This window comes from Massilia sp. ST3 (assembly GCF_018119405.1).
Lineage (GTDB): Bacteria > Pseudomonadota > Gammaproteobacteria > Burkholderiales > Burkholderiaceae_D > Telluria.
Genome location: NZ_JAGPWC010000027.1, coordinates 1 through 55,468, shown reverse-complemented (window position 1 = coordinate 55,468; position 55,468 = coordinate 1). Strand labels below are relative to the sequence as shown.

General features: G+C 66.7%; 55 protein-coding genes (1 of these 55 cut by a window edge). 25 read left to right on the top strand and 30 right to left on the bottom strand.

Features of this window, described 5'->3' with window-relative positions; all coding sequences use genetic code 11:
• The 3 genes from KBW98_RS11635 to KBW98_RS11625 form a co-directional block, all read left to right on the top strand.
• Window positions 1–516, top strand: the 3' portion of a protein-coding gene (locus tag KBW98_RS11635; RefSeq protein WP_373888930.1) for a ScpA family protein. Its footprint begins 315 nt before the window's first position; 516 of the gene's 831 nt are visible here — the last part of the coding sequence; the start codon falls outside the window, past its left edge; its stop codon occupies window positions 514–516.
• 27 nt (window positions 517–543) lie between these two features.
• Complete coding sequence (panC, locus tag KBW98_RS11630; protein ID WP_211520299.1) at window positions 544–1,383, top strand: pantoate--beta-alanine ligase; 840 nt, start codon at window positions 544–546, stop codon at window positions 1,381–1,383.
• Window positions 1,384–1,498: 115 nt separating this feature from the next.
• Window positions 1,499–2,269 carry a flagellar brake protein gene (locus KBW98_RS11625; RefSeq protein ID WP_373888929.1) on the top strand — a complete coding sequence of 257 codons (771 nt, stop codon included), beginning with the start codon at window positions 1,499–1,501 and terminating at the stop codon, window positions 2,267–2,269.
• Window positions 2,270–2,464: 195 nt separating this feature from the next.
• Here the strand turns inward: KBW98_RS11625 and KBW98_RS11620 are convergent, their stop codons facing one another.
• From KBW98_RS11620 to flhD, 15 genes are all read right to left on the bottom strand, one after another.
• Window positions 2,465–3,673 (bottom strand): EAL and HDOD domain-containing protein, encoded by a 1,209-nt coding sequence (locus KBW98_RS11620; protein ID WP_211520298.1) that lies wholly within the window; start codon window positions 3,671–3,673, stop codon window positions 2,465–2,467.
• A 66-nt stretch (window positions 3,674–3,739) separates the two neighbouring features.
• Window positions 3,740–4,372 carry a protein phosphatase CheZ gene (gene cheZ, locus KBW98_RS11615; protein ID WP_211520297.1) on the bottom strand — a complete coding sequence of 211 codons (633 nt, stop codon included), beginning with the start codon at window positions 4,370–4,372 and terminating at the stop codon, window positions 3,740–3,742.
• Between the two features lies 1 nt (window position 4,373).
• Window positions 4,374–4,772, bottom strand: a complete 399-nt coding sequence (gene cheY, locus KBW98_RS11610; protein WP_005666673.1) for a chemotaxis response regulator CheY — start codon at window positions 4,770–4,772, stop codon at window positions 4,374–4,376.
• Between the two features lie 118 nt (window positions 4,773–4,890).
• The gene (locus KBW98_RS11605; protein WP_211520296.1) at window positions 4,891–5,955 is read right to left on the bottom strand and encodes a chemotaxis response regulator protein-glutamate methylesterase; all 1,065 of its coding nucleotides are present in this window, start codon (window positions 5,953–5,955) and stop codon (window positions 4,891–4,893) included.
• Between the two features lie 17 nt (window positions 5,956–5,972).
• Window positions 5,973–6,566, bottom strand: coding sequence for a chemoreceptor glutamine deamidase CheD (gene cheD / locus KBW98_RS11600; RefSeq protein ID WP_211520295.1), 594 nt, complete (start codon window positions 6,564–6,566; stop codon window positions 5,973–5,975).
• A 19-nt stretch (window positions 6,567–6,585) separates the two neighbouring features.
• Window positions 6,586–7,440 (bottom strand): CheR family methyltransferase, encoded by an 855-nt coding sequence (locus KBW98_RS11595; RefSeq protein ID WP_211520294.1) that lies wholly within the window; start codon window positions 7,438–7,440, stop codon window positions 6,586–6,588.
• 90 nt (window positions 7,441–7,530) lie between these two features.
• Complete coding sequence (locus tag KBW98_RS11590) at window positions 7,531–8,034, bottom strand: chemotaxis protein CheW (RefSeq protein WP_211520293.1); 504 nt, start codon at window positions 8,032–8,034, stop codon at window positions 7,531–7,533.
• A gap of 18 nt (window positions 8,035–8,052) precedes the next feature.
• Complete coding sequence (cheA, locus tag KBW98_RS11585) at window positions 8,053–10,215, bottom strand: chemotaxis protein CheA (RefSeq protein ID WP_211520292.1); 2,163 nt, start codon at window positions 10,213–10,215, stop codon at window positions 8,053–8,055.
• 38 nt (window positions 10,216–10,253) lie between these two features.
• Complete coding sequence (locus tag KBW98_RS11580; RefSeq protein ID WP_078030901.1) at window positions 10,254–10,619, bottom strand: response regulator; 366 nt, start codon at window positions 10,617–10,619, stop codon at window positions 10,254–10,256.
• A gap of 74 nt (window positions 10,620–10,693) precedes the next feature.
• Window positions 10,694–11,242, bottom strand: a complete 549-nt coding sequence (locus tag KBW98_RS11575; protein WP_211520291.1) for a chemotaxis protein — start codon at window positions 11,240–11,242, stop codon at window positions 10,694–10,696.
• A gap of 24 nt (window positions 11,243–11,266) precedes the next feature.
• Window positions 11,267–12,199: a flagellar motor protein MotB gene (gene motB / locus KBW98_RS11570; RefSeq protein WP_211520290.1), complete on the bottom strand. Its 933-nt coding sequence runs from the start codon at window positions 12,197–12,199 to the stop codon at window positions 11,267–11,269.
• Window positions 12,200–12,246: 47 nt separating this feature from the next.
• Window positions 12,247–13,101 carry a flagellar motor stator protein MotA gene (gene motA / locus KBW98_RS11565; protein WP_211520289.1) on the bottom strand — a complete coding sequence of 285 codons (855 nt, stop codon included), beginning with the start codon at window positions 13,099–13,101 and terminating at the stop codon, window positions 12,247–12,249.
• Window positions 13,102–13,246: 145 nt separating this feature from the next.
• A complete protein-coding gene (locus KBW98_RS11560; RefSeq protein WP_211520288.1) occupies window positions 13,247–14,014 on the bottom strand; it encodes a trans-aconitate 2-methyltransferase in 768 nt (255 codons plus the stop codon).
• 148 nt (window positions 14,015–14,162) lie between these two features.
• Complete coding sequence (gene flhC / locus KBW98_RS11555) at window positions 14,163–14,711, bottom strand: flagellar transcriptional regulator FlhC (protein ID WP_211520287.1); 549 nt, start codon at window positions 14,709–14,711, stop codon at window positions 14,163–14,165.
• Between the two features lie 51 nt (window positions 14,712–14,762).
• Window positions 14,763–15,080 (bottom strand): flagellar transcriptional regulator FlhD, encoded by a 318-nt coding sequence (gene flhD / locus KBW98_RS11550; RefSeq protein ID WP_211520286.1) that lies wholly within the window; start codon window positions 15,078–15,080, stop codon window positions 14,763–14,765.
• Between the two features lie 558 nt (window positions 15,081–15,638).
• Here flhD and kynB point away from each other — a divergent pair.
• From kynB to KBW98_RS11515, 7 genes are all read left to right on the top strand, one after another.
• A complete protein-coding gene (gene kynB / locus KBW98_RS11545; protein ID WP_211520285.1) occupies window positions 15,639–16,298 on the top strand; it encodes an arylformamidase in 660 nt (219 codons plus the stop codon).
• Window positions 16,295–17,554 carry a kynureninase gene (gene kynU / locus KBW98_RS11540; protein ID WP_211520284.1) on the top strand — a complete coding sequence of 420 codons (1,260 nt, stop codon included), beginning with the start codon at window positions 16,295–16,297 and terminating at the stop codon, window positions 17,552–17,554. Before kynB ends, kynU begins: the two co-directional genes overlap by 4 nt.
• 10 nt (window positions 17,555–17,564) lie before the next feature.
• Window positions 17,565–18,410, top strand: a complete 846-nt coding sequence (gene kynA / locus KBW98_RS11535; RefSeq protein ID WP_211520283.1) for a tryptophan 2,3-dioxygenase — start codon at window positions 17,565–17,567, stop codon at window positions 18,408–18,410.
• A 117-nt stretch (window positions 18,411–18,527) separates the two neighbouring features.
• Window positions 18,528–19,667 (top strand): acyltransferase, encoded by a 1,140-nt coding sequence (locus KBW98_RS11530; RefSeq protein WP_211520282.1) that lies wholly within the window; start codon window positions 18,528–18,530, stop codon window positions 19,665–19,667.
• 17 nt (window positions 19,668–19,684) lie between these two features.
• A complete protein-coding gene (locus KBW98_RS11525; protein WP_211520281.1) occupies window positions 19,685–20,230 on the top strand; it encodes an alpha/beta hydrolase in 546 nt (181 codons plus the stop codon).
• A gap of 3 nt (window positions 20,231–20,233) precedes the next feature.
• Window positions 20,234–20,764, top strand: a complete 531-nt coding sequence (locus KBW98_RS11520; protein WP_211520280.1) for a GNAT family N-acetyltransferase — start codon at window positions 20,234–20,236, stop codon at window positions 20,762–20,764.
• Window positions 20,761–21,156, top strand: a complete 396-nt coding sequence (locus tag KBW98_RS11515; protein ID WP_211520279.1) for a GFA family protein — start codon at window positions 20,761–20,763, stop codon at window positions 21,154–21,156. The genes KBW98_RS11520 and KBW98_RS11515 overlap by 4 nt, the downstream gene beginning before the upstream one ends.
• A 196-nt stretch (window positions 21,157–21,352) precedes the next feature.
• Here KBW98_RS11515 and htpG read toward each other — a convergent pair whose 3' ends face one another.
• Window positions 21,353–23,272: a molecular chaperone HtpG gene (gene htpG, locus KBW98_RS11510; RefSeq protein ID WP_211520278.1), complete on the bottom strand. Its 1,920-nt coding sequence runs from the start codon at window positions 23,270–23,272 to the stop codon at window positions 21,353–21,355.
• A gap of 175 nt (window positions 23,273–23,447) precedes the next feature.
• On the bottom strand, window positions 23,448–24,863 hold the full coding sequence (locus KBW98_RS11505; RefSeq protein ID WP_211520277.1) for a PLP-dependent aminotransferase family protein: 1,416 nt from the start codon (window positions 24,861–24,863) through the stop codon (window positions 23,448–23,450).
• 114 nt (window positions 24,864–24,977) lie between these two features.
• On the opposite strand from KBW98_RS11505, the gene KBW98_RS11500 reads away from it, so the two are divergent.
• The 5 genes from KBW98_RS11500 (at window position 24,978) to KBW98_RS11480 (ending at window position 30,470) form a co-directional block, all read left to right on the top strand.
• The gene (locus KBW98_RS11500; protein ID WP_211520276.1) at window positions 24,978–25,892 is read left to right on the top strand and encodes a DMT family transporter; all 915 of its coding nucleotides are present in this window, start codon (window positions 24,978–24,980) and stop codon (window positions 25,890–25,892) included.
• A 26-nt stretch (window positions 25,893–25,918) separates the two neighbouring features.
• Complete coding sequence (locus tag KBW98_RS11495; RefSeq protein WP_211520275.1) at window positions 25,919–26,944, top strand: threonine dehydratase; 1,026 nt, start codon at window positions 25,919–25,921, stop codon at window positions 26,942–26,944.
• Window positions 26,945–27,099: 155 nt separating this feature from the next.
• Window positions 27,100–27,561, top strand: a complete 462-nt coding sequence (locus KBW98_RS11490) for a RidA family protein (RefSeq protein ID WP_211520274.1) — start codon at window positions 27,100–27,102, stop codon at window positions 27,559–27,561.
• Between the two features lie 141 nt (window positions 27,562–27,702).
• On the top strand, window positions 27,703–28,896 hold the full coding sequence (locus KBW98_RS11485; RefSeq protein WP_211520273.1) for a PLP-dependent aminotransferase family protein: 1,194 nt from the start codon (window positions 27,703–27,705) through the stop codon (window positions 28,894–28,896).
• Window positions 28,897–29,111: 215 nt separating this feature from the next.
• On the top strand, window positions 29,112–30,470 hold the full coding sequence (locus tag KBW98_RS11480; RefSeq protein WP_211520272.1) for a diguanylate cyclase: 1,359 nt from the start codon (window positions 29,112–29,114) through the stop codon (window positions 30,468–30,470).
• Between the two features lie 175 nt (window positions 30,471–30,645).
• Here KBW98_RS11480 and KBW98_RS11475 read toward each other — a convergent pair whose 3' ends face one another.
• From KBW98_RS11475 to KBW98_RS11445, 7 genes are all read right to left on the bottom strand, one after another.
• The gene (locus KBW98_RS11475; RefSeq protein WP_211520271.1) at window positions 30,646–30,846 is read right to left on the bottom strand and encodes a hypothetical protein; all 201 of its coding nucleotides are present in this window, start codon (window positions 30,844–30,846) and stop codon (window positions 30,646–30,648) included.
• 4 nt (window positions 30,847–30,850) lie between these two features.
• Window positions 30,851–31,765, bottom strand: coding sequence for an alpha/beta hydrolase (locus tag KBW98_RS11470; RefSeq protein WP_211520270.1), 915 nt, complete (start codon window positions 31,763–31,765; stop codon window positions 30,851–30,853).
• Window positions 31,762–32,883, bottom strand: a complete 1,122-nt coding sequence (locus tag KBW98_RS11465) for an acyltransferase (RefSeq protein WP_211520269.1) — start codon at window positions 32,881–32,883, stop codon at window positions 31,762–31,764. Before KBW98_RS11465 ends, KBW98_RS11470 begins: the two co-directional genes overlap by 4 nt.
• Window positions 32,880–34,040, bottom strand: a complete 1,161-nt coding sequence (gene ampC, locus KBW98_RS11460) for a class C beta-lactamase (RefSeq protein ID WP_211520309.1) — start codon at window positions 34,038–34,040, stop codon at window positions 32,880–32,882. The genes KBW98_RS11465 and ampC overlap by 4 nt, the downstream gene beginning before the upstream one ends.
• 98 nt (window positions 34,041–34,138) lie before the next feature.
• On the bottom strand, window positions 34,139–34,903 hold the full coding sequence (locus KBW98_RS11455) for a LytTR family DNA-binding domain-containing protein (protein WP_211520268.1): 765 nt from the start codon (window positions 34,901–34,903) through the stop codon (window positions 34,139–34,141).
• 4 nt (window positions 34,904–34,907) lie between these two features.
• On the bottom strand, window positions 34,908–36,029 hold the full coding sequence (locus KBW98_RS11450; RefSeq protein ID WP_211520267.1) for a sensor histidine kinase: 1,122 nt from the start codon (window positions 36,027–36,029) through the stop codon (window positions 34,908–34,910).
• Window positions 36,030–36,143: 114 nt separating this feature from the next.
• On the bottom strand, window positions 36,144–37,742 hold the full coding sequence (locus KBW98_RS11445; RefSeq protein WP_211520266.1) for a methyl-accepting chemotaxis protein: 1,599 nt from the start codon (window positions 37,740–37,742) through the stop codon (window positions 36,144–36,146).
• 358 nt (window positions 37,743–38,100) lie between these two features.
• On the opposite strand from KBW98_RS11445, the gene KBW98_RS11440 reads away from it, so the two are divergent.
• Both KBW98_RS11440 and KBW98_RS11435 read left to right on the top strand, forming a co-directional pair.
• Complete coding sequence (locus tag KBW98_RS11440; RefSeq protein WP_211520265.1) at window positions 38,101–38,817, top strand: flagellar brake protein; 717 nt, start codon at window positions 38,101–38,103, stop codon at window positions 38,815–38,817.
• 137 nt (window positions 38,818–38,954) lie between these two features.
• On the top strand, window positions 38,955–40,238 hold the full coding sequence (locus KBW98_RS11435) for an HD-GYP domain-containing protein (protein WP_211520264.1): 1,284 nt from the start codon (window positions 38,955–38,957) through the stop codon (window positions 40,236–40,238).
• An 8-nt stretch (window positions 40,239–40,246) separates the two neighbouring features.
• Here KBW98_RS11435 and KBW98_RS11430 read toward each other — a convergent pair whose 3' ends face one another.
• The 3 genes from KBW98_RS11430 to KBW98_RS11420 are packed head-to-tail and all read right to left on the bottom strand — an operon-like array spanning window position 40,247 to window position 44,984.
• Entirely contained in the window at window positions 40,247–41,809 is a 1,563-nt protein-coding gene (locus KBW98_RS11430) for an FGGY-family carbohydrate kinase (protein WP_211520263.1), read from the bottom strand.
• A 17-nt stretch (window positions 41,810–41,826) separates the two neighbouring features.
• A complete protein-coding gene (locus KBW98_RS11425) occupies window positions 41,827–43,392 on the bottom strand; it encodes a glycerol-3-phosphate dehydrogenase/oxidase (protein WP_211520262.1) in 1,566 nt (521 codons plus the stop codon).
• A complete protein-coding gene (locus KBW98_RS11420) occupies window positions 43,389–44,984 on the bottom strand; it encodes an FAD-binding oxidoreductase (RefSeq protein ID WP_211520261.1) in 1,596 nt (531 codons plus the stop codon). Before KBW98_RS11420 ends, KBW98_RS11425 begins: the two co-directional genes overlap by 4 nt.
• 88 nt (window positions 44,985–45,072) lie before the next feature.
• Here KBW98_RS11420 and KBW98_RS11415 point away from each other — a divergent pair, with 88 nt between their 5' ends.
• Complete coding sequence (locus KBW98_RS11415) at window positions 45,073–46,128, top strand: AraC family transcriptional regulator (RefSeq protein ID WP_211520260.1); 1,056 nt, start codon at window positions 45,073–45,075, stop codon at window positions 46,126–46,128.
• Here the strand turns inward: KBW98_RS11415 and KBW98_RS11410 are convergent, their stop codons facing one another.
• Window positions 46,129–46,611: a GNAT family N-acetyltransferase gene (locus KBW98_RS11410; protein WP_211520259.1), complete on the bottom strand. Its 483-nt coding sequence runs from the start codon at window positions 46,609–46,611 to the stop codon at window positions 46,129–46,131.
• A 286-nt stretch (window positions 46,612–46,897) separates the two neighbouring features.
• Window positions 46,898–47,659 carry a YoaK family protein gene (locus tag KBW98_RS11405; RefSeq protein ID WP_211520258.1) on the bottom strand — a complete coding sequence of 254 codons (762 nt, stop codon included), beginning with the start codon at window positions 47,657–47,659 and terminating at the stop codon, window positions 46,898–46,900.
• Window positions 47,660–47,783: 124 nt separating this feature from the next.
• Here KBW98_RS11405 and dapC point away from each other — a divergent pair, with 124 nt between their 5' ends.
• The 4 genes from dapC (at window position 47,784) to KBW98_RS11385 (ending at window position 51,765) form a co-directional block, all read left to right on the top strand.
• A complete protein-coding gene (gene dapC / locus KBW98_RS11400; RefSeq protein WP_211520257.1) occupies window positions 47,784–48,998 on the top strand; it encodes a succinyldiaminopimelate transaminase in 1,215 nt (404 codons plus the stop codon).
• A gap of 34 nt (window positions 48,999–49,032) precedes the next feature.
• On the top strand, window positions 49,033–49,860 hold the full coding sequence (dapD, locus tag KBW98_RS11395; protein WP_211520256.1) for a 2,3,4,5-tetrahydropyridine-2,6-dicarboxylate N-succinyltransferase: 828 nt from the start codon (window positions 49,033–49,035) through the stop codon (window positions 49,858–49,860).
• A gap of 129 nt (window positions 49,861–49,989) precedes the next feature.
• Window positions 49,990–51,132, top strand: coding sequence for a PilT/PilU family type 4a pilus ATPase (locus KBW98_RS11390; protein ID WP_211520255.1), 1,143 nt, complete (start codon window positions 49,990–49,992; stop codon window positions 51,130–51,132).
• A 231-nt stretch (window positions 51,133–51,363) separates the two neighbouring features.
• Window positions 51,364–51,765 carry a hypothetical protein gene (locus tag KBW98_RS11385; RefSeq protein ID WP_211520254.1) on the top strand — a complete coding sequence of 134 codons (402 nt, stop codon included), beginning with the start codon at window positions 51,364–51,366 and terminating at the stop codon, window positions 51,763–51,765.
• Between the two features lie 52 nt (window positions 51,766–51,817).
• Here the strand turns inward: KBW98_RS11385 and KBW98_RS11380 are convergent, their stop codons facing one another.
• Window positions 51,818–52,420: a hypothetical protein gene (locus KBW98_RS11380; protein ID WP_211520253.1), complete on the bottom strand. Its 603-nt coding sequence runs from the start codon at window positions 52,418–52,420 to the stop codon at window positions 51,818–51,820.
• 473 nt (window positions 52,421–52,893) lie between these two features.
• Between KBW98_RS11380 and KBW98_RS11375 the strand changes: the two genes are divergently transcribed.
• The 3 genes from KBW98_RS11375 to prmB are packed head-to-tail and all read left to right on the top strand — an operon-like array spanning window position 52,894 to window position 55,331.
• Complete coding sequence (locus KBW98_RS11375) at window positions 52,894–53,277, top strand: ArsC family reductase (RefSeq protein WP_229429131.1); 384 nt, start codon at window positions 52,894–52,896, stop codon at window positions 53,275–53,277.
• Window positions 53,277–54,413 (top strand): succinyl-diaminopimelate desuccinylase, encoded by a 1,137-nt coding sequence (gene dapE, locus KBW98_RS11370; RefSeq protein ID WP_211520252.1) that lies wholly within the window; start codon window positions 53,277–53,279, stop codon window positions 54,411–54,413. Before KBW98_RS11375 ends, dapE begins: the two co-directional genes overlap by 1 nt.
• Window positions 54,414–54,437: 24 nt before the next feature.
• Window positions 54,438–55,331, top strand: a complete 894-nt coding sequence (gene prmB / locus KBW98_RS11365; RefSeq protein ID WP_211520251.1) for a 50S ribosomal protein L3 N(5)-glutamine methyltransferase — start codon at window positions 54,438–54,440, stop codon at window positions 55,329–55,331.
• Window positions 55,332–55,468 lie beyond the last annotated feature (137 nt).

Here is a 55,468-nt window from a genome sequence, read left to right as displayed (position 1 = left end):
ATCGAGATCAAGTCGCGCATGCTGCTGCCGCGGCGCCAGGACGACCTGGTCGAGGACGTGGGCGACCCGCGCGCAGAACTGGTGCGCCGGCTGCTGGACTACGAGCAGATCAAGAGCGCCGCCGTCCAGCTGGGCCAGCTGCCCCAGGAAGGCCGCGACTTCGTGCGCCCCGCCCTGTTCGTGGAACAGGGCCTGGCGCCCGTCTGGCCGGATGTCGACCCCTGGGACCTGCAGCGGGCCTGGTTCGACGTCCTGCGCCGCGCCAAGCTGACCCAGCACCACCGGATCAGCCGCCAGGAGCTGTCGGTGCGCGAGCACATGTCGGCCATCCTGCGGACCCTGCAGTCGCAGCGCTTCGTCGAGTTCGGCGAGCTGTTCGCGGGCCAGCACGGGGTGCCGATCGTGGTAGTACACTTTGTGGCCATGCTCGAACTCGCGAAAGAAACCCTCATCGAAATCACCCAGGCCGAGCCCTTTGCGCCCATCTATGTGCGCCTGGCCTATTCGCCGGCCTGAGGCCGGCTTTCACCTCCCTGTCAGCCCATGAAAATCATTTCCTCCATTGACGAATTGCGCGACCAGTTGCGCGGCCAGCTGCGCACCGCCTTCGTGCCGACGATGGGCAACCTGCACGAGGGCCACCTGTCCCTGATGCGCCTGGCGCGCCGCCACGGCGACCCGGTGGTGGCCTCGATCTTCGTCAACCGCCTCCAGTTCGGCCCGAACGAGGACTTCGACAAGTACCCGCGCACCTTCCAGGACGACGTCGCCAAGCTGGAAAAGGAAGGCGTCTACGTGCTGTTCGCGCCGACCGAGAAGGACATGTACCCGGAACCCCAGGAATACCGCGTGCGCCCGCCCGACGGCCTGGGCAACACCCTGGAAGGCGAATTCCGTCCCGGCTTCTTCGAAGGCGTGTGCACGGTCGTGACCAAGCTGTTCTCCTGCGTGCAGCCGCGCGTGGCCGTGTTCGGCAAGAAGGACTACCAACAGCTGATGATCGTGCGTAACATGGCGCGCCAGTTCGCCCTGCCGACCGAGATCATCGGCGCCGAGACCTACCGCGCCGAGGACGGCCTGGCCCTGTCCTCGCGCAACGGCTACCTGTCGGCCAGCGAGCGCGCCGAAGCGCCGGTCCTGTACCGCAACCTGAACGCCGTGGCCGAGGCCGTGCGCGGCGGCGAGCTCGACCTGGCGGCCGTGGAAGCGCGCGCCATGGCCGAACTGGCCGGACGCGGCTGGCAGCCGGACTACGTCTCGATCCGCAAGCGCAGCGACCTGCAGGCGCCTGGCGCCGCCGACATGGAACGTGGCGAGGCGCTGGTGGTGCTGGCCGCCGCCAAGCTGGGCAACACGCGCCTGATCGACAATCTCGAGATCTGATCCTGTTGTTTTGTTGAGCGATATCAAAACAACACTGAAGCTTGCGAAATTGCAACACGAACAGAACGGGCGTATATTAGTAGTTTCACTTACTGCTCACGCCCCAGGATTCGCCGTGAACGATACTGTCATCGCCATTGCCCGCAAGGGCCCGCCCAAGCCCGCCGACGCCGTCACCCGCATCGGCGGCAACCTCGAGCCGCACGAGATGCGCGACCCCTTCGATATCGGGGAAGCGCTGACCACCCTGGCGGAGCGCGGCGACGCGGTCACCGTGTTCCCGGCCGGTTACGTGGAACCGCTGCTGGCCCGGATCGAGTCGGTGGACCCGGAGCTGCCGCATTTCGTGCTGGACTTCACCGGCAGCGAAATGCCGCCATCGGGCAAGCTGGTCTTCGTGGCGTCGATCGGCGGCAACGCCAAGCTGCAGTTCGAACTGGAGGGCGACTGGCGGGCCCTGGACGGCCGGCCGATGATGGTGCACGCCGAGTTCCCGGAAAGCTGCCTGGTGCTCAACCGCCGCGCCGCCCGCCGCATCGAGACCCCGGTCGGGGTGAACTACACCGCGAGTTTCGCGCTGCAGGGACGCCAGTATGAATTGCCGCTGTACGACTTCTCGCAAAGCGGCGTCGGACTGCGCGCGACGCCGGACCAGTGCTTCGGGCTGACGGTCGGGAAGAAGATCACGGGCGCCCGGCTGGAACTGGGCCCGGCGCTGACCCTGATCGCCGACCTGGAAGTGCGGCTGCTGCGGCCGTTCAAGACCTTCCTGCTGGGCGAGCAGGTGCAGGTGGGCTGCAGTTTCGCGAGTATCTCGATGCAGATGCAGCAGACGCTGGAGCGGTTCGTGACCAGCGGAGTGCCGGAGCGGAGGGCGGCGCGCTAGGCGTCGTCTTTCGGTTCGCGGCTGGGGTGCCGATTGTGGTTTAGCTGGGGAACTTGGATCCCCGCCTTCGCGGGGATGACGAGGTGGAGCAGCTGGCCTAAGCAAGTGTAACGATATTCGTCAGCGCGTAAACGTCATCCCCGCGCATGTCGAAACAATGCCACTGGCATTGTTTCGCCCAAGTTCGCCCGCCGCCTATACCGCCACGCTCTGCGCCCACGCCAGCGCCGACAAATGCGCCTTGTTGACCTCGAGCGGGCTGATATCCAGCGACTGCGCCAGCGACGCCACCAGGTTCGAATTCAGTTCGCAGGCCTCGGCCAGCGCCAGGAAAGGCCCATACTTGCCCTCGCGCCTGAGCAGGGCCGCCACCACCTCGTCCGGCAGCGGAATCGTCTCCAGCACCTCCTGCATCGGCAGCCCGAGCAGGCGGTCGAGCAGCGAGAACATCCCCGCCACGAACAGATTCTCCCCTTCCCCGCGCCCCAGCCGGATCTCGCCCAGCAGCTCGGCCAGGCGGCCGCGCACGACGGCGGTTTCCATCAGCACCGGCGAATAGCCGCTCTGGCTGGCCGTGGCCAGCAGCAGCACCAGCCAGCGGTACAGGGGCGCATAGCCCATCAGCGAGATCGCCTGGCGCAGGGACTGCACCTCGCGGCCGGCGCCGAAGCCGGCGGAATTGATGAAGCGCAGCAGCTTGTAGGTGAGCGCCGGATCGCGCTTGAGCACGTCCTCGATCTTGGGCACGTCCTCGTTGTTCTGCACCATCTGCATCAGCTGCAGGATGGTGCCCTGGGTCGGGTTCATGCCCTTGACCGGGTTGCCCGGGCGCGGGGTCAGGTGCAGCTTGCCGACGAAGGCGTCCAGGCCGAGCGCGGCGCAGGCGTCGAAGTCGGCCCAGGTGGCCACCGGGCGGCCCACCATGCGCACCGCCGAATGCTTGGCGGCGGCATAGGTGCGGGCCTGCTCGCCCACATCCAGGCCGGTGAAGCGCACCTCGACATACGAGGCATACGGGGACAGGTTGCGCGCCAGGATGTTCATGTCGGCGCCGCGGATCGAGATCCCGACGCCGCCCGCGCGCACCGCCTGCACGGCGGCGCGCACGCCGGTGTCGGTCAGCTGGCGGATGTTCAGGGTCAGAACCGTCTTCTCGGGCGGCAGCGCATGCAGGGCGTCGGTCGACAGCATGGCCGGCACCGCGTCGAGGAACAGCAGCTTGTCGCGCAGCAGCCAGCCGAGCTCCTCGTGCTGGACATGCTCGGCCACGAAGCCGACCAGGTCTTCCAGCTGCTGGTCGGTCACGGCCTGCCCGGCCTGCTGCTGCCACGAGAGTTCGTAGCCGATGACCCGCTGCTTGGCATCGAGCAGCGGTTCACGAACGATGAAGTTTGTTTGATGCATGGTGCGCCGTGGTGGGACCGACCGGTGGTGTGAAGCCCTGGGTGAAACGTGTTGCGCGGCGCGCGCTCAGAACCCGAGGCTGTCGAGCAGGTCGTCGACCTGGCCCTGGTCGGCCACGACTTCGCTGCGGCCTTCAGGGTTGATCTGCGGGCCATTCAGCAGGCCGTTGTCCAGCTCGCGCTTGATCTCGCTCGGGGCGAAGTCGATCAGCACCTGCACCAGCTGCTTCTCGAGATTCTGGGCGATGCCCGTGATGCGGCCGATCACCTGGCCGGTCAGGTCCTGGAAGTCCTGGGCCATCATGATGTTCATCAGCTCGCCACGGGTGGCGACGGCGCCCGCGCGCGCTTCGTCCAGCGCGGTCACGGTGCGCATCGCCAGCGCACGCCAGTCGGCCTCGCTCGCGCCATTGTCCAGCAGGGCCTGCCAGCTCGAGGACAGCTCGGCCGAACGGGTCTCGATCGCATCCTGCAGCGGCGAAGCCGCATCGGTCGCGTCGAGCACCTTCTTGGCCGCCTGCTCGGACAGCCGCGCCACGTAGTCGAGGCGGTCGCGCGCATCGGGGATGTCGCTCGCGGCCTTTTCGATCAGCTTGTCGAGGCCGAGCCCGCGCAGGCTCTCGTGCAGCGCGCGGGTCATGTGCCCCACCCGGCTCAGGACCTCGTCGTGCGAGGTCTGGACGGCGTTCTGGTCAAGCATCTCAGGCCCCGGCTTTGTCGAGTTTTTCGAAGATCTTGTTGAGCTTTTCGTCCAGGGTCGCGGCCGTGAACGGCTTGACCACGTAGCCGCTGGCGCCCGCCTGGGCGGCGGCGATGATGTTTTCCTTCTTCGCTTCCGCGGTCACCATCAGCACCGGCAGCTTGGCCAGCGCGGGATCGGCACGGATGTTCTGCAGCATGGTCAGGCCGTCCATGTTCGGCATGTTCCAGTCCGACACCACGAAGTCGAAGGACTCGCTGCGCAGCTTGGCCAGCGCCATCACGCCATCTTCGGCCTCGTCGACGTTGGCGTAACCCAGTTCCTTCAGCAGATTTCGCACGATGCGGCGCATCGTCGAGAAATCGTCAACAACCAAAAACCGCATCTTTGGATCAGCCATGAATTACTCCGTTTGAATCTTTTATCTGGTTAGATGGTGAGCGCTGCTTTACAGGCTCAAGAATAGCATTTTTGTTGCCGTACGGCGATAAAATGGTCCGAAAAGCACCTCGTCCGGATCAAACACGCAACGCCCGGCTACCTTGCGCGGCCAATTGTTCCATGACCATGCGCGGCAAGGCCTGCAACGGGCCCACTTCGTGGGCCGCGCCGATGGCGATCGCCTCGCGCGGCATGCCGAACACCACGCAGGTCGCTTCATCCTGGGCGACGTTATAGGCCCCCGCCTGGCGCATTTCCAGCATGCCCGCGGCGCCGTCCTTCCCCATGCCCGTCAGGATAACACCAACCGCATTCTTGCCGGCGGCCTGCGCGGCCGAACGGAACAGCACATCGACCGAGGGCCGGTGGCGGTTGACGGGCGGGCTCTGCTCGATCCGGGTCATGTAGTTGGCGCCGGAACGGGTCAGGAGCAGGTGCGAATGCCCTGGAGCAATATAAGCATGGCCCGGCAGCACCCGCTCGTTGCCCTGCGACTCGACCACGCTGATCTTGCACAGCGAATCCAGGCGCTTGGCGAAGGAGGACGTGAAGCCTTCCGGCATGTGCTGGGCGATCAGGATGCCCGGGCAGTCCGAGGGCATCTGCATCAGGAACTCGCGGATCGCCTCGGTGCCGCCGGTGGAGGCGCCGATGATGATCAGTTTTTCCGACGAGATCAGGGGGCTGCGCAGGGCCGACAGGGGCACGCTGGCGCCCGCGGGCTGGGCCTTGCGCGGGGCGATGCGGGCGCGCGCGGCGCCGCGGATCTTGTCCGCGATCATGTCCGCGTACTCGCGCATCCCGGTCTGGATCGACAGCTTGGGCTTCGTGACGAAGTCGACCGCGCCCAGTTCCAGCGCCCGCATCGTGATTTCCGAGCCGCGCTCGGTCAGCGAGGACACCATCAGCACCGGCATCGGCCGCAGGCGCATCAGCTTTTCCAGGAAATCGAGGCCGTCCATTTTGGGCATCTCGACGTCCAGGGTCAGCACGTCCGGGTTGTGCTTCTTGATCAGTTCGCGCGCGACGAGCGGATCGGGGGCGGTCGCCACCACTTCCATGTCGGGCTGGGAGTTGACGATCTCGCTCATCACGCTGCGGATCAGCGCGGAGTCGTCGACAATCAGCACCTTGGTCTTCATGTTGTGTCCCTTTCGAATCAAAACAGGTCGATGTCGCCGCCGACCGGCTCGACCTTGAGTCGCTTGGCGTAGTCGAGTTCGCGCTTCGCCAGCGTATCGTTTTGGGTTTGCATCAGCTTCTTCACCAGCACCTTGCCGGTCTTGGGGAAGAAATACACCTTGCGCGGATAGATGTCGTTCAGGTCCTCGGCCAGCACCGGGATGCGTTCGGTCTTCAGGAACTGCATCACGAAGGAGGCGTTGCGCTCGCCCACGTTCATGGCCGAGAAGCCGCGCAGCACCGCGCCGCCGCCGAACACCTTGGCTTCCAGGTGCTCGCGCCGCGCGCCGGCCTTGAGCAGGTCGTTGATCAGGACCTCCATCGCGAAGGTCCCGTAGCGCATCGAGGCCGACACCGGGTTGCCCGCTTCGCCGCCGTCGGGCAGCATGAAGTGGTTCATGCCGCCCAGGCCGGTCACGCGGTCGCGGATGCAGGCCGAGACGCAGGACCCGAGCACGGTCACGATCAGCATGTTCTTGCCGGTGTAGTAGTACTCGCCGGGCAGGATCTTGGCGGCGTCCACGTCGAAGGTACGGTCGTAGTAGACGTTGGTGGCGAACTGGCTATTCATGGTGTGGCCTGGTGGGCGCTCAGGCGCCCCGTTGGTCGAGCTCGTATACGGTCTTGCCGCGCAGGCGCAGCGAATCCGACACGTACAGGAAGTTCTCGGAATGGCCCGCGAACAGCAGCGCGTGCGGCTTCATCAGCGGCACGAAGCGGCTCAGGATCTTGCGCTGGGTGTCCTTGTCGAAGTAGATCATCACGTTGCGGCAGAAGATCGCGTCGAAGGGTCCCTCGACCGGCCAGCCGTCGGCAAGCAGGTTCAGCTGCTTGAAGCTGACCAGGTTGCGCAGCTCCGGGCGCACCCGCGCCATGCCCTCGTGGCCGCCCTTCCCTTTCAGGAAGAAGCGTTTCAGGCGCTCGATCTCCATCTTGTCCACGCGCTCCATCGGATACACGCCGTTGGCGCCGGTGGCCAGCACATTGGTGTCGATGTCGGTGGCCACGATCTGCACCGGCGGCGTGAGCGTGTTGAAGGCCTCGCAGGCCGTCATCGCGATCGAGTACGGCTCCTCGCCGGTGGAGGCGGCCGAGCACCACACGGTGAGCGTGCGGCGCTCGCGCTGATGCAGCGCCTTCAGGTGCTCGGCGAGCAGCGGAAAGTGGTGCGCCTCGCGGAAGAACGAAGTCAGGTTGGTGGTCAGCGCGTTGGTGAAGGATTCCCACTCGGCCTGCATGCGCCCCGCTTCCAGGTCGTCCAGGTAGCGCCCGAAGGACTGCATGCCGGTGGCGCGCAGGCGCCGCGCCAGGCGGCTGTAGACCATTTCCTGCTTGCTGTCGGCCAGCGAAATGCCGGCGCGCTGGTAGATCAGCGCGCGTACGCGTTCGAAGTCACGGCGCGTGAAATCGAACTCCTTGACGGTGTCTGCTTTTTGCTGCGGCACTTTGCCTGCCTTTTATCTCGTTGACCGGTTGCCCCTTCCAGGGCCGCCGGTGTTTGCTCCGTGCCTTGCCGTATTCCAGCCCGCTCCCGCTCAGGCCGCGATCTTGTCCATCAGGCCCATTTCGCTGGACGACATCAGCTTGTCGATGTCGACCAGGATCAGCATGCGCTCGTCCACGGTGCCCAGGCCGATCATGTACTCGGAATTGAAGGCGGTGCCCATTTCCGGGGCCGGCTTGATCTGGTCCGGGGTCAGGGTGGTCACGTCCGAGACGCTGTCCACCACCATGCCCATGATGCGCCCGCCGATGTTCAGGATGATCACGACGGTGAACTGGTCGTACACCGGGGTGCCCAGCTTGAACTTGATGCGCATGTCCACCACCGGGATGATGATGCCGCGCAGGTTGATCACGCCCTTGATGAATTCGGGGGCGTTGGCGATGCGGGTGACGGCTTCGTAGCCGCGGATTTCCTGGACCTTCAGGATGTCGATGCCGTATTCCTCGGCGCCCAGCTTGAAGGCCAGGAATTCGCTGCCGGCGCCGTCATGCACGGCGCCGTCCGCCGGTTTGTTGTTCTGTACAGAAGACATGTTCAGCTCCTATGGATGTCAAGATTGTTGTAGCGCGACGGGATCGTCGGCCAGCTGGCGCGAAGAGCGCACCAGCGCCGCCACGTCCAGGATCAGGGCGACGCCGCCGTCGCCCATGATGGTGGCGCCCGAAATGCCGGCCACCTTGCGGTAATTCGCTTCCAGGTTCTTCACCACCACCTGCTGCTGGCCCACCAGCTCGTCCACGAACAGGGCCGCCTTGCGCCCTTCGGTCTCGAGGATCACGACGATGCCTTCGCAGGGATCGGTGATGCGCGGAGTGATGCCGAACATCTGGTGCAGCGGAATCAGCGGCAGGTATTCGCCGCGCACTTTCAGCACGCGCCCGCGGCCCGCGATTTCCCTCACGTCGGCCGGCGTCGGCTGGAGCGACTCGACCACGAAGGACAGCGGCAGGATGTAGATCTCTTCGCCGCAGCTGATCGACATGCCATCCAGGATCGCCAGCGTCAGCGGCAGCGAGATCGAGATGGTGGTGCCGAAGCCGCGCGCCGAACGGATGTCGACGCTGCCGCCCATGGCGGTGATGTTGCGCTTGACCACGTCCATGCCGACGCCGCGGCCGGAGACGTCGGTCACCTGCTCGGCGGTCGAGAAGCCCGGCGCGAAGATCAGCTGCCACACCTCGGCATCGCTCATGTTGTCGGACACGGCCAGCCCGTTCTGGGCGGCCTTGGCCAGGATGCGCTCGCGGTTCAAGCCGCCGCCATCGTCGGCGACTTCGATCACGATGTTGCCGCCCTGGTGGCCGGCCGACAGGAACAGGCGTCCCGCTTCCGACTTGCCGGCCGCGACACGGGCCGCCGGCATCTCGATGCCGTGGTCGATCGAGTTGCGCACCAGGTGGGTCAGCGGGTCGACGATGCGCTCGATCAGGCCCTTGTCCAGCTCCGTCGCGGCGCCGTGGGTGATGAAGTCGACCTTCTTGCCGAGTTTCGAGGCCAGGTCGCGCACCATGCGCGGGAAGCGCGAGAACACGAAGTCCATCGGCATCATGCGGATCGACATCACGGCTTCCTGCAGCTCGCGCGTATTGCGGCCCAGCTGGCTGATGGAACTGAGCAGGCGCTCGTGGGTCATCGGGTCCAGGTTGCCGGTGCGCTGTTCCAGCATCGCGTTGGTGATCACCAGTTCACCGATCAGGTTGATCAGCTGGTCGACCTTCTCGACCGACACGCGGATGGAGGACGACTCGGCCTGCGGATCCTTCTTGGCGGACGCCTTCTTCTCGGCCGCCAGCTCGGATAGCTCGATCGGCTCCGGACGCTGCGAGACCACGGCGACCGGCGCTTCGGCGACGATGCCGGCCGCGGCGCGGATCTGCTCGATCGGCTGGAAGAAGCCGTAGCCGCGCTCGTCGTCCGAGAGTTCGTCTTCTTCCTGCTTGGGCGCCTCGTCGTCGAAGTCGAAGAAGCCGTAGCCCTGCTCGTCCTCGATGCGCTTGCGCTCGGCGGCCTCGATGGCGCGCTGCTCCGGGGTCAACGCCGGCGCCTCGAAGATCTTGAGGTCGTCCGGGTTGAGCACGAAGGAGCAGATCGCGATGATGTCGTCCAGGCTCTCGTGGGTGGTGATGATCAGGGCGCTGCGTCCGCCGTCGAGCGGCGTGACCTTGACCCGGCCCATCAGGCCGAGTTCGTCCACCAGGGCGTTGATGTCGCGCTGCGCGACGTCCGGCATCTCGATCTTGTAGCGGTGCGCACCCTCAGTCGGGTGATGGGTCTTGGCGTCAAGCGTCAGGAAGGACGGCGCCACCACCGGCGCCTGCGGCACCAGGCCCTCGGCCAGGTCGTGCAGCACCATGCGCACGTTGGCCACCGCTTCCTGGTCCACGGCCGCGCCGTGGCGGTGGCCGTCGAGCAGCATCTTGAGGCTGTCCTTGGCGGCCAGGAAGGCGTCCACATGGTTCGAGGTGAGGGCCATCTCGCCCTTGCGGATACGGTCGAGCAGCGACTCCAGCACGTGGGTCACTTCGCTCATGTCGGTCAGGCCGAAGGTCGACGCGCCGCCCTTGACCGAGTGGGCCGTGCGGAAGATCGCGTTCAGGTCTTCGGCGTCGGGCGCAGCGACATCGACGCCCAGCAGCAGCCGCTCCATTTCGGCGAGCAGTTCCTCTGCCTCGTCGAAAAAGACCTGGTAAAACTGGCTGATGTCGATGCTCATGTTTCAGTCCGGACAGTTAAGCGATGCGCCTGCGCGCATCAGCCGATCACTTTCTTGACGACCTCGATCAGGCGCTGCGGATCGAAGGGCTTGACCAGCCAGCCGTTGGCGCCGGCGGCGCGGCCCTTGGCCTTCATCTCGTCGGACGATTCGGTGGTCAGCATCAGGATCGGGGTCTTGGCGTAGGCCGGCAGGGTGCGCAGGGTCTTGATCAGCGCCAGGCCGTCCATGCGCGGCATGTTCTGGTCGGTCAGGACCAGGTCCACGGCCTGCTGCTTCGCCTTGTCGAGGCCATCCTGGCCGTCGACGGCTTCCACCACGTTGTAGCCAGCCGCCTTCAGGCTGAAGGCCACCATCTGGCGCAGCGAACTGGAATCGTCGACCGCGAGAATCGTTTTTGCCATGTTTTGCTCCTGCTGTTTTATATCCGGCTAATGCCGGTGAATGTTGGTGTGATGAACTCTGTAAAACGCCGCGCTCAGAACAGCTCGATGTCGCCGCTCTCGAGGTGCCGCTGCTCGACCGACTTGCGCAGCATGCTGCGCAGCTCGAGCGACTGGATCGCCAGCGCCATGCTGACCTTGCCCAGCCGTTCCACGATCTCGTCGCTGTCCGTTTCCGGCGCGATATCGGCCCCGTGCTCGCTGAGCGTGCCGAGGAAGTCGCGCAGGCCGGCCACGCGCTTGAGCGTGCGTTCGATCAGCTGGCTCGTCATGTCCTGGAACTGCATGCTCGTGATCGCCGAGTTCACGTGCTGGCCGATCTCGCCCGACATCGCGGACAGCGTCTCGCTGTCTTCCGGGGTCGGGGTGCCGCCCGCCAGCAGGCGGTCGATCGTCGCCTGGCGCGAACCGACGGCCGAGTGAATCGCCATGAAACTGCCGGTCAGCTTGTCGATGGCTTCCTCGAGCAGCAATTCGGTCTGCAGCAGGTCGGTCTCGACCTCGTTCAGGTGCCGGCGCCCATGCACGGACACGCCCGACAGCAGGCGCTTCACATGTGATCCGAGTATCTTTTTTCTTGTCATTCTAGTCCTCCAGTCCCGGCCGGGCTACTTTTGCACCGCGCCGGCTGTCGCCACCGCCGCGGTCTGGGTGTCCTGCGCCGGCACCTCGAGGGTGGCGGCGTCGCGCATCACGGCTTCCTCGGTGCGCTTGTTCATCACGATGATGCTGATGCGGCGGTTGATCGGGTTGAACGGATCCTTGCGGTCGAGGTGGGCGGCCGAGGCCAGGCCCACCACGCGCAGGACCTTGTCCTCGCCCAGGCCGCCCTGCACCATCTCGCGGCGCGAGGCGTTGGCGCGGTCCGCCGACAGCTCCCAGTTGCTGTAGCCCGCCTCGCTGTAATACGGGGTCGAGTCGGTATGGCCCGACAGGCCGACCTTGTTGGGCACTTCGTTGAGCACCATGCCGATCACGTGCAGGATCTCGCGGGTATAGGGCTGCAGCTCGGCCTTGGCCAGCGCAAACATCGGGCGGTTCTTCTCGTCCACGATCTGGATGCGCAGGCCTTCGCTGGTAATGTCGAGCAGCAGCTGGTTCTTGTACTTCTTGAGCAGCGGGTTGACCTCGATGATCGACTCGATCTTCGCCTTCAGCGACTCCAGGCGCATGCTTTCCTGGCGCTCGATCGCGGCCTTGGCGGCCTGCAGGTCGTAGGTCTTCGAGGTCGGGTCGATGTCGCCCTTCTTGACCTGGCCGGCACGCCGGGTCAGGTCGGTACCGCCGCCCTTGATCACGGACGACGAGTCGCCCGAACCCGAGCCGCCCTGCATCGCCACCTTGAGCGGATTCTTGAAGAACTCCGAAATGCCTTCCAGGTCGCCTTTCGAGGTGGAGCCGAGCAGCCACATGAGCAGGAAGAAGGCCATCATCGCGGTCACGAAGTCCGCGTACGCGATCTTCCACGCACCACCGTGGTGGCCGCCGGCCACCTTCTTGATGCGCTTGACGACGATGGGGCGCATGCCGTCGTCAGCCATGCGCACCTCCCGCGTTCAGGTTGTGGAAAGCAAAGGGCATCGCGCGCTTACTTCTTCTTCTTGATGTGCTCTTCGAGCTCGGCGAAGCTCGGGCGCTCGGTCGAGTACAGCACCTTGCGGCCGAATTCGACGGCCAGGGCCGGGGCATAGCCGTTCAGGCTGGCCAGCAGGGTCACCTTCACGCACTGGAACATCTTGGTCGATTCTTCGAGCTTCTGTTCGAGCACGCTGGCCAGCGGGCCGACGAAGCCGTAGGCCAGCAGGATGCCGAGGAAGGTGCCGACCAGCGCTTTCGCGATCAGGATTCCCAGCTCGGCCGGCGGGATACCCACCGATTCCATGGTGTGGACCACGCCCATCACCGCGGCCACGATACCGAATGCCGGCAGGCCGTCGCCCAGCTTGGCGATGCAATGCGCGGGGATGGCGCCTTCGTGGTGATGGGTTTCGATCTCGTTGTCCATCAGGTTTTCGATCTGGAAGGCATCCATGTTGCCCGACACCATGAGGCGCAGGTAATCGGTCATGAACTCCACGATGTGGTGGTCGGCCAGCACCATCGGGTATTTCGAGAACAGGGGCGAGGCTTCCGGCTGCTCGATGTCGCCTTCGATCGACATCAGGCCTTCCTTGCGGACTTTCGACAGCACGTCGAACTGGAGCGCCATCAGCTCCATGTACATGTCCTTCGTGTAGTGGGAACCCTTGAAGATGGTCGGGAAGGCCTTCATCGTGGCCTTGATCGATTTCGCGTTATTGCCGACGAAAAAGGCACCAACGGCCGCGCCGCCGATCATCAGGAGCTCGATAGGCTGGAACAGGGTCCCCAGGTGGCCGCCCGCCATTGCGAAACCGCCGAACACCGAAATGCAAACGACGATGTAACCGATAATAACTAACAAGGGAAATCCACTCCGAAAATGCCGAAATAACCATTCCGGCAGACTAAAAACGCTGATTTTGGAAAATATTTACCTAGGGAACTACAATAGCTTGAGAATGGCCCATGGGCAAGTAAAACAGCCCTTTTCCCCTGCGGTGTGTCGTCTAAAAGTCCCATCTGTAAAGCTTCGGTCCCTCTCTGTACGGAACGACAATAGCGCTCGGGGGACGGGCCGCGATGACGAATTCGTAACTGAAAAGTACAGAACCGGGCCGCATCTCGCGCGCCGCCTTGTTCCACAGGGCCGGCATGGCGGCCGGCGACAGGTAGGCGAACACGGCGTCGTAGGCGCCGAAATCGAGCTTTTCGTAATCCCCGCGCAGGAAACGCGCCTGGCTGCGGGCCAGTTTGGCGCGCACGGCGCTGGCCAGCCAGGGCAAGGGCGCCAGCTCGATTCCCTCGATGCGCGACTCGGGCCGGCGGCGCTGCAGCTCCAGCACCAGGCCGCCCAGGCCGCTGCCGATGTCGATCACCCTGAGCGCCCTGCCCTGCGGCAGCGCGCCGGCCACCGCGTCCCAGACCTTGCGGCCCGACGGATAGTAAGGGACCTGCGTGCGGTAGGTCGACCAGTACAGTAATAGCAGGAACAGGAAGACGCCCAGGAAGACGCCCGGCGGGATCGCCAGCTGGGCGGCGCCGAACAGCGCCGGCGGAAAGGCGAACTGGATGGCGCGCCACCAGGTGGCCAGGCCGCGCCACCAGCTGAGGCCGGCGGCAAACAGGCCGTGGGCCAGGGCGGCGTGCAGGTAACCGGGTTGCCAGCCGGCGCGCGCCAGCAGGTAGACGGCGGCCAGGGTCGGCGGGAAGGCGGCGGCCTGGAGCAGGAGGGCCTGGACGGCCGGAGCACGAAGTACGCGTTTCACGCGGCGCATCCCGTAGGGTGGGCGGGTCTCCCGCCCACGCGTTCAACAGGCGATCGCCCGCCGAGCGGTGTGCCGGGACCAGGCAGTTTATCGATGTGGAGTCGCAACAGGGCAGCCCAAGAGCAGCTTGAACGCGTGGGCGGGGAACCCGCCCACCCTACGCCTGGGAATTGGCAGCGGCATCCTTCGCCTTGCGTGTCTTGCCCGCCCGCGAAGGCATATGGCACAGGCCGCACTGGTAATCGGCATTCAGGTCGAGGGAATTGACGATGAACTTGCCCTTGCATTTACTGCAAGGGACGAGCACCAGCATGCCGCTCTGGAAGAAGCGCACCAGGGTCCAGGCGCGGGTCAGCGACAGCAAGGGCTCTTCGCCCGGCTCGGGCGGCATCTGTTCGAGATAGAGCTTGTAGGCCTTCATCACCGCCTGGATGCCGGTGGCGCCGGCATGTTCGACCAGGAAGTTGTGGATATTGATGAAGAGCGAGGAATGGATGTTCGGTTGCCAGGTCAGGAACCAGTCGGTCGAGAACGGCAGCATGCCCTTGGGTGGAGAGACACCCTTGAGTTCCTTGTACAGCTTGAGCAGGCGTTCCCGCGACAGCGAGACTTCGGTCTCGAGAAGCTGGAGCCGGGCGCCGAGATTGATCAGTTCGATAGCCAGCTGGATTTCCTGCGCTTCCGAGACAACGCTTTTTTTGCTCATGACTGCTCCGGACCTGTTCAGACACTGGTCCCGGCGGGACCGTCAGGCGGATTATACGATCTCTTCGACCGGCTGGCCGGCCATCAGGATGGCGGCGTGCGACTGGGCCAGGCTGCGTTCCTTGGTGTGGCTGGTCAGCATGCCCAGGATGGCGCTGTCGTCGAAGCGGAAACGGGCCAGCATCATGTTGCCGCCGGCGAGCTTCAGGATCTGGGCGTTGCTCATGCCTTCGATCAGGTCGGCGATGTCGGCCGAGATACCGAGACGGAAGATGGCGGTGACCTTGTCGGCGCGGATCATCTGCTGGGCGAGCATCAGGTAGCTCAGGTTAGCATCACGAATTTCAGCCATCATGTCGTTCGCAGTCATTTTCTCTCTCCGTTTGTGTGTTGCCGATGAGATAGATTCTGACCGTGGGGCAACTTTTGCGGAATCGGAGAAACGCTGTATTTTTCGTCCGCGAACGACGGACATGACCCGTAGGAGTTTGTCTGACAAACCCTTCTGGATCACTCTGATTCCCCTATGAAGCAGGGGCTTGGGACGGTGCTGGAACACACCCTGAATTGTGAGTCGCGTCAGACTTGATCTGTCGCATCCCTGACACGTTATCGTCGGGGTTGAGGAGAACTTTAGGGTTTTTCGAAAATATTTTTCGTCCCTTTGTTGTCTTCCAAACAGTTATCGGCACCACTGGAGAGAACTTTAGGGGGTTCTGAAAAAATTTTTCGACCCATTCCTGCCTATCTGAGATCGTTATCGGACGGGTTTCGGGGAACTTTAGGGTTCGGCGCAAAATATTTTGAAATTTTTTTCGGGCCGTTCATTATTGCCAAAAAGACAGCTGCCTTAGCGGCAAGCGCCGGAACTTGCTACACTGCGAGGCTCGCTGATTACTTGAAGCCTCAACATTCCACGAGGGCCCGCATGGAAGCTCCACAACTCTGGGACATCAGTCCGGTCATCTCGGCCGGCATCCCGGTCTGGCCTGGCGACACGCCGTTCGAGGCCGCCCCCACTTGGCAGATCGGCAACGGCTGCCCGGTGCACGTCAGCCGCATGGTCATGACCACCCACCTGGGCGCGCACACCGACGCGCCCTCGCATTATGATCCACACGGCGCGACTATCGACCAGGTGGGCCTGGCGCCCTATCTCGGCCCCTGCCGCGTGATCCACTGCGTCGGCGCCAGGGCCGTGGATGCGGCCGACCTGGCCGGGAAACTGGACGATGTCCCGCCGCGCGTGCTGCTGCGTACCTACGCAGCAGCGCCGCAGACCGAGTGGGATCCCGGCTTCGCGGCCGTCACCCCGGCCGCGATCGCGCTGCTGGCCGGCCGCGGCGTGATCCTGGTCGGCACCGACGCCGCCTCGCTCGACCCGCAGGATTCCAAGACCCTCGACGCCCACCACGCGGTGCGCGCGCACCGCATGGCCATCCTCGAAGGCGTCGTGCTGGACGCGGTGCCCGAGGGCGACTACGAACTGATCGCCCTGCCCCTCAAATTCGCCGGCATGGACGCCAGCCCGGTGCGCGCGGTATTACGCCAGCTCGTGCGCGCCCTTCCCGAGAAAGTAGCCACATGAGCCATTCCACCATCAGCCGCGCCGGCTGCCTGGCGCGCGACGCCGCCGACCCGCTGGCGCCCCTGCGCGAATGCTTCGACCTGCCCCAGGGCGTGATCTACCTGGACGGGAACTCGCTCGGCGCTCGTCCCAAGGCCGCCCTGGCGCGCGCCCAGCAGGTGGTGGCCCGGGAATGGGGCGTCGACCTGATCAAGAGCTGGAACAAAGCCGGCTGGTTCGACATGCCGAAGCGCCTGGGCGACCGCCTGGCTCCCCTGATCGGCGCCCGCGCCGGCGAAGTCGCGGTCACCGACACCACGTCGCTCAACCTGTTCAAGGCCCTGGCAGCCGCCCTGCACCTGCAGGCCCAGGGCGACACCGGCCAGCGCCGCACCATCGTGACCGAGCGCAGCAACTTCCCGACCGATATCTATATGGCGGAAGGCCTGACCGAATGGCTGGAGCGCGGCTACCGGGTGCGCCTGGTCGATTCGGTCGACGAGATCCCGGCGGCGGTCGATGGCGACTGCGCGGTCCTGATGCTCACCCACGTCAACTACCGTACCGGCTACCAGCACGACATGGGGCTACTCACCCGCCACGCCCATGCGCAAGGCGCGCTGGCGGTCTGGGACCTGGCCCACTCGGCCGGCGCGGTGCCGGTCGACCTGCACGCGGCGCAAGCCGACTTCGCGGTCGGCTGCACCTATAAATACCTGAACGGCGGCCCCGGCGCCCCGGCCTTCATCTGGGTGCCGCAGCGCCACCAGGCCCGGTTCAAGCACCCGCTCTCGGGCTGGTGGAGCCACGCCCAGCCGTTCGCGATGGCACCCGCCTTCGCCGCCTGCAACGGCATCGGCCGCGCCCTGTGCGGCACCCAGCCGGTGGTGTCGCTGGCCCTGGTCGAATGCGGTCTCGAGATCTTCGAGGTGACCGGCATGGACGCCCTGCGCGCCAAGTCGCTGGCCCTGACCGACCTGTTCATCGAACTGGTGGAAAGCCGCTGCGCCGCCCACCCCCTGGAACTGGTGACCCCGCGCGAACACGCCCGGCGCGGCAGCCAGGTCAGCTTCACCCACCCGCACGGCTACGCGGTGATGGCGGCCCTGATCGCGCGCGGCGTGATCGGCGACTACCGCGAACCGCGGATCATGCGCTTCGGCTTCACGCCGCTGTACACCAGCTTCGCCGAGGTCTGGGACGCGGTGGAGATCCTGAAGGATATCCTGGACAACGAGGCCTACGACGTCGCGGCCGAGCGCAGCGCCGTGACCTGAAAAGAGACCTATGAACGACAAGACCAAGCAAGAAGGCGCCGAGTGGCACGGCGCCAAGATGGACTTCAAGGAGTCCATGAGCTACGGCGACTACCTGGGCCTGGGCCAGATCCTCGCGGCCCAGCACCCGCTCTCGCCCAACCACAACGAGATGCTGTTCATCGTCCAGCACCAGACCAGCGAGCTGTGGATCAAGCTGATGCTGCACGAGCTGCAGGCGGTGCGCCGCCACATCCGCGAGGATAACCTGCCGCCGGCCTTCAAGATGCTGGCGCGGGTGGCGCGCATCATGGACCAGCTGGTGCATGCCTGGGACGTGCTGGCCACCATGACCCCGCCCGAGTACACGGCGATCCGCCCCTACCTGGGCGCCTCCTCGGGCTTCCAGTCCTTCCAGTACAGGGAACTCGAGTTCATCCTGGGGAACAAGAACCGCAACCTGCTGGCGGTTCACGAGAAGATGCCGGAAGCCCATGCCATCCTGGCGCGCGAGCTGAACGCGCCCTCGCTCTACGACGAAGCGGTGATGCTGCTGGCGCGCAGCGGCCTGAAGATCGACGCGGACCGCCTGGACGGCGACTGGACCGAGCCGACCCGCATCAACGACAGCGTCAAGGCGGCCTGGCTCGAGGTGTACCGCGACACCGAGCACCACTGGGCGCTGTACGAGCTGGCGGAAAAGCTGGTGGACATGGAAACCGCCTTCCGCTTCTGGCGCTTCCGCCACGTGAGCACGGTCGAGCGCATCATCGGCTTCAAGACCGGCACCGGCGGCACGGCCGGCGTCAGCTACCTGCGCAAGATGCTCGACGTGGTGCTGTTCCCGGAACTGTTCGCCCTGCGCACCGAGCTGTAAATACGGCCGCATAACAACGGCCGATTTACAACGCCCGGCCCCTTCCACTTATGCATGCGGATTGCGCCGGGCGGCGGCTCCCTCTATGATGCGATTGTTGCTTTCAATCAAATCATCATGGGCGCAGCCCCGTCTCTCGACCGCTCCTTCTCGATTTATCTCGATCTCGTCCGCTTCCTGGCGGCGCTGGCGGTCGTCGCCATGCACTTTTCCCAGCTCGGCATCGTGCGGGGACCATTGGCGGACCAGCTGCAGCTGCTGGGGCGCGAGGCGGTGGTCGCCTTCTTCGTGCTGTCGGGCTTCGTGATCGCCTACACCGCTCACCAGCGCCGTCCGAGCGCGCGCGATTATGCGGTGGCGCGCTGCGCGCGCCTGTATTCGGTCGCCGTGCCCGTGCTGCTGCTGGGCTTCGCGACCGCCACCGCACTGTTCGGCGTCTCGGGCACCGGGCACACCACCGCCTACCAGCTGCTCAAGCCCTACCTCTACATTCCCTTCCACCTGCTGTTCATGGGCGAACTCTGGACCCTGTCCGAAGTGCCGCCCCTGCTCAATCCCTGGTGGTCGCTCAATTACGAAGCCTGGTACTACCTCCTGTTCGGCGTGCTGTTCTACCTGCGCGGCGCGGCGCGCCTTGCCCTGGGCGCGCTGGTGCTGGCCGTCATGGGGATCAAGCTGTGGCTGCTGCTGCCGGTGTGGCTGAGCGGCGTGCTGCTCTATCACTGGCAGGCGCGCCGCGCCATGCCGCGCCGCCTCGCGCGCATCGGCTGGATCCTCAGCGTGGCGCTGCTGGCAGCCTACGAACTGGGCGGCGCCGAAGACCTGCTGCGCAACCTGGGACGCGCCACCTGGCTGGGCCAGACCTTCCCGCTGGCGAATGCGGACCGCTTCCTGGCCGACTACGCGGTCGGCCTGATCGTCTGCCTCCACTTCGCCTGTGCACGCCATGCCGGATTCGAGGTTATGATGAGAATGGCAAGGCCGATCCGCCTGCTGTCCTCGTACACGTTCACGCTCTACCTGTCGCATGCCCTGGTGCTCGCCGCCTGGCCCGCGCTCTACCCGCACGACGCCGGCAGCCTGGCCGACTGGATCGCGGCGGGGGCCGCGGTGACCCTGGCGACGGTCGTGCTGGGCATGCTGACCGAACAGCGCAAGGAGCGCTTCTGCGCGCCCTTCGAGCGCCTGTTCGGGGGCGAAGCAAAAGGGGCGAAGGTGGCGCAAGGGGCGCAAGCCGGCGGCGGCCGACTCGATTGACTTCTGGTGGAGGCAAGATGAAGTGTGACGTGCTGATCGTGGCTGGCCTGTGGAATTCGGGCCCGCGCCACTGGCAATCCCTGTGGCAGGAGCGCTATCCGGCGTGGACCCGCGCCCCGCACCGCGACTGGACCAGTCCCGAGCGCGACGAATGGGTGGCCGAACTCGACGCCGCCATCGCCGCCTGCAAGGGCGCGCCGATCCTGGTCGCCCACAGCCTGGGCTGCATCCTGGTGGCGCACTGGGCGCGTTGCGGCTCGCCGCTCAAGGTGGCCGGGGCCTTCCTGGTCGCGCCGAGCGACGTCGAAGCGCCCTCCTATCCGGCGCCCCTGAACGGCTTCGCGCCGGTGCCGATGGAGCCGCTGCCCTTCCCCAGCATCGTGGTCGCCAGCAGCGACGACCCGTATGTGACGCCAGACCGCGCGCAGGGCTTCGCGGCGAGCTGGGGCAGCCGCTTCGTCGACATCGGCAAGGCCGGCCACCTCAACGCCGATTCCGGGCATGGCGACTGGCCCGAGGGCGAACGGCTGCTGACCGGGTTCTGCGACCAGGTGTCGGCGTAAGCCATGACGGTCCTGAGCACTGCCAGGCTGCGGCTCGAGCCCATGGCCAGCGCGCACTACGCGGGCTTGCGCGCCCTGAACAGCGACCCCGAGGTGATGCGCTACATCACCGGCGCGGCCGAGACGCCGGAAGAAACGCGCGCCGTGATCGAACGGGTGCAGGGCCGCTGGCGGACGGTCGGCTATTCGTGGTGGAGCTTCCTCGACCGCGAGACGGGCGAACTGGTGGGCGCCGGCTGCATCCAGCACCTGGGGCACGACCCGGCCAATCCGCACGAGATCGGCTGGCGCCTGCGCCGGGAGCACTGGGGCAAGGGCTATGCGATCGAGGCGGCGCGGCGCATGGCGCGCTTCGCCTTCGAGGAGCTGGATGCGCCGCTGCTGTGCGCGATCTGCGACCCCGACAACGCCGCTTCCGCGCGCGTGATGCAGAAGCTGGGCATGCGCTACCAGGGCGAGGAAACCTGGCATGGCTGCCCGGTCTCGGTTTACCAGCTCGAGCGCGCCGCCTGGCTGGCCGGCGAGGCCGCATGAAGACCTACCACGGCAGCTGCCACTGCGGCGCGGTGCGCTACGAAGCCGACATCGACCTCGCGCGCGGCACCGTCAAATGCAACTGCAGCATCTGCACCAAGATGCGCTTCTGGGCGGTCCAGCTGCCGCCCGCGTCCTTCCGCCTGCTGCAGGGGCGGGAGGCGCTGCGCGAATACCGCTTCCACCTGCGCCGCGACGGCCACAACTTCTGCGGCGCGTGCGGCATCAACATCTTCACGAGCGGAGCATCGGCGGCGGGGCCGTTCGTCGCGGTCACAGTCGGCAGCCTGGACGACATGCCGGTGGAGGAGCTGCTGGCGGCGCCGCTGCGGGTGTTCGATGGGCGGAACGATAATTGGGTGACGCCGCCGGGGGAGACGCGGCATCTTTGATGCTGAGGTGGTATGCGGGCAAACTTGGGTTCCGGCCTTCGCTGGAACGACGTGCGCAAGGTGCTGGCCACAACGGTGTTCGTAAGCTGCTAACCGAAAAACCGTCGCTCCAGCGAAGGCCGGAGCCTGAGTTTCTGCGCACACCAATAAAAAAGCCGGAGCATCGCTGCCCCGGCTCTCCTTACGCTGACCCTGATTACTTCGTCGTCGCCAGCAGCATCTCATTCAAGCGCTTCACGAACGACGCCGGATCGCTCAGGCTGCCGCCCTCGGCCAGCAGGGCCTGGTCGAACAGGATGTGCGACCAGTCGCCGAAGCGCTGACCGGCCGCGTCCTCGTACTTCAAGCGCATCACCAGCGGGTGATTCGGGTTGATCTCGAGGATGGGCTTGGACTCCGGCGCATCCTGGCCGGCGGCCTTCAGCATGCGCAGCAGGTTGCCGGACAATTCATTTTCGTCGGCCACCAGGCAGGCCGGCGAATCGGTCAGGCGGAAGGTGACCCGCACGTCCTTGGCCTTGTCGCCCAGGGCGCCTTTCATCTTCTCGACCAGGTCCTTGTACTGGGTCTCGGTCTCGGCGTGTTCCTTCTTCTCGGCCTCGTCTTCCAGCGCGCCCAGGTCCAGGCCGCCCTTGGCCACCGACACCAGTTCCTTGCCCTCGAATTCGCTCAGGAAGGACAGCATCCATTCGTCGACGCGGTCGGTCATGAGCAGCACTTCGACGCCCTTCTTGCGGAAGATCTCCAGGTGCGGGCTGTTCTTGGCGGCGGTGTAGTTGTCGGCGGTGACGTAGTAGATCTTGTCCTGGCCTTCCTTCATGCGGCCCAGGTAGTCGGCGAAGGACACGCTCTGCTCGTCCGACTCGTTCGCGGTCGAGGCGAAGCGCAGCAGCTTGGCGATGCGGTCCTTGTTGGTCGCGTCCTCGCCGATGCCCTCTTTCAGCACCTGGCCGAATTCCTTCCAGAAGGTGGCGTACTTGGCCCGGGTTTCCTGCTCCTCGGCGTTCGCCAGTTCTTCCAGCATGCCCAGCACGCGCTTGGTCGAGCCTTCGCGGATCACGCGCACGTCGCGCGACTCCTGCAGGATCTCGCGCGAGACGTTCAGCGGCAGGTCGCTCGAGTCGATCACGCCCTTGATGAAGCGCAGGTAGGTCGGCATCAGCTGTTCGGCGTCGTCCATGATGAAGACGCGCTTGACGTAGAGCTTGATGCCGCCGCGCTTGTTGCGGTCCCACAGGTCGAAGGGCGCGTGGCCCGGCACGTACAGCAGCTGGGTGTATTCGCTGCGGCCCTCGACCCGGTTGTGGGTGTAGGTCAGCGGTTCCTGGAAGTCGTGCGAGATGTGCTTGTAGAACTCGTTGTACTGTTCCGGGGTGATGTCCGACTTGCTGCGCGCCCACAGCGCGCTGGCCTGGTTGACGGTCTCGAACTCGTCCTTCAGGACGGTCTGCTTCTTCTCCTCGTCCCACTCTTCCTTCTGCATCACGATCGGCAGCGAGATGTGGTCCGAGTACTTGCGGATGATGGACTTCAGCTTCCAGGCGGAGAGCAGTTCTTCCTCGCCGGCGCGCAGGTGCAGGATGATGTCGGTGCCGCGGTTGACCTTCTCGATCGGCTCGACGCTGTAGTCGCCCTCGCCGGTCGATTCCCAGCGCACGCCTTCGGACGCGAAGGCGCCGGCGCGGCGGGTGTGCACGATCACCTTGTCGGCCACGATGAAGGCGGAGTAGAAGCCCACGCCGAACTGGCCGATCAGGGCGGCGTCGGCCTGCTGGTCGCCCGACAGCTTGCTGAAGAATTCCTTGGTGCCCGACTTGGCGATGGTGCCCAGGTGCGAGATCACCTCTTCGCGGCTCATGCCGATGCCGTTGTCCGAGATGGTGATGGTCTTGGCGTCCTTGTCGAACGAGACCTTGATCTTGAGTTCGTGGTCGTTGCCGTACAGGGCGTCGTTATTGATCGCCTCGAAGCGCAGCTTGTCGGCCGCGTCGGAAGCGTTCGAAATGAGTTCGCGCAGGAAGATCTCCTTGTTCGAATACAAGGAGTGGATCATCAGTTGCAGCAGCTGTTTGACTTCAGCTTGAAAGCCAAGGGTTTCTTTTTCGGCGACAGCCATCTTGTTCCTCGTGAATGTCAGGGTTGATACAGACCGCCCACAGATTGGGAGAGCGGAAAGATTTTCAAGGGGCGGCGCCCAATAAATTGCTGAAGAGCCAACAAAATTTGCACAAATCAGCCCCCAGGCAGTGGAAATATCCGCAGATGATGCAAAAAGGCAAATTTTTGATGCATCAGCCTGCGATCGCCGTCTCGAAGAAGCGCCACACGCCTTCGTCCTGCAAGGCGGCCACGTTCAGCCGCATGTGGCTGGACGGCAGCTGGTTTGGCGAGAACAGGCTGCCCGGCGCCAGCAAAATATCGTCCTGCATCGCCCGCGCGGCCAGCACATTCGTGTCGCAGCCGGCATCCACCCACACGAACATGCCGCTGGACGGCGCCGGGTCGAGCCGCATGCCGAGCTGCTCGAGCCGGCGCAGCGCCCGCGGGCGCACCGCGTCGAGGCGGGTGCGGATGCGGTCCAGGTGCTTGCGATAGTGGCCTTCGGACAAGATCTTGTAGACGACCCGCTCGCCGATGTCGCTGGTGGTCAGCGTGGCCAGCATCTTGCGGTCGGCCAGGCGCTGGGCCCGTTCGCTGGAAGTCGCGATGAAGCCGACGCGCAGGTTGGCCGCCATCGATTTCGAGAAGCCGCCCAGGTAGATCACCCGGTCCAGCTGGTCGAGCGCGGCCAGGCGGGTGGCCCCGCCCGGGTGCAGGTCGCTGTAGATGTCGTCTTCGACCACCGTGAAGCCGTGCTGCTCGGCCAGGCGCAGCACCTGAAAGGCCTTGGCCGCCGACAGCGAGGTCGAGCTCGGGTTGTGCAGCACCGAATTGAGGACGTACAGGCGCGGCTGGTGCAGCGCGGCCAGCTGGGCCAGCTGGGCGATGTCCGGGCCGTCGGCCAGGCGCCGCACGCCGACCACCTTCAGGCCCATGGCCGCGAAAGAGCCGAACATCAGGAACCAGGCCGGGTCGTCGACCAGGATGGTGTCGCCCGGCCGGCAGAACTCGCGCGCCACCAGGTCCAGGGCCTGGGTCACGCCCAAGGTCGTCACCAGCTGCTCGGGCGCGGCGTCGATCTCGTTCTCGGCCAGCTTGAGCTGGAGCTGCTGGCGCAGCGGCAGGAAGCCCTGGGGCGTGCCGTAGTTCATCAGGATGCTGCTGTTCTGGCGGCTCAGCGCGCGCAGCGCGTTGGCCACCGCCGGCCCGTCCAGCCAGTCGGCGGGCAGGACGCCGGTGCCGGGCGACAGGTTCACGGGCGACTGGCGGAACATGCTGCGCACCAGCCAGGCCACGTCCAGCGTGGCGGGCGGCGCCTCGCGCGCCGGCAAGGCCGGGCGCTCCTCCGGCAGCGCGCGCTCGCGCACGAAGAAGCCGGCGCCACGGCGCGATTCCAGGTAGCCCTGGGCTACCAGGCGGTCGTAGCCGGCCACCACGGTGAAGGCCGAGACCCCGTGAGTCGCCGCGAACTGGCGGATCGAGGGCATGCGCGCGCCGGGACGCAGCAGGCGCTCTTCGATGCGCGCCGCCACCGAGCGCACGATCTGGTCGGCCAGGGCTTCGCCCGATTCGCGGCTCAGCAGCAAGGGCAGGTGCGTATTGGTCATTTCACCATCACAGTCGAAAGATTATGTGCGCAAGTGTACTGGGACTGTACTGGTGCGCCGGGATAGCATAGACCTTCCGATGCCAACACCGCAACAAGATTCCGAAGGATGCCCATGAGCGCCACCACCAGCTGCCCAGCTCCATCCCTGCCCCTCGACGAAACCCGCGGCATGCTGCTGGGCCTCGCGGGTGTCGCCATTTTCAGCCTGACCATTCCCTTCACCCGCATGGCCGTGGCCGAACTCGATCCCCTGTTCGTGGCGCTCGGGCGGGCGCTGGGCGCGGCCGTACTGGCGGCCGGCTGGCTGTGCTGGAAGCGGGTGCCGCGTCCCTCACGCGCCGCCCTGTGGCAGCTGGCGCTCGTCATCGTCGGCTGCATCGTCGGCTTTCCGCTCCTGACTTCGCTGGCCCTGCGCACCCTGCCGGCCTCGCACGGCGCGCTGCTGGTCGGCGTGCTGCCGCTCGCCACCGCCCTCTACGCCGCCCTGCGCGGCTACGAGCGGCCTTCGCAGGGGTTCTGGGTGCTGGCGCTGTTCGGCGCCGGCCTGGTGATCGCCTTCGCCCTGGCCCAGGGCGGCGGCGCGCTGCACCTGGCCGATCTGCTGGTCCTGGCCGCGGTGCCGATGGCGGCGATGGGCTATGCCGAGGGCGGCCGCCTGGCGCGCACCATGGGCGGGCCGGAAGTGATCTGCTGGGCGCTGGTGCTGTCGGTGCCGGTGCTGCTGCCGATGGTTCTCTGGCTGTGCGCGCCCCAGCTGGCTGTCCTGGACGAGGTCGGGCCGCGCGCCTGGACCGCCTTTGGCTACGTGACCCTGGGCTCGACCTTTACCGGTTTCTTCTTCTGGTACCGCGGCCTGGCGCTGGGCGGGGTGGCGCGCGTGGGCCAGGTGCAGCTGCTGCAGCCCTTCCTCAGCCTGCTCGGCGCCGCCATGCTGCTGGGCGAAGCCCTCACCTTCACCAACTGCCTGTTCGCGCTGGCTGTCGTCGCGACCGTGTTCGCGGCGCGCCGCATGCAGGTGCGCCGCTAACCTCTATCTATATATAAGGAACCCCCATGATGCTGCCCGACCTGCCAGCGCTCGAGAACGCCGCCCGCATCGTCTACGGCGCCATGCCCGCCACGCCTCAGTACAACTGGCCCCTGCTCGACGCCGCGCTGGGCCTGGAAACCTGGGTCAAGCACGAGAACCACGGCCCGGCCGGCGCCTTCAAGCTGCGCGGCGGCGTGGTCTACATGGAGCGCCTGCTACGGCGCGAGCCAGGCGTGCGCGGGGTCGCGGCGGCCACGCGCGGCAACCACGGCCAGTCGATCGCCTTCGCGGCCCGCCGCCACGGGCTGGAAGCGACGATCGTCGTCCCGCACGGGAACAGCGTGGAAAAGAACGCCGCGATGCGCGCCCTGGGCGCCCGCCTGGTCGAGCATGGCGCCGAATTCCAGGAGAGCCGCGAGCACGCCTATGCGCTGGCGGACCGTGAGCGCCTGCACATGGTGCCCTCCTACCACCCCGACCTGGTGGCCGGCGTGGCCAGCTACTGGCTGGAGCTGCTGCGCGCCCAGCCCGGGCTCGACCTGGTGCTGGTCCCGATCGGCCAGGGCTCGGGTTTCGCGGCCGCGGTGGCGGCGCGCGAGGCGCTGGGGCTCCAGACCCGGATCGTGGGCGTGGTGTCCAGCCACGCGCCGGCCTACCAGCTGTCCTTCCAGGCCGGGCGCGCCGTGGAAGCGCCGGTGAGCACGGTGCTGGCCGACGGCATGGCCTGCCGGGCGCCGGATGCCGCTTCGCTGGAGGTGGTGCTGCGCCATGCGGACGACGTGATCGCGGTGAGCGACGCGGAGGTGGCGGAGGCGATGCGGGTGATGTATGCGTGCACGCACAACGTGGCGGAAGGGGCCGGGGCGGCGGCGCTGGCGGGGGCCTTGCAGATGAAGCGGGAGGGCAGGCTGGCTGGCGTTGCGCGGATTGGTTTGCCTTTGACGGGCGGGAATGTCGACGCGCCGGTCTTCTCTGAGGTGCTCGCTGCCCCTCCCCGTCACCCCCGCGAAGGCGGGGGCCCAAGTCTGGGTGAGTGGCCCGCGCACTAACTTGGGTCCCCGCCTGCGCGGAGAAGACGTTGGAAAATGCGCGTGACGACGCCTGCTTTTCGACTTCGTTAAACGTTTGATAACGCTAGCAATCCCCGCAGCACCCGTGTCACGACGTACAATATCGCCTTCACCCACCGCAACCTGGAAATAGCATGTCCGTCTACGACAAACTCAAGGAACTGAACATCACCCTGCAGGCCCCGGCGACCCCGGCCGCCGCCTACGTCATGTACGTGCAGACCGGTAACCTGGTATTCATCTCGGGCCACATCGCCAAGAACGCCGATGGCAGCCCGAACGCCGGCATCCTGGGCAAGGACAAGACCACCGCGGACGGCCAGGCCGCCGCGCGTTCGGTCGCGATCGACCTGATCGGCACCCTGCAGGAAGCGGTGGGCGGCGACCTCACCCGCGTGAAGCGCATCGTCAAGGTCATGAGCCTGGTGGCCTCGACCCCGGAATACAACGAGCAGCACCTGGTCACCAACGGCTGCTCCGAGCTGCTGGGCGAGGTGTTCGGCGACGCCGGCAAGCACGCGCGCTCGGCCTTCGGCGTGGCTTCGCTGCCGCGCGGCACCTGCGTCGAAATCGAGATGATCGTCGAAGTCGCCTGACTAACGCGCATTGATGCAAATGCAATAACCCGATGCGGGCTGGGCCTACCCGGCCCGGCCTTGGCGAAGCCGCCTATCCGGCGTGCTTTATAATGGCCCGGCACCTCCCGCGGTCCCCTTCTGTGAGCATGTGAGACAGTAATGAAAATCGAAAATCCCAATCCCATCCAGTGGCAGTTCTCGGAACGCGCGCAGCAGCTGCAAAGCTCGTTCATCCGCGAGATCCTGAAGATCACCCAGCGTCCGGAGATCATCTCCTTCGCCGGCGGCCTGCCTTCGCCAGCCACCTTCCCGGTCGAGGTCATGAAGACCGCCTACGACAAGGTGCTGACCCAGACCGGCAAGGTCGCGCTGCAGTACGGCCCGACCGACGGCTATGGCCCGCTGCGGGAATGGATTGCCAATTCGCTGTCGACGGAAGGCTCGAAGATCCTGCCTGAACAGATCCTCATGACCTCGGGCTCGCAGCAGGCGCTCGACCTGCTGGGCAAGGTCCTGATCGACGAAGGCAGCCGCGTGCTGGTCGAAACCCCGAGCTACCTGGGCGCGCTGCAGGCCTTCTCGGTCTACCGTCCCGAATTCAAATCGGTCGACACCGACGAACACGGCCTGGTGCCGTCCTCGATCGACGCCGTCGCCAAGGGCGCGCGCCTGCTGTACGCGCTGCCGAACTTCCAGAACCCGACCGGCCGCAGCCTGTCGGTCGAACGCCGCCAGGAGCTGGTCGAAACCTGCGCCCGCCTGGGCCTGCCGCTGATCGAGGACGATCCCTACGGCTCCCTGAGCTACAAGGGCGCGCCCTCGCCGAAGATGGTGGCGATGAACCCGGACGGCGTGATCTACATGGGCTCCTTCTCCAAGGTCCTGACCCCGGGCATCCGCCTGGGCTACGTGTGCGCCCCGCTGCCGCTGGTGCGCCGCCTCGAGCTGGCCAAGCAGGCCGCCGACCTGCACACCGCCCAGCTGACCCAGATGGTCGTGCACGAAGTGGTCAAGGACGGCTTCCTGGACCAGCACATCCCGACCATCCGCAAGCTGTACGGCGACCAGTGCCAGGTGATGCTGGACGCGATGGCCGAGCACTTCCCGGCCGGCGTGAGCTGGACCAAGCCGGAAGGCGGCATGTTCATCTGGGTGACCCTGCCGAAGCATATCGACGCCATGAAGCTGCTCGACCAATCGCTGGCCGCGCGCGTCGCCTTCGTCCCGGGCGCGCCGTTCTACGCCAACGAGCCGGAAACCAACACCCTGCGCCTGTCCTTCGTGACCGTGCCGCCGGAACGCATCCGTGAAGGCATCGCCATCCTCGGCAAGCTGATCACCGATCTGATGTAATTCCTCCCGGCCGTGGCGCTGCGCTCCCCCAGCACCGCCACGGCCGCGGCCTCCCGCCTCAACATTGGCAAATCAGCCAACTGTAGTGGCAGTCTCGCAACACACTCGGCCATAACTAAACATTACGTGTAAATAACCGGCAATAAAAGTTGCCGGATGGATTCATTTTGGGAGTATGATTCTCAGGTCGCCCATGCCGTTTTGACCAGACCCCCATGATTCCCCCTGCCCTCGCGTTCTCCGCGCCCGCGCGCCAGTCCGCGATCCTCATCGTTGACGATGCCCCTGACAGCCTCGGGCTGCTGCAGGAGATCATGCGCCAGCAGGGTTACCAGACCTTCATCGCCACCACCGGCAAGCGCGCGCTGGACATCGCCGCCCGCGTCCAGCCCGACCTGATCCTGCTCGACGTGCTGCTGCCCGACCTCGACGGCCTCGAGATCTGCCGCCGCCTCAAGCGCCAGCCCGACACCGCCCATATTCCCGTGATCTTCGTGAGCGCCTGCGGCGAGACCGAGGACATCGTGGCCGGCTTCGACACCGGCGCGGTCGACTATATTTCCAAGCCGGTGCGCATGGCCGAGGTCTGCGCCCGCGTCGGCGCCCACCTGCGTTTCCGCCGCCATAGCGTCAGCCAGAAGCAGCAGAACGACCGCCTGCAGATGATCCTCGACGGCATGGACGAAGGCCTGATACTGGTCAACGGCGACGGCCGCATCGTCTACGCCAACCCGGCCAGCGAAGGCTTCGTGGCGCACAGCATGCGCGAACTGGTCGGCCTGCCGCTGGCCGGGCTGCTGGCCGAGCCTGCGGACGAGGACTATGCGGCCTACTTCGCCGAGCGCGACGATCCGGAGCTCGCCGCCCGCTGCCGCGGCACGCGCGAAGTGCTGGTGCGCCAGCGCGACGGCACGCTGCGCGCCATGGACCTGAGCCTGACCCCCATGGCGGGCAGCGAACCGCTGTTCGTCGCCCTGCTGCACGACATTACTCACCACAAGCAGTCCGAGACGGCGCTGCAGCGCGCGGCGCTGGTCGATCCGCTGACCCGCATCGCCAACCGCCGCCACTTCGACAGCGCCCTGGAAAAGGAATGGCAGCGCGCCATCCGCAGCGGCCAGCCCCTGTCGCTGCTCGTGCTCGACGTCGACCACTTCAAGGGCTACAACGACAGCCTGGGCCACGCCGAGGGCGACCAGTGCCTGCAGATGGTGGCCGAGGTGCTGCAGGAGCACGCGGTGCGCCCGGCCGACCTGGCGGCGCGCTACGGCGGCGAGGAATTCGTGGTGCTGCTGGGCGAAACCGCCGCCGAGGGCGCGGCCGGCCTGGCCGAGGCGATCCGCGCCCACGTCGAGCGCCTGGCCATGCCGAACCCTCGCTCGACCACCTCCGAGATGGTCACCGTCAGCGTCGGCGTGGCGACCATCGTCCCGACCCTGTTCGACGACCTGCGTTCCTTCTTCATCGCCGCCGACCGCGCTATGTACGAAGCCAAGTCGGCCGGGCGCAACCGGGTGGTGACGGTGTGCGCCGGCGCGGCCTGGAACACGGTGCGCGAAACGGTCGCCCACTGAACGCCGCCGGCCACCGCGGCCGGTAGTACAATGCCGGCAATCCCACCGGAAGCCGTCGCATGCCCACCCTCCGTCTCGCCGCACCGGGTCGCGCCGACCTGGACGCCCTGCTCGCATTCGAAACCGATAACCGGGCCTTCTTCGAATCCACCATCAACGCGCGGCCGGCCTCCTACTACGCCAGGAAAGGCGTGGCGCAGGCGATCGCGATGGCGATCGAGGACACGGAACGCTGCGCATCGAGGCGGACGCGCGCGCGGAAAACCTGGGCTCGGTGCGCGTCCTGCTGCGCAACGGCTTCGTCCGGTTCGGTCACTCCAGGCGCAGTTTCGAGCTGGGCGGCGTGTGGTACGACCGCCTGCACTTCGAGCGGCATGCGCTCACTTCGACGACTTGAGGTAGCTGCGCAAGCCGTGCGTCAGCACGGCGGGGAACACGCTCGCGTGGTCTTCTTCATGGAACACCCGCAGCTTCGTCTTCAGGCCCGGATAGCGGCGCTGCGCGAGCAGGCCGTCGAACTCGCGCAAGTCCTCCACCATGTCGGCCTCCTCCTCGCTGCGCGAGCGCCGCTTGCCCGGCGCCAGGCGCTCCAGCCCGCCGATCCCGAAGAACACCGAGGCCGGCAAGTCCTTGTGGCGCGCGGCATAGGCCTGTTCGCGCTCGAACATCACGCCGCCGTCGAACCATAGCGACGGGCTGCCGAGGATGTAGTGCTCGAAGCTGCGCGGCGCGCCCAGCAGCAACTGCAGGCCGAGCAGGCTGCCGTAGGAATGGCCGACGAAGATCTTGCGCCCCATGTCGGCGCGGTAGTGGCGCGCGACCAGCGGCAGCACTTCGCCGGTGAGGAACTTGCCGTAGGCGGCCGCGCCGCCGAATTCCGGGGCCCGGCCCGGCATGTCGGCGCGGTAGCTTTGCTTGCGCGGCACGCTGGGCGTGTAGTCGCGCCGGCGGCTGTGGACGCCGCTGTCGCCCTTCGCATACGACAGGCCGACCACGATCGCCTCTTCCATGCCCGCATGCTTGTGCAGGCGCTGCGCGATGCCGCGTACGACCGGGAAGGCGTAGTTGGCGTCGGTCACGAACAGCACCGGGTAGCGCTTGCCGCCCTCTCTGTAGGAGTCCGGCAGGGCCACATACAGCTGGTAGTCGCGCTGCAAGGCTTGCGCACGGATGTCGCGCACTTCCGTGTTGTCGAGGGCATAGGCGGACGCTGGGGACGGCCCGGCGGCGGCGGCGCCGGACAGGCAGCACAGGGCCAGCAGCAAGCCGGCGGTCTTGGTATGGATGAAGGTCATGGCGACTCCGTCAGCGATTGCAATCCCCGCGCCAGCAGCACGCACACGTAGAGCACGGGCAGGTAGATGGCGAAGGTCCAGGCCTGGGTCTCGCCCAATACGCTGCGGTACAGCGCAGCGGCGCCCAGGACCACGAACATGTGCGACAGATAGAGCTCGTAGCTCAGGCGCCCCATGCGCGCCAGCCAGCCCAGTCCCCGGCGCAGTGCCGGCGGATGGGCGTGGAAGGCGCACAAGAGCAGGCAGGCGCCGATGCACAGGACGTAGAGGGCGGACTTGAACAGGTGGCGGTGCACCAGGTCGGGCCACCCCAGCACCGCCAGCAGGCAGCATGCGCCCAGCAGCGCCATGGCGCGCGCCATGCGCCGGCCCGGACGCCAGCGCTGGGCCAGCATGGCGGCCAGTACGCCCCAGGCGATGGCCGCCATGCCGGGCAGGTAGGCCTTCTCCCACCATACCTCGTCGGCGACGGGCACCAGCGCGCGCAGCGGCAGCAGGGCCAGGGCCCAGGCCAGCAGCAGGCCGGCCAGGATCCGGCGCGGCAGCCACAGGCACAGCAAGGGAAAGCCCAGGTAGAACATTTCCTCGATCGACAGCGACCACAGCACGTCCCAGCCCGCCGGCGCCCAGCCGGTACGGCCTTCATAGAGGTTGAAGCTGAAGCTGAGCGCCGCCGCCAGCAGGCCGACTACGCTCTGCTCCGCGTTTTCCGGAGCGAAGCCGGGCATGCCCATCCAGCCCAGCGCCGCCAGGCAGGCCAGCACCAGGGCCAGCAAGGGCAGGATGCGGCGCGCGCGCGCCGCGTAGAAGCGGCGCAGGTCGACCCGCTCCAGGCTTCCATCGCGTTCGATGATGCTGCGCGCGATCAGGAAGCCGGAGATGACGAAGAAGACGTACACCGCCTCGTAGCCGTTGAAACCGATGGCGTCGAGCAGGCGCCTGGGCCACCATTCGCTCAGCAGGCTGGGGCCCAGCGGCAGGCGGAAAGGCAACGCCAGGTGGTGCACGATCACCAGCAGGATGGCCAGGCCGCGCAGGCAGTCGATGCCCGCATTCCTGGCGCGGCCGTGCGCGAGCGCGGTGTCCAGGATCGCGGCCGAAGGAAACGGCGCCGTCATCGGCCGCCCCTGGGGTCGAGCGCTTCCATCAGCGCATGGGCCGCCTCGATCCGCGCCGGAATCGGGAAATTCTTGTTGGCCAGCAGGACAATGCCGATCTTCCGGTCCGGCACGAACAGCGCATAGGCGCCGAAGCCCCGGGTCGAGCCGGTCTTGTTGAACAGTGTCCCGGGGGGCGCCGCCTGGGGAGCGACGGGCGTGGCCGGATTCGGGGCGTGGATCATCCCGGCCGCGTTCCCGGCCAGCAGGCGCGCCAGGCTCAGCGGCGGGCGGTACTGCTCCCAGCCGAGCCCCTGCACCATCTCGCCGACGCGGTAGTAGCCCACATGGGTCCCCTCCACCGCAAGCCGCGCCGGCCCCACGAGGCGGGACGGTTCCATGTTCGCCTGGAGGTAGCGGATCATGTCGGCGGCGCTCGACTTGATGCCGTAGGTCTGGACGTCGAGCGCGGCGCGCGTGGCCCGCGCCGGTTTGCCGGCCGCATCCACACCCCAGGCGTAGCGCCCCATCGCCGCCGGCGGCACCATCGCATAGGTGTCGCGCAGGCCCAGCGCGGGAAGCAGCTGCCCTTCGAGCGCCTCGCCGAAGCCCTGGCCCAGCGCGGCCGCCGTCGCCTGACCCAGCAGGCCGATGCTGGGGTTGGAATAGCGGCGCAGGGTCCCCGGCGCGGCGTCCGGCCGCCATGCGCCGTAATAGGCCATGGTCGCCGCCATGCCCTCCACCTCATCGGGGAATTGCAGCGGCAGGCCGCCCGCCGTATAGGTGCCGAGATGGCGCAGGCTGGCTTTGTCGATGGGGCTGCCCTTGAGTGCGGGCAGGTAGTCGCCGGGATGGTCGTCGAGCGACAGCTTGCCCTGGGCCTGGCCGTAGAGCGCCAGGGTCGCGGCAAAGGTCTTGCTGATCGAGCCCAGTTCGAACAGGGTGTGTTTGGTCACGGGCGCGCCGTCCTGCGTCGACGCCATGCCGTAGTTGAAGAACATGGTCCGGCCGCCGGCGGTGATGCCGACCGCCATGCCGGGCACGCCGTACTGCGCCATCAGTGGACGGATGGTGCGGTCGGCCAGCGCGCGCAGCGCCGCCGGTTCGGCCGCCGGAGCGGCAAGGGGCAGGATGCAGGCGCAGGCCAGCGCCGCGCGTGCGAGGGAAAGCAAGGACAGGTGCAAGAAGATCTCCCGTAATGATCACTATGAAGGCACAGTCTAGGGAGCGCGCCGCGGCGGAACCAGCGCAGCCGTCCCAGCCACGGGGACGTTCGTCACATGGCCGACTTGAGCGCCGCCAGGTAACGCTCGCTCACCGCCGTCACGGCGCCGCAGCGCAGGGTCAGGCGGTAGCTGCCGTCGCCATCGGTCGCCAGCAGCGCGATCTGGTCGCGCCTGACGATGGTGCTGCGGTGCACGCGCAGGTAGTCGCCCGGCGGCAGCAGGGTTTCCATGCGGTTCAGCGTGATCCGGTGCAGCACGCTGCGCGCCGCCAGGTGCAGTTCGACGTAATTGCTGGCCGCCTGCATCCACAGGATGTCCTCGAAGCGGATGCGCTCGATGCTGCCGACCGAGCGCACGTTGACGTGCTCCATGCGCCGGGCCTCGGCTGAACCCGTCCCTGCGCCGGCATAGTCGCGTAAGGCGGCCGCGTAGGCGCCGCGCTGGCGCTGCGCCAGCATCCCGGCGGCCCGCTCCACCGCCTGGGCCAGGCGTGCGTCGCCGATCGGCTTGAGCAGGTAGTCGAGCGCGAACACCTCGAAGGCGTCGATCGCGTGTTCGCTGTAGGCGGTGACGAAGATGACCAGGGGCGGCGCGGGCTGGGCGGCGAGTTCGCGCGCCAGCACCAGTCCCGACTCCCCCGGCATCTGGATATCGAGGAAGACCACGTCGGCCGCATGCCGCGCCAGCGCCTCGCGCGCGGCGGCCGCGCTGGCGCATTCGGCGGCCAGCTCCCAATCCGAGGCGTCGGTCAGGGCGAGGCGCAGGTTGCTGCGGCTGCGCGCCTCGTCGTCGACGATCAGGTAGCGTACCGGCATCGCGCTAGTCCTGGACGCCAAGCGGCAGGCGAATCTCGGCCACGAAGCGTTCCCCTTCCAGCCCCGCCCGCAGCGAAGCCGCGGGATGCATCAGGCGCAGCCGGTCGCGCGTGTTCGCCAGGCCGAGGCCGGCGCCGGGATTGATTGATGCCTGGCCGCTGGCCGGGTTGGTCACCCGGATCGACAGCACCTCGCCCTGGCCCCCACTTTCCATTTCACGTGCGAATCGGACGCGGATGTCGCCCGGTCCTTCCCTGCAATCGAGGTCGTGGCGCAGCGCGTTTTCCAGCAGCGGCTGCAGGATCAGGGGCGGACAGCCGATCTCGTGCAGCCATGGACCGGCGCCTTCGATGCCGACCTGCAGCCGGTCCTCGTAGCGCAGGCGCTGCAGGTCCAGGTAGTCGCGCACGAACTGCAGCTCCTCGGCGACGGTGGCGGTATTGCGCGCGCTGGCCGAGAGCGCGTAGCGCAGCAGGTCGCTCAGCCGCCCGATGCCGCCCAGCGCCAGCGCCTTGTCGTTGGCGCGCACCAGGGCGCTGATCGCGTTCAGCGCGTTGAACAGGAAGTGCGGTTCGAACTGGGCGCGCAGCGCCAGCATGCGCTGTTCTTCCAGCGCCAGGCGCAGGTTCAGCATGTCGGTCTGCGAGCGCTGCCAGGCCAGCTCGCGCTCCAGCGCATGGCGCCAGTAATGGATCGCCAGGATGGCGGCGAAGGTCCCGGTGGCGGAAAACCAGCCGACCAGCAGCATCTTGAGGAACAGCTGCCAGGCCTCGTCCGGGCCGGCCACCGGCAGGTAGCCGCGCAGCCAGGCCATGTACAGCCATTGCAGCGGCTGGAACACGGCCATCAGGCCGACGAACAGGGCGACCACCCGCCGTGGGCGCGCCACCAGTTCCGGCCGGCGCGCCAGCGCCAGGCTCAGGCCCGCGCTCAGGACGATCAGCGGCACCGCGTATTCGATGAACCAGGTGACCAGGAGGGCCGGATAGTGGCTCTCGGCGCCGGCGCGCAGGTTGTCGCTATAGGTCTGCAGGGCGCCGAGCGCGCTGACCGCCGTCCACAGGAGCACGGCCCAGGCGACGGTCTTGAGGGGCGGCGCGGGAGCGGCCGGGAATGCGTGGTTCATGGTGCGCCGAGTATAGCAGCGCACCGGCGCCTCGGGACCGCCGGGCTGCCGGCTTTCGTCCCGCCGGCCGGGTGATCCGTCCCCGGCCGGAGACGCCGGGGTTCAGGCCGGGATTCAGGCGTGCACGAGACGCGCGCGCCGTGCGGCCGGTGGCGATACCGGGGCGGCGTGCACCGTGAAGGTGCTGACCAACTGCGCCAGCGCGGCCGCCTGGTCCTGCAGCGACGCCGCGGCCGCCGCGGCCTCCTCGACCAGGGCCGCGTTCTGCTGGGTGGCGCCATCCATCTGGGTGATCGCGGCATTGACCTGCTCGATGCCGAGCGTCTGTTCGGCGCTGGCCGAGGCGATCTCGGACATGATGTCGGTGACGCGCGCGATGCCTTGCACGATTTCCTGCATGGTGGCCCCGGCCTCGTCGACCAGGCGGCCGCCGGCATCGACCTTGGACACCGAATCGGTGATCAGGGTGCGGATCTCCTTGGCCGCACCGGCCGAGCGCTGGGCCAGGTTGCGCACTTCGGAGGCGACCACGGCGAAGCCCCGCCCCTGCTCGCCGGCGCGCGCGGCTTCCACCGCCGCGTTCAGGGCCAGGATGTTGGTCTGGAAGGCGATGCTGTCGATGACCCCGATGATGTCGCCGATCTGCCTGGACGAGGCGTTGATCGACTCCATCGTGGCCACCACCTGCGACACCACGGTGCCGCCGCGCACGGCGATTTCGGCGGCGGCCAGCGCCAGCGTATTGGCCTGGCGCGCATTGTCCGCGTTCTGGCGCACGGTGCCGGTCAGTTCTTCCATCGAGGACGCGGTCTCCTCCAGCGAGCCGGCCTGCTGCTCGGTACGGGCCGACAGGTCGAGGTTGCCCGCCGAGATCTGGCGCGAAGCCGTGACGATGGTCTCGGTGCCGGCGCGCACGTCGGTGACGGTCTTGAGCAGCTGCCCGTTCATGGTCTTCAGGGCCGCCAGCAGCTCGCCGACCTCGTCGCGCGTATCGACGCGGATGTCGGCGGTCAGGTCGCCCGAGGCCACCCGCCGGGCCAGCCCGACGGCGCTGCCCAGGGGGCGCGTGATGCCTCGCGTGAGCGCCATGCCGAACCCCGCGCCGCACAGCAGGGCCACGGCGCCAATGGCGACCAGGAGGCGCTGCCCCTGTGCGTGCATGGCATCGATGCGGCGGCTGGCGTCCTCGAACAGCTGTTTCTGGTAGGCGGCCACGTCCTGCACCGAGCGGACATAGCGCTCCATCGCAGGCAACAGGGATCCCTTGACATAGGTCTTGAGCTCCTCGCTGCCCGGGCCGAGCGCGCTCTTGCGTTTATAGGCCTCGTCGCGGATGGCGGTATAGGCCTTCCTGTTCTCGGCCACGGCCTGGAGCAGCGCCTTGCCCTTGTCGCTCTCGACCAGGGCTTCGAGCTCCTTCTGGACCTTGCTCACGTTCGCGCTGACGGCTTTCATCTCCGCCGCGTAGTAGGCGTCGTCGGCGGGATCGGTGCTCTTGGCCCGGGCCAGGGTGCGCACGCTGTTGGTGGCGATGCCCGATAACCAGTCGCTGGCGAGGCTGGCCTTGTGCTCGGCCATGGCCATGACCTCCTTGGCGTGGTCGATCCGGCCCAGCTGCCAAAGCGCACTGGCGAGCATGAAGCTCATGAGAACGAGGATGGCGGCGAAGGCGGCGCCGAGGCGAGTGCCAATACGGAGATTGTTGAACTTCATGTCGATCGATCCAGTTGAGGAAAAATCCCGATAGCGCTGCAAGGCTTGCGGGGAACGCACCACCCCCCATGCGGGACGGATATTAGAGAATCTACTCTAGAAATTTTCCAATCCGCAAAGAAGCGCAAGAAGAATTTCGATTTGTTAAAGTAAATACAAGAAAAAACGCTTTAAAAACAACGGCTTAATAACTAGGCGTTATTGGTGTTTGCTTAAATATAAAGATTCCATTGCGGGTAGCACCAGCTGGTCAGTGCGGACGGGGCCCTTGCCGGCAAGCGAGGGGACTGTCCGGCAAGCAAGAACAGGCAGTGTTATCATTTCGCTCTTTCGCCGTATAAAGCCGCTACCGCACCACATGAAAGGCGCATCCCCCCAGGAACTCGCTCCCCAGGAATTCGAGTTCGAGACCCTGAACCTGCAGGTCGGCGTGCGCCTCCAGCTCGTGACGCACCGCCGCGTCAAGCCGGTCTCCTACTTCTCCACCCTGATCGGCTACCTGAAGGACGAGTACATCATCGTCAAGATCCCGCTCGAGAACGGCAATCCGATCGGGCTGACCGAAGGCGAGCGCGTCACCATCCGGGTCTTCTCCGGGGTCAACGTCTGCTCTTTCGCCTGCACCGTCGAGCGCGTGTTCGGGCGGCCGCTGTTCTACGTCCACCTGTCCTTCCCGACCTCGATCCAGGGCACCAGCCTGCGCGGCGCCATGCGGGTCAGGACCGAGCTGCCGGCCCGCGTGCGCAGCACCGCCGCGCCGGAACTGGCGCCGATCGACTGCACCTTGACCAATATCTCGGTGACCGGGGCCAGGATCGATTCGCCCTTCCCCTTCCCGCGCGGCGAGGAAAGGCTGGCGTTGCAGTTCACGGTCGCCATCCCGGCCGCCAACCAGGAGATGCGCATCGAGACCGTGGCCATCGTGCGCAACGCCACCATCGAGCAGTCCGCGTCCAGCCAGGGCGAGATCTACAGCTACGGGGTCCAGTTCCTGGACCTCGATCCCATGCATGCCACCATGCTGCAGAACATGACCTACGAGGCCCTGCTGGCCGACCGGATGAAGATCGTCTGAGCGCCGCCCCATCCTACAGGCACTACCCCATTAGAATGTTTTGCCTAGACAAGTTCGCCATAAATTAGTATTGCGATAACATATGTTGCCGTACAGCATGATATTCTTTGGGTTTTCCAACACTCGGAATCGCAGCAATGTCCGACGCAGTCGTCAACAAGCATTACCTCGAGAAGGTCATCGAACTCGCCGAGCAGTTGCCGGTCGTGGCCACCGAAGACATTTATGATGCGCGCGGCAACAAGCTGCTCGCCAAGGGCGCCAAGGTCTCCCGCGTCCTGCAGGAAAAGCTCATCCTGCACAAGCTCACCAAGCCGATCGAAGCCTCGCTGCGCGTCACCGGCGGCGTCGACGCCAACCTGGTGGTCAAGACCGCCGAGCGCCTGCTGGCCGACAACCAGGCGCTGGCGGCGATCGTCGCCGTCTCGCAGGGCAGCGGCCCCTCGCCGCTCGCCATGCTGTCGCGCCTGGAGTTCGGCAACGCAACCACGATGATGCTCACGATCTCCGAGCGCGGCGGCAACGAGGCGCTCGACCATGCGGTGACGGTCGCGATCGCGGCTGCATGCTTCGCCAAGCATCTCGGCCTGTCGGCCGAACTGCAGCAGTCGTGCGCACTGGCCGGCCTGCTCCACGATATCGGCGAGCTGTACATCGACCCGGCCTATCTGGCGCCCGGACGCCAGCTGCTGCCGCACGAATGGGCCCACCTGGTGGTCCATCCGCGCACCAGCCAGATGCTGATCGCCGAGCACGAGACCTATCCGCCGGAAGTGGCGCGGGCCATCGCCGAACACCACGAGCGCCTGGACGGTTCCGGCTATCCGCGGCGCCTGGCCGGTGCGGCCATCAGCCCTTGCGGCCAGGTGCTGGCGGCGGCCGAAGCCGTCAGCGCCATGCTGCGCGCGGCGCACGGGCTGGAACGGGCGGAAGTCTCGCTCAAGCTCATCACGAGCGAGCATGACCGGCGCATCGCCGCCGTGGTGTCGCGCGCCAGGCAGCACCTGCGCGGCGGCGTCGGCCAGGCCTGCGCCGAGCGCTCCGTGCTGGACCGCGACGCGCGCCTGTACCGCCGCATCGTCGACGGCATGGGTACCGCGCAGGCGCTGGCGCAGAGCGCCGGCTTGAGCCCATCGACCCGCGAACTGCTCGAACGCATCGCGGCGCGCATGGCGCAGCTGCAGCGCGCCGCATTGAGCTCTGGCCTGGACCTGGTGCTGCTGCCCGAGGGCGAGGACGGTTTCGACGGCCTGCTGGTGTTCGAACACGCGGTCGCCACCAGCGAGATCGGCTGGCGCCTGCGCGAACTGTCGCGCGAACTGGCGCTGGCGACCTGCAGCGCCGGCGAACGGGCGATCATGGCGCCGCTGCTGTCCTTCCTGGATCCGGTGACCGGCCCGGCGCTCGAACACGCCGCCTGAAGGTCCGCCTAGGTACGCACCGGATAGCCGGTGATGCGCGCGATGTCGCGGTACATCGGCTGCAGGCGGCGGTACATCTTGACGTACACGTCGCGGTACAGGCGCTCGTAGATCGCCCGGTTCTCCGGAATCGGCTCGAACACCCTTCCCACCCGCGTCATCGCCTTCACGGCGCTCGGGAAATCCGGATACAGTCCCAGGCCGACGGCCGCGTCGATGGCCGCCCCCAGGCCCGAGGTCTCGTACACGTGCGGACGCGAGGTCGGCAGGCCGAAGATATCGGCCGTCAGCTGCATCGCCGCATCGCTCTGCGAACCGCCGCCGGAGACGCGCAGCTCGGTGATCGGCACGCCGCTGCGCTTCTCGATCCGCTCCTTCCCTTCGCGTAGCGCATAGGCCAGCCCTTCCAGGATGGCGCGGTAGACGTGGGCGCGCGTGTGCACGTCGCCGAAGCCGATGATCGCACCCTTCGCCTCCCTGCCCGGCACCCGGATGCCCGGCGTCCAGTAGGGCTGCAGCATCAGGCCCATGGAACCCGGAGGCACCGCGTTGGCCAGATCGTCGAACAGCCGCTCCGGCGCCACGTCCTCCTGCAGCGCGCGCGCCTGCTCATGGTGGCCGAACTGTTCCTTGAACCAGTTGACCATCCAGTAGCCGCGGAATACCTGGACCTCGGTGCTGTAGGCGCCGGGCACGGCGGCCGGATACGGCGGCACGAAGGGCGTCACCTCGACGTAGCGCGCGCTGGTGGTGTTGATGGTGGCGGTGGTGCCGTAGCTCAGGCAGCCGACGTGCGGCTCGCTGCAGCCGGCGCCGATCACTTCGCAGGCCTTGTCGGCCGCCGCCGCCAGCAGCGGCAGGCCTTCCGGGATGCCGGTCGCGCGCGCGGCCTCGGCGCTGACCTGGCCCAGGCGCGTGCCGGGCTCGGCCAGCTCGGGCAGCATGTGCGGCGCCACGGCCAGGGCCTGCCACTTCCAGTCGCGCGCCGCGGCCCAGCGCAGGCGCTTGTAGTCGAACGGCAGGTAGGCCACCTGCGAGCCGGACGAATCCACGAAGCGGCCGCACAGGCGGTAGTTCAGCCAGCCGGACAGCAGCAGGACCTTGTCGGTCTTGCGCCATACCTCAGGCTCGTGCGCGGCGATCCAGTTGATCTCGGCCTCGCCGCGGAAGTAGTCGATGGTGTCGGCCACCCGCGCCAGCTTGAAGGCGGCGCGCCACAGCGGCCCGATCGGCGGCACCTGTTCGGTGCGGCGCTGGTCGAGCCAGGTGATCGCGGGCCGCAGCGGACGCCCGTCCTTGTCGAGGTTGACGACGGTGCCGCGCTGGGTGGTCACGGCCACGCCGGCCACGCGGTCGCGGTCGGCGCCCGGCATTTCCCACAGGCGCAGGCAGGCTTCGCACACCGCCTGCCAATAGCCCTCGGCATCGTGCTCGGCCCAGCCGGGATGGGTGGAGAAATAGGCTTGCAGGTGCACCTGCGACTTGGCGACGATGTCGCCGCGCAGGTCGAACAGCAGCGCGCGCACGCTCTGGGTGCCATTGTCGATGGCGAGGATCAGCGGTTCAGGCATCGTTCTTATGGTGGTAGTCAGGCGGCGGGAATGCCATAGCACTCGCGCCATAATGCCATGTAGCCGGCCTGCTCGGCCAGCCAGCGGGCCTCGTCCCAGCCCAGCTCCGGCTGGCAGATGGTCTTGATGCGCGCCAGGTGCGCCGCCCCGCCCTGCGGCAGCAGGATGCCCAGGCGGGTCCGGCGCAGCAGCAGGTCGGCCAGGGTCCGCGCCCGCTCGGCGCGCGCGGCCCAGCGCAGTTCGGCCCACAGGGTTTCGGTGCCGGGCACCGTCTCCAGTTCGCCCTCGCCCGCCGCGTCGACTAGCGCCTGCGCATGCCGCCCATAGCGTCCGCCCAGGCGCCGCAGCACGGAACCCGGCAAGGCGCGGCACAGCGGCGGCGTCACGCGCGCGAACACCGGCACCGGCGCCAAGTCGGCCTGCCAGCCCGGCAGCTGGGGCGCCGCGTGCCGCAGGGTGTCGAGCGCGATGGCGCGGAAGGTGGTCAGCTTGCCCCCGGTGACCGACACCAGGCCGGGCTCGGACCACACCATGTGCTCGCGCCGCTCCTTCGAGGGCGCACCGTGCTGGCCGCTGTCGATCACGGGGCGCACGCCGGCATAGGTCGCGAGCACGTCGCCGTCCTGCAGGCCAAGCTGCGGGAAGGCGGCGCGCAGCGCGGTCATGAGGTAATCGAATTCGTGGCGCGTGATGCGCGCCTCCAGGTGCAGGCCCTCGCTGTGGTCGACGTCGGTGGTGCCGACCAGGGTCGCGCCCTCCCACGGAAAGGCGAACACGGGGCGGCGGTCGCCGGGGTGCAGCAGGCTCACCGCTTGCGCCAGCGGCAGGCGCCAGGACGGCAGCACCAGGTGGCTGCCGCGCAGGGGACGCAGGCGCGGCCCCTTGCCCTCGCCTCCCAGCGCACCGGCCCAGGCGCCCGAGGCGTTGACCACCACGCGGGCGCGCACGGCCTGCTCTTGGCCGCTGCGCTCGTCCAGCAGGCGGGCGCCGACGATTCGTCCGCCCTCGCGCAACATCCCCTGCACCGCGACATAGTTGAGCGCCTCCGCCCCATGCGCGCGGGCCTCGTCCAGCACCCGCAGCACCAGGCGCGCATCGTCGGTCTTGGCGTCGGTATAGCGCACCCCGCCCAGCAGGCCTTCGCGCCGCACGTTCGGCGCCAGCATGGCGAAGCCGTCCGCCGTCTCCCAGTGCGGCTCGCGCCGCCCCGCCAGCCGGTCGTAGATGCGCAGCACGGCCAGGAAGCCGAGCCGGCGCGGCCAGCCCCCGCCGTGGTCCGCGAAAGCGAATCCCTGGGGCTCGACCAGTCCCGGCGCCTCGCGCAGCAGGGCCTCGCGCTCGCGCACCGACTCGCGCGTCAGGCGCAGCTGGCCTTCGGCCAGGTAGCGCAGGCCGCCGTGCACCAGCTTGGACGAGCGGCTGGAGGTGCCCCAGGCGAAGTCGCGCTGCTCCACCAGCATCGCGCGCAAGCCGCGCCGCGCCGCCTCGAGCAGGATGCCGGCGCCGGTGATTCCGCCGCCGATCACCAGCACATCCCACTCGCGCCCGGCCAGCGCCCCGATCTCTTCCGCGCGGGCCCTCATCGGTTCACCAGCTTGCCCGGATTCATGCGGCGTTCCGGGTCGAAGTGGCGGAACAGCGTGGCCATCGCGCTCAGTCCCAGCTCGCCCTTCTCGGCCGCCAGCCAGGGTGCGTGGTCCGTGCCCACCCCGTGCTGGTGGGTGATCGTCCCGCCGCTGGCGACGATGGCGTCCGACACGCGGTCCTTGAGCTGGCGCCAGCGCGCCACGTCGGCCTCGTAGTCGCCAGCCAGGCGGAACACGAAGGTCGAGTACACGCTCGCGCCCTGCGGGTACAGGTGCGACAGGTGGGTGTAGGCGTGCACCTTCTCGCCGAAGGGCTGCAAGGAGTGCGCCGCGGCCGCCTCGATGGCTTCCATCGCCGGCGTGACGCGCGACCAGTCGAGCGCCGTCTCCACGGTGTCGATGGCGTAGCCCTGGGTCCAGAGGACGTTGCGCAGGTAGACGCTGCGGAAGCGGTTACGGCGCCAGCGCTCGCCCAGCATGCGGCCCAGGTGCACGCCGCCGTGGGGGCGCGCCATGGCCAGGGCCGCGTCCAGGGCCTGCCTGCATTGCTTGCGCTGGCCGCTGACGCCCACCAGCATCATGCACATGCCTTCGCCGCAGCCGCGCCAGCGAAGAACGCGCCGCAGCAGGCCGACCCGGCGCGGGTGGCCGGCCAGGGTCAGCATGGTGGAAGTCTCCAGGGCGTTCGACAGGCGCAGCATCGACAGCGGCAGGCGCGCCTGGGCCAGGCCGCGCACCGCCTGCACCGCCTTTTCCCAGCTGGGGAAGAACACGGCGTGGAAGGCTTCGTGCTGCGGCAGGCGGGTGACGCGCACGCTGGCATGGGTCAGGATGCCGAGCCGGCCTTCCGAGCCGAGCACCATCTCGCGCAGGTCGATGCCGGCGGCGGACGCCGGAAAGGTCGGGATCTCGAGGGTGCCGACCGGCGTTTCGACCCGCCCGCCGGCGAACAGCTGCTCGATGCGCCCGTAGCGCAGCGACTGCTGGCCGGAAGAGCGCGTGGCGACCCAGCCGCCCAGGGTCGAGTACTCGAAGGATTGCGGGAAGTGCCCCAGGGTGTAGCCATGGGCGCGCAGCTGGGCTTCCAGGTCCGGCCCGGTGACGCCGGCCCCGAAGCAGGCCAGCTGGGCCTCGCGGTCGAGCGAAACCAGGCCGCGCATGCGGTGCATGGCGATGCTCAGGACCGGACGCGCCGCCGCGCCCACTTCGAGGTGGCCGGCCACGCTGGTGCCGCCGCCGTAGGGAATCACGTCGGCGCCGTACAGGGCCGCGAAGTCCAGCAGTTCGCGCACCTGCTCGCTCGATTCCGGGAAGGCCACCCCGTCCGGCACCTTGCCCAGGCGCCCGTGGCGCAGGCGCAGCCAGTCCGGCAGGCTCTGGCCCAGCGCGTGCAGGGCGCGCGTCTGCGGCGACGCGTCGACCAGCCAGTGCGGCGGCAGGCGCCCTGCAGGCAAGCCGGCGCAGGCCTGCTCGAAGCTGGCGTCGGCCGGCGCCCGGCCCTTGCCGACCCGCCCCTCGAGGAAGGCGCGCGCCTCCGTTCCCAGTTCCATCTCGACCGTGTCGTCACCCCATCCGTTCCAGCGTCGCATGCGTTATTCTTCCCGTTATACTGGTTATTGCCATTCTGGCCATCGCATGCCACATTAAGCGGGAAGTCCAACGCCGTATTGCGCTTTCATGACACAGCCTTGCTCCAATGCGCCACACCTTGCGCCACCCTCCGGCGCCGTCGCCGACAACGGCCGGGTCACCGGCCCCTACCTGCAGCCGCTGCTCGACGCGGCCGCCGAGCGCGGCGTCGCGCCCGCGCAGCTGGCGGCCGGCGCGGGCTTGCCGGCCGGTGTGCTGCTTTCCCTGCCCGAGAGCCTGCCCGCGCGCGACTACATCGCCCTGCTCGACGCCGGCGCGCGCCTGGCGGACGATCCGCATTTCGGCCTGCACGTGGGAGAAAAGGTCCGTCCCGGCACCTTCAGCGCCTACGGCATGATGCTGCTGGCCTGCAGCGACTTTGCCCAGGCCCTGGCCCAGACCCAGCGCTACGAGCAGCTGGCCCATGACCTGGGACGCACCCGGGTGGCGATCGATGGCCTTGACGCCGTGTATGCCTGGGACAGCCACTACCCGCAGGCCAGCCGGCACCTGGTGGAAAGCGTGTTCGCGGGTATCCGCGTGTTCGGCAGCTGGCTCGCGGGCCGGCCGCTGACACCCGCGCGCGTGAGCTTTGCGCACCGCAGCGGCGCCGACGCCGGCGAATACCGGCGCATCCTGGGCGTGACGCCCAGCTTCGGCGCCGCCGCCCACGCGGCGCACTTCGACGCCGCCATCCTGTCGCTGCCGGTGCCCAACGCGGACGTCAGCCTGTATCCGCTGCTGCGCCAGCACGCCGAACGCCTGCTGGGCGAGCGCGCGCAGGGCGACGGCGTGGTGGCACAGGTGCGCGCGGCCCTGCTGCGCCGGCTGTCGAACAACGGCGCGCGCCTGCCGCTGGTGGCGCAAGACCTCGGCATGTCGGCGCGCACCCTGCAGCGCAAGCTGGCCGACGCCGGCACCAGCTTCCAGGCGGTGCTGGACGCGGTGCGCTACGCGCTGGCCCAGGACTACCTGCGCCAGCGCGATCTTGGCCTGGTGGACATCGCCTTCCTGCTCGGTTTCCAGGAGCAGAGCGCGTTTACCCACGCCTTCCGCGAATGGAGCGGCATCAACCCGGGAGCCTGGCGCGAGCAGGCGGGCTAGTTACGCAGGCGCTCCCAAGCGCTTGCTCATCAGGGTGACTTCCTTGACCCCGAACGAGTCGACCCGTTCTTCTATGACGCGCCAGCCCAGACGGGTGTAGAAGCCGACCGCGCTCCCGACCGACAAATACATCGTCTCGACGCCGAGGGCATGCGCCTTGGCTTCGAGCGCCCGGACGATCTGCTCGCCGACTCCGGTGCCGCGGTAGGCCTCCTTGATATACATGCCGGCCAGCCAGGGCGACAGCCCTGGCTTCGTTCCCGGCTCCTCCAGCTTGATGCTGCCGGTGCCCAGCAGTTCGCCATCGCGCAGGGCGACAACACTGATGGGCAGCCGCTCCGTATTCGCCCGCACTTCCAGCGTCGCCCGGAGCTGGTCCTTGCCGATGCCATCGGCCACGAACAGGTCGGACCATTGGCCAAAAATCAGGTCCGTGATTTCGGGGATGAAGTGCCGGTGATGCGCGAGATAGTCGACGATCATGTGGATTCCTGTGGGAGATGGAATATTGACATGTTACCCAAGAAACAACGTCTCCGTGACGCGCGGCCAGGCGTCCGAACCTGCCGGGTCAACACGGTATATTCGAACGCTCATTGCAAAGCGCCAACTGGATAAGTCCGTGAATCCGCTCGACTAAGGCCATTCCTAACCGTTCGAGAAGCTGCGCCAGCTGTTCTCCGGCTGTGTGGGCCCGGCTACCTGTGTCCCTGGACAACAGCCCCTGTCGAGCCCATCGGACGGGCGACGGGACGGGCGTTGTGGCACGTCAGCGATGCGGGCGGCCGGACAGCACGTGTACCGCGTCGTCCACCAGCGGCACGATCGCCAGCATGCCCAACACCAGCGCCAGCGGCACGGTCGACAAGTAGCCCAGGTGCTTGAACCCCAACGCGCCTGCGATGCCGCCGCAGAGGAAGGCCAGCAGCAACGAGGCTAGCAGCGCCAGCCGCCCACGGTTGGCCAGCACCTTCGGCTGCGCGGCCCCGCCGTCGGCATTCCAGTAGAAGAGCTTGCCCAGTTCGATCCCGATATCGGTCACGACACCGGTCATGTGGGTGGTGCGGATTTCGGCGCGCGAGATCTTGGTGATGACCGCATTTTGCAATCCCAGCATGAAGCACAGCAGCAACACCGTCAGCGGGATGGCCATGGCGCCGGCAAACGCATGGCGCGCGCCCAGCACGCCGAATCCAAGCAGGAGGACCGCTTCGGCCAGCAGGGGCAGCGCGAATTCGCAGCGCAGTCCGCGACGCCGTACATAGTTCACGATCACCGCCGTGCAGGCGGCGCCCAGCAGGAAGCTGAGGACAGCGCCCACGCCAGCCAGCGCCAGCATCGCCTCGCCCAGCACGATGTGATCGGCGACGCTCGACACGATGCCGGTGACGTGGGATGTGTACTGGCCGACCGCGAGGAAGCCGCCGGCATTGATTGCACCCGCGACGAAGGCGAGCGCCACGCCCAGGTGGCGGTTGGCGGCCGGGGTGCGCTCGTGCCCCGCGAGGCTGCGTGCAAACTGGATCGGCATGGCGAAAACTCCGGGATTCTCCACGTTGATGTTACCTCAGAACCACTCGGACAAGCGTCCCATGCAGCCCGGATCAACGCGGTATAATCAAAAGATTATTGCAAAGCGCCAACTGGATAACGCCGTGAATCCGCATCTCGACCAACTCCATCCCTACCCGTTCGAAAAGCTGCGCCAACTGTTCTCCGGCGTCACCCCCAATCCCGCGTACTCCCCGATCAGCCTCGGCATCGGCGAGCCCAAGCATCCGACGCCTGCCTTCATCGAGAAGGCCTTGCTGCACGCGATGTCGGGCCTGTCGAGCTACCCCAGCACCCACGGCAGCGAGCCGCTGCGCGCGGCCATCGCCGCCTGGCTGGAACGCCGCTACGGCGTGCCGGCGCTGGACCCGGCCACGATGGTGCTGCCGGTGAACGGCTCGCGCGAAGCGCTGTTCGCCATCGCCCAGTGCATGATCGACGGCCGCAAGCCGGACGCGCTGGTGATGTGCCCGAACCCGTTCTACCAGATCTACGAAGGCGCGGCCTACCTGGCCGGCGCCCAGCCCTGGTTCGTCAACTCCGAACCGGCGCGCAACTTCGCCTGCGACTACGGCAGCGTGCCGGACGACGTGTGGCCGCGCGTGCAGCTGCTGTATGTCTGCTCGCCGGGCAATCCGACCGGCGCCACCTTGACCCTGGACGACTGGCGCCAGCTGTTCGAGCTGGCCGACCGCTGGAACTTCCTGATCGCCGCGGACGAGTGCTATTCCGAGATCTACAGCGGTTCGGCGCCGCCGCTGGGCGCGCTGGAAGCGGCCCACCAGCTGGGACGCGCCGAGGGCGAGCGCCCCTACCGCAACTTGATCGTGTTCTCCAGCCTGTCGAAGCGCTCCAACGTGCCAGGCATGCGCTCGGGCTTCGTAGCGGGTGACCCGGTCGCGATGAAGAAGTTCCTGCTCTACCGCACCTACTGCGGCGGCGCCATGTCGCCGCCGGTGCAGGCGGCCTCGATCGCCGCCTGGAACGACGAACACCACGTGCAGGAAAACCGCGCGCTGTACCGCGAGAAGTTCCAGCTCATCACCCCGCTGCTGAAGGAAGTGATGGACGTCGAGCTGCCCGACGCCGGCTTCTACCTGTGGGCCGACGTGCGCCGCAGCGGGCTGTCGGACGAGGAGTTCGCACGCCGCCTGTACGCCGACTATAATGTCACGGTCCTACCGGGCAGCTATCTCGCGCGCGAAGCGCACGGCACCAATCCGGGCCGCAACCGTGTCCGCATGGCCCTCGTGGCCGGCGTCGACGAAGGACTGGAAGCCGCGAACCGCATCGTCCAGTTCTGCAAGAGCCTTGCCTGAACAAGCCTTACCCTCCTCCACACTAGACTGCATCATGACTCAACAACTCCAGAACATCATCGACACCGCGTGGGAACAGCGCGCGGAGATCAGCCCGTCGAACGCCAGCGCTGAAGTGCGCGACGCCGTCGCCCACGTCCTCGCCGGCCTCGACAACGGCAGCCTGCGCGTGGCGCAGAAGGACACCGGCAGCTGGGTCGTCAACCAGTGGATCAAGAAAGCCGTGCTGCTGTCCTTCCGCCTCGAGAACAACGTGCCGGTCGCCGGCGGCGGCGGGATGCAGTTCTATGACAAGGTGCCGACCAAGTTCGCCGACTACACCCCGGAAGATTTCGCCAAGGGTGGCTTCCGCGTGGTGCCGCCGGCCGTGGCCCGCCGCGGCAGCTTCATCGGCAAGAACGTGGTGCTGATGCCGTCCTACGTCAACATCGGCGCCTACGTCGACGAAGGCGCGATGGTCGACACCTGGGCCACCGTCGGCTCCTGCGCCCAGATCGGCAAGAACGTCCACCTGTCGGGCGGCGTGGGCATCGGCGGCGTGCTGGAACCGATGCAGGCCAACCCGACCATCATCGAGGACAACTGCTTCATCGGCGCGCGCTCGGAAATCGTCGAAGGCGTGATCGTGGAAGAGAACTCGGTGATCTCGATGGGCGTGTACATCGGCCAGTCGACCAAGATCTACAACCGCGAGACGGGCGAAGTCTCCTACGGCCGCGTGCCTTCGGGCTCGGTGGTGGTGTCGGGCAGCCTGCCCTCAAGCGACGGCAAGTACAGCCTGTACTGCGCGGTGATCGTCAAGCGCGTGGATGCACAGACGCGTGCGAAAACCGGCATCAACGAGCTGCTGCGCGGGGACTGATTCACGGCTGCGCATTGGCTGGTTGAACGCGTCGGCGGCGGAGCCACCAACCCTACGGTAGGGTTGGCGGGTTCCCCGCCGACGCGTCCAACCGGCCCTGAAACACCAAAACAATACGGAGACGATGCCATGGCCATGGAACGCCTGTTCCAACTGATGAAGGAGAAGAACGCGTCCGACATGTTCTTCGCGGTGAACTCGCCGGTCCACATCAAGATCAACGGGAACCTCATCCCGATCAACCAGCACCGTCTCGAACCCGACACCATCCACTCGCTACTGTCAGAGATCGCCACGCCCGAGCAGATGGCCGAACTCGAGCGCGAGAACGAATTGAACATGGGCGTGTCCGTGCCCAACCTGGGACGCTTCCGCCTGTCGGCCTTCCGCCAGCGCGGCTCGATCTCGGCCGTGTTCCGCTTCGTGCCGGCGAATATCCCGCCGCTGGGCGAACTGGGCCTGCCGTCCGTGCTGTCCGAACTGATCATGGAAAAACGCGGCCTGCTGCTGGTGGTCGGCGCCACCGGTTCCGGCAAGTCGACCACGATCGCGTCCATGCTGGACCACCGCAACGAGCAGCGCACCGGCCACATCCTCACGCTCGAAGACCCGATCGAATACCTGTTCAAGAACAAGAAGTCGATCGTCAACCAGCGCGAGATCGGCAGCGACGCCACCAGTTTCCACACAGCGCTGAAGAACTCGATGCGCCAGGCGCCGGACTGCATCCTGATCGGCGAAATCCGCGACCGCGAAACCATGGCCGCCGCACTGGCTTATGCTCAATCCGGCCACCTGGTGCTGGCCACCCTGCACGCCAACAACAGCTACAACGCGCTGAACCGCATCATCAGCTTCTACCCGATCGAGAACCGCGCCGCGCTGCTGCAGGACCTGGCGTCGAGCGTCAAGGCCATCGTCTCGCAGCGGCTCGTGAAATCCGCCGCGGGCGGCCAGCGCCAGGCGGCGGTGGAGGTCATGCTGAACACGCGCTATATCGCCGACCTGATCGAGAAAGGCGAGATCAGCCAGATCAAGGAAGCGATGGACAAGAGCCTGTCGCCCGGCTCGCAATCCTTCGAGACCGCCCTGTTCCGCCTGGTGCGCGAAGGCCTGGTGAGCCAGGACGAAGCGCTGGCGAACGCGGACTCCGCCACCAACCTGCTCTGGCTGCTCAACAACGGACCGGAAAGCCAGGCGCAGCAGGAAGAACAGAACAAGCCCGATGAACCGCAGGGCGCATCGTTTACGGAGTTCACGCTCAATTCCTGAGTTGTCGCAGGCTCTCGCCTCATGAGGTCCATGGCAGCTTGACGGCGCACAGCCCTTGTCTTGACGATCGGCAATTACGGACTTATGGCGCTCGACAACAATGGCCGATTGGTCTCTTCCGGACATTCGCACCGGTCGTTACCGTATTGTTCAACGCCCCCCGGCGTTCCGTTCGCAAAAAGAGCGCCCCGTCACGACGACCATTTCCACCTGAAGCTGCGAGGATGATTCATGCTGAAAATGCAAAACGTTGTTTGGCTTTTCGCAGGCGTGATTGGGGTTGGTTCACTCTCGCTAGCGCTTGCCGCCACGCCGATCGATGGATGGAAGTCGATTCCCGGAGCGATCTATCTGATCCACGGCGGCACGCTCGCGGACAGGCAGTTACCCTCCGCCGGCGACCGCAAGCTATCCATCCTGATCGATGGACCTCCCGCAAAAGAAATGTTCGACGCTATCGGTCCCGATTTGCCGGAAACATGCTCAGGTGCAAAAGGCGATCGCGCTCGCGATAAAAAAGGGGGCCATTGCTCGTATAGCGCACAGGACAAAGCAAGCAAGGAAGGCCCCTATCGCTGCTGGATCGGTATCGATCTTCGAACAGGCGACAGTGTCGGCACAGTTAGCTGCTAGGTCGTAAGCATCGACGACTCAGCATGATGCGAAGGCCGCGCGAAGCGCAAGGTCAGCCCGACTTAGGTTCCTTGTTACTGATCGTTTTCGAAATATGCCACTCGTCGCCTTGGTCCGCCTTCATTGATGCGAAGTAAGTCACAGCCCAGGCGCTATCTGGGATATGTTGATGTGCGAAAAAGAAGGCGGCTTCCCCCGCGTCGATCACTGCGGCCATGTTCGCTTCGCTACCACCCTCCTCCGACCATTGCGTGATATGGCGCGTTTCCGCAACTCCATCCGGTCCATGAACCTGTACGGTGATCTTCGGCGTTGGGTTCCACACCGTCGAGCTGCCCACATTCTTGGCCGATAGCGATATCGCATGAATGCGGTATTGCTCCGGCGTTTGGTGGACAGTTGCTTCAAGCGAGAGCTCCACCCGTAGCGACAGCGTCCTGCCCTTGAAGAAGCGGTAATAGGAAAAGATGGAACCGGCGACCAGGATCAGCATCGTCACGATACTGTTCAAGGCGGCCAGCGCGTCCTTCTGCCCGGCCAGCCAGGACGCGGACACGAGCTCGTGCTTCCAAGCGTTGGACAACGCAAGGACGATGACGATCAGGCTCAGCACGAAGGTGATGGGCCCGGCATGCCTGCGCAGCCAGGTGATCACGAAGCGCTAGAGCAGGTAATAGAGCAACAAGGCCACCACAAGGGCCAGCACGACCATCAGCCAGCCGCCCTTGAGCGGCGTGTTATGGCGCCGCATCATGATCCGCTCCCTCCCGGGCCAACAGGGCGTTCCCGTCACGGGCGCGCCCTACTCGAAGTAGACGTAGGCCGAAACGCCGGCCACCATCAGCAATACGGTAATCAGCCAGAGACGCGGGAGAGGCGTTCGGTGGAGCAAGGTCTCGAAATGCAGTTTCATGGACTCACCCTGGTCGTTCTGCCAAGTCGATGCTAGTGCGATTCACCCGGTGAGTAAAATTGATTTCGCTATGCGCGGCGTGGGGGACGATAGCCTTTGCGCCATCGTGGCGGCCGTCACTCGTCGACCACCTGTGTACAATCCCCCAATGCGGAGCGTGTGCTATCCTCCCGCGTTTCCAAAATTCAAACAGCCTGCGCGCCCGCGCGGGCGCAATGATCTACGCCCATACCATGACCAAGACCGCGACCCTGTACGGCATCCCCAACTGCGACACCGTCAAGAAAGCCCGCACCTGGCTTGCCGACAACGGCCACGACTTCAGCTTCCACGATTTCAAGAAACAGGGCCTGAGCCGCGAACTGGTGGACGGCTGGCTCGCGCAGCTCGACTGGGAAGTCCTGGTCAACCGCAAGGGCATGACCTGGCGTAACCTGAGCGACGAGCGCAAGGCGCAGATCGTCGACAAGGCCAGCGCGGCCGAACTCATGCTGGAAAACCCGTCCGTCATCAAGCGCCCCGTGCTCGACGGCGCCGGCCCTTTGAGCGTCGGCTTCTCGGCCGACCAGTACCACGCCATTTTCGCGAAGGCCGGCTGATGAAACCTTCGCGCACCCTGCTCCTGACCGAAGAACTGATCGCCCTCGACTCGATCACCCCGCACGACAAGGGCTGCCAGCAGCGCCTCATCGAACTGCTGGCGCCGCTGGGCTTCCGCTGCGAGACCATCGAGTCGAACGGCGTGACCAACCTGTGGGCGCGCAAGGGGACCGAGTCGCCCGTCTTCGTGTTCGCCGGTCATACCGACGTCGTGCCGACCGGGCCGGTCGACCAGTGGCAGTCCCAGCCCTTCGCACCCACCCAGCGCGATGGCAAGCTCTACGGCCGCGGCGCGTCGGACATGAAGACCTCGATCGCCGCGATGGTCGTTGCTTGCGAAGAATTTATTGCTGCGCAGCCCGATCACAAGGGCTCGATCGCCTTCCTGATCACCAGCGACGAGGAAGGCCCGGCCGTGGACGGCACCGTGATCGTCTGCGAACGCCTGGAGGAACGCGGCGAGACGCTGGACTATTGCCTGGTGGGCGAACCGACCTCGAACCACGTCCTGGGCGACACCATCAAGAACGGCCGCCGCGGCTCGCTCTCGGGCCATCTCGTGATCAAGGGCGTGCAGGGCCATATCGCCTACCCGCAGCTGGCGCGCAACCCGATCCACCAGGCCGCGCCGGCGCTGGCCGAGCTGGCCGCCGAGGTCTGGGACGAGGGCAACGAATACTATGCCCCCACCAGCTGGCAGATCTCGAACATCCATGCCGGCGCCGGAGCCACCAATGTGATTCCTGGCAGCATGACCCTCGACTTCAATTTCCGCTTCTCCACCGCCAGCACCGCAGAGGGCCTGGAAGCGCGGGTGCACGCCATCCTCGACCGCCACGGCCTGGACTACGACCTGGCCTGGACCCTGTCCGGCCTGCCCTTCCTGACGCCCAAAGGCACGCTGTCGGACGCGGTCTGCAGCGCGATCCAGGAAGAACTCGGTGTACAGACGGAATTGTCGACCACGGGCGGCACCTCCGACGGCCGCTTCATCGCCCGGATCTGCCCCCAGGTGATAGAATTCGGCCCACCGAACGCCAGCATCCACAAGATCGACGAGCACATCGAACTGCGCTACATCGATCCCCTGAAGAACATCTACCGCCGTACGCTGGAACGCCTGCTGGCTGCCTGAGCCCACCAACACGAGAACATGGCCATGACTACGACCCCTTTCAGCACGCCGCGCGACCTGCTGCGCTATGCCGTCACCCGCTTCAACGGCGCCAAGCTGTTCTTCGGCCACGGCAGCGCCGAGGCCCTCGACGAAGCCGCCTACCTGATCCTGCACACCCTCAAGCTCCCGCTGGACAAGCTCGAACCCTTCCTCGACGCCAGGCTGCTGCAGGAAGAAGTGCTGCAGGTGCTGTCCGTGATCGAGCGCCGCGTCACCGAGCGCGTGCCGGCCGCCTACATCACCAGGGAAGCCTGGCTGGGCACCTACAACTTCTACGTCGACGAGCGCGTGCTGGTGCCGCGCTCCTTCATCGCCGAGCTGATCCCGCAGATGTTCAGCCCCTGGGTGGAAGACCCGGACGCGATCGAGAACGTGCTGGAACTGTGCACCGGCAGCGGCTGCCTGGCGATCATGATGGCCGACGCCTTCCCGAACGCCGTGGTGGACGCGGTCGACATCTCGAAGGACGCGCTGGCCGTGGCCGAGCACAACATCCGCGAATACAAGCTCGAAGGCCGGGTCAACCCGATCGAGTCCGACCTGTACGAGAACGTGCCGTTCAAGAAGTACGACATCATCGTCACCAACCCGCCGTACGTGAATTCGGCCTCGATGGGCAAGCTGCCGCCGGAATACCTGCGCGAGCCGCAGATCGCGCTGGCGGGCGGCGAGGACGGCATGGACCTGGTGCGCAAGATCGTCGCCGGCGCAGCCGAGCGCCTGACGCCGGAAGGCATCCTGATCGTCGAAATCGGCAACGAGCGCGACTACGCCGAAGCCGCCTTCGGGGAGCTGGGGCTGACCTGGCTGACCACCAGCATCGGGGACGATGCGGTGTTCCTCCTGACCGCAGAACAGCTGCAGAACGCTCAATAACTCGTAGGGTGGGCGGCTACGTCGCCCACGCGGTGATCCTTATCGGCTCCGATCACGGGCCCGATGATCTTGCCACTACCTATCACCGCGTGGGGGGGGGGCCCCCCCCCCCCCCCCCCCCCCCCCACCCCAAAGAA

Coding starts and splice junctions, on each gene's coding strand:
- panC (WP_211520299.1), top strand. CDS start 544: ATGAAAATCATTTCCTCCATTGACGAATTGCGCGACCAGTTGCGCGGC.
- KBW98_RS11620 (WP_211520298.1), bottom strand. CDS start 3,673: ATGCATCAAACAAACTTCATCGTTCGTGAACCGCTGCTCGATGCCAAG.
- cheZ (WP_211520297.1), bottom strand. CDS start 4,372: ATGCTTGACCAGAACGCCGTCCAGACCTCGCACGACGAGGTCCTGAGC.
- cheY (WP_005666673.1), bottom strand. CDS start 4,772: ATGGCTGATCCAAAGATGCGGTTTTTGGTTGTTGACGATTTCTCGACG.
- KBW98_RS11605 (WP_211520296.1), bottom strand. CDS start 5,955: ATGAAGACCAAGGTGCTGATTGTCGACGACTCCGCGCTGATCCGCAGC.
- cheD (WP_211520295.1), bottom strand. CDS start 6,566: ATGAATAGCCAGTTCGCCACCAACGTCTACTACGACCGTACCTTCGAC.
- KBW98_RS11590 (WP_211520293.1), bottom strand. CDS start 8,034: ATGTCTTCTGTACAGAACAACAAACCGGCGGACGGCGCCGTGCATGAC.
- cheA (WP_211520292.1), bottom strand. CDS start 10,215: ATGAGCATCGACATCAGCCAGTTTTACCAGGTCTTTTTCGACGAGGCA.
- KBW98_RS11580 (WP_078030901.1), bottom strand. CDS start 10,619: ATGGCAAAAACGATTCTCGCGGTCGACGATTCCAGTTCGCTGCGCCAG.
- KBW98_RS11575 (WP_211520291.1), bottom strand. CDS start 11,242: ATGACAAGAAAAAAGATACTCGGATCACATGTGAAGCGCCTGCTGTCG.
- motB (WP_211520290.1), bottom strand. CDS start 12,199: ATGGCTGACGACGGCATGCGCCCCATCGTCGTCAAGCGCATCAAGAAG.
- KBW98_RS11560 (WP_211520288.1), bottom strand. CDS start 14,014: ATGCGCCGCGTGAAACGCGTACTTCGTGCTCCGGCCGTCCAGGCCCTC.
- flhC (WP_211520287.1), bottom strand. CDS start 14,711: ATGAGCAAAAAAAGCGTTGTCTCGGAAGCGCAGGAAATCCAGCTGGCT.
- flhD (WP_211520286.1), bottom strand. CDS start 15,080: ATGACTGCGAACGACATGATGGCTGAAATTCGTGATGCTAACCTGAGC.
- kynB (WP_211520285.1), top strand. CDS start 15,639: ATGGAAGCTCCACAACTCTGGGACATCAGTCCGGTCATCTCGGCCGGC.
- kynU (WP_211520284.1), top strand. CDS start 16,295: ATGAGCCATTCCACCATCAGCCGCGCCGGCTGCCTGGCGCGCGACGCC.
- kynA (WP_211520283.1), top strand. CDS start 17,565: ATGAACGACAAGACCAAGCAAGAAGGCGCCGAGTGGCACGGCGCCAAG.
- KBW98_RS11530 (WP_211520282.1), top strand. CDS start 18,528: ATGGGCGCAGCCCCGTCTCTCGACCGCTCCTTCTCGATTTATCTCGAT.
- KBW98_RS11525 (WP_211520281.1), top strand. CDS start 19,685: ATGAAGTGTGACGTGCTGATCGTGGCTGGCCTGTGGAATTCGGGCCCG.
- KBW98_RS11520 (WP_211520280.1), top strand. CDS start 20,234: ATGACGGTCCTGAGCACTGCCAGGCTGCGGCTCGAGCCCATGGCCAGC.
- KBW98_RS11515 (WP_211520279.1), top strand. CDS start 20,761: ATGAAGACCTACCACGGCAGCTGCCACTGCGGCGCGGTGCGCTACGAA.
- htpG (WP_211520278.1), bottom strand. CDS start 23,272: ATGGCTGTCGCCGAAAAAGAAACCCTTGGCTTTCAAGCTGAAGTCAAA.
- KBW98_RS11505 (WP_211520277.1), bottom strand. CDS start 24,863: ATGACCAATACGCACCTGCCCTTGCTGCTGAGCCGCGAATCGGGCGAA.
- KBW98_RS11500 (WP_211520276.1), top strand. CDS start 24,978: ATGAGCGCCACCACCAGCTGCCCAGCTCCATCCCTGCCCCTCGACGAA.
- KBW98_RS11495 (WP_211520275.1), top strand. CDS start 25,919: ATGATGCTGCCCGACCTGCCAGCGCTCGAGAACGCCGCCCGCATCGTC.
- KBW98_RS11490 (WP_211520274.1), top strand. CDS start 27,100: ATGTCCGTCTACGACAAACTCAAGGAACTGAACATCACCCTGCAGGCC.
- KBW98_RS11485 (WP_211520273.1), top strand. CDS start 27,703: ATGAAAATCGAAAATCCCAATCCCATCCAGTGGCAGTTCTCGGAACGC.
- KBW98_RS11480 (WP_211520272.1), top strand. CDS start 29,112: ATGATTCCCCCTGCCCTCGCGTTCTCCGCGCCCGCGCGCCAGTCCGCG.
- KBW98_RS11475 (WP_211520271.1), bottom strand. CDS start 30,846: ATGCCGCTCGAAGTGCAGGCGGTCGTACCACACGCCGCCCAGCTCGAA.
- KBW98_RS11470 (WP_211520270.1), bottom strand. CDS start 31,765: ATGACCTTCATCCATACCAAGACCGCCGGCTTGCTGCTGGCCCTGTGC.
- KBW98_RS11465 (WP_211520269.1), bottom strand. CDS start 32,883: ATGACGGCGCCGTTTCCTTCGGCCGCGATCCTGGACACCGCGCTCGCG.
- KBW98_RS11455 (WP_211520268.1), bottom strand. CDS start 34,903: ATGCCGGTACGCTACCTGATCGTCGACGACGAGGCGCGCAGCCGCAGC.
- KBW98_RS11450 (WP_211520267.1), bottom strand. CDS start 36,029: ATGAACCACGCATTCCCGGCCGCTCCCGCGCCGCCCCTCAAGACCGTC.
- KBW98_RS11445 (WP_211520266.1), bottom strand. CDS start 37,742: ATGAAGTTCAACAATCTCCGTATTGGCACTCGCCTCGGCGCCGCCTTC.
- KBW98_RS11440 (WP_211520265.1), top strand. CDS start 38,101: ATGAAAGGCGCATCCCCCCAGGAACTCGCTCCCCAGGAATTCGAGTTC.
- KBW98_RS11435 (WP_211520264.1), top strand. CDS start 38,955: ATGTCCGACGCAGTCGTCAACAAGCATTACCTCGAGAAGGTCATCGAA.
- KBW98_RS11430 (WP_211520263.1), bottom strand. CDS start 41,809: ATGCCTGAACCGCTGATCCTCGCCATCGACAATGGCACCCAGAGCGTG.
- KBW98_RS11425 (WP_211520262.1), bottom strand. CDS start 43,392: ATGAGGGCCCGCGCGGAAGAGATCGGGGCGCTGGCCGGGCGCGAGTGG.
- KBW98_RS11420 (WP_211520261.1), bottom strand. CDS start 44,984: ATGCGACGCTGGAACGGATGGGGTGACGACACGGTCGAGATGGAACTG.
- KBW98_RS11415 (WP_211520260.1), top strand. CDS start 45,073: ATGACACAGCCTTGCTCCAATGCGCCACACCTTGCGCCACCCTCCGGC.
- KBW98_RS11410 (WP_211520259.1), bottom strand. CDS start 46,611: ATGATCGTCGACTATCTCGCGCATCACCGGCACTTCATCCCCGAAATC.
- KBW98_RS11405 (WP_211520258.1), bottom strand. CDS start 47,659: ATGCCGATCCAGTTTGCACGCAGCCTCGCGGGGCACGAGCGCACCCCG.
- dapD (WP_211520256.1), top strand. CDS start 49,033: ATGACTCAACAACTCCAGAACATCATCGACACCGCGTGGGAACAGCGC.
- KBW98_RS11390 (WP_211520255.1), top strand. CDS start 49,990: ATGGCCATGGAACGCCTGTTCCAACTGATGAAGGAGAAGAACGCGTCC.
- KBW98_RS11385 (WP_211520254.1), top strand. CDS start 51,364: ATGCTGAAAATGCAAAACGTTGTTTGGCTTTTCGCAGGCGTGATTGGG.
- KBW98_RS11375 (WP_229429131.1), top strand. CDS start 52,894: ATGATCTACGCCCATACCATGACCAAGACCGCGACCCTGTACGGCATC.
- dapE (WP_211520252.1), top strand. CDS start 53,277: ATGAAACCTTCGCGCACCCTGCTCCTGACCGAAGAACTGATCGCCCTC.
- prmB (WP_211520251.1), top strand. CDS start 54,438: ATGACTACGACCCCTTTCAGCACGCCGCGCGACCTGCTGCGCTATGCC.